The organism is Haemophilus paracuniculus, assembly GCF_002015115.1.
Lineage (GTDB): Bacteria > Pseudomonadota > Gammaproteobacteria > Enterobacterales > Pasteurellaceae > Haemophilus_E > Haemophilus_E paracuniculus.
The window spans coordinates 173,015-230,685 of the sequence record NZ_MUYA01000007.1; the positions used below are offsets into that span (position 1 = coordinate 173,015).

The 57,671-nt window shown below is 43.2% G+C and carries 61 protein-coding genes and 1 pseudogene (1 of these 62 cut by a window edge); 26 read left to right on the top strand and 36 right to left on the bottom strand.

The annotated features are described in order from the left end of the window. A protein-coding gene (glnD, locus tag B0187_RS05800; protein WP_078236917.1) for a bifunctional uridylyltransferase/uridylyl-removing protein GlnD crosses the window boundary here: on the top strand, positions 1–540 show its 3' end. The gene continues 2,007 nt to the left of window position 1, outside the view; only the last 540 of its 2,547 coding nucleotides appear in the window; its start codon lies off the left edge, out of view; its stop codon occupies positions 538–540. A gap of 44 nt (positions 541–584) precedes the next feature. Here the strand turns inward: glnD and B0187_RS05805 are convergent, their stop codons facing one another. Together B0187_RS05805 and B0187_RS05810 are read right to left on the bottom strand one after the other, a co-directional pair. Beyond that, entirely contained in the window at positions 585–1,916 is a 1,332-nt protein-coding gene (locus tag B0187_RS05805) for a phosphoethanolamine transferase (protein WP_245797010.1), read from the bottom strand. A 338-nt stretch (positions 1,917–2,254) separates the two neighbouring features. Next, positions 2,255–2,653 (bottom strand): Z-ring associated ZapG family protein, encoded by a 399-nt coding sequence (locus tag B0187_RS05810; RefSeq protein WP_078236919.1) that lies wholly within the window; start codon positions 2,651–2,653, stop codon positions 2,255–2,257. 309 nt (positions 2,654–2,962) lie between these two features. On the opposite strand from B0187_RS05810, the gene rplM reads away from it, so the two are divergent. From rplM to pmbA, 6 genes are all read left to right on the top strand, one after another. Beyond that, positions 2,963–3,391, top strand: coding sequence for a 50S ribosomal protein L13 (rplM, locus tag B0187_RS05815; RefSeq protein ID WP_078236920.1), 429 nt, complete (start codon positions 2,963–2,965; stop codon positions 3,389–3,391). A 15-nt stretch (positions 3,392–3,406) separates the two neighbouring features. Then, a complete protein-coding gene (gene rpsI / locus B0187_RS05820; RefSeq protein WP_078236921.1) occupies positions 3,407–3,802 on the top strand; it encodes a 30S ribosomal protein S9 in 396 nt (131 codons plus the stop codon). Positions 3,803–3,871: 69 nt separating this feature from the next. Then, positions 3,872–5,773, top strand: coding sequence for an acyltransferase family protein (locus tag B0187_RS05825; protein WP_078236922.1), 1,902 nt, complete (start codon positions 3,872–3,874; stop codon positions 5,771–5,773). Positions 5,774–5,843: 70 nt separating this feature from the next. Further along, the gene (yaaA, locus tag B0187_RS05830; RefSeq protein WP_078236923.1) at positions 5,844–6,620 is read left to right on the top strand and encodes a peroxide stress protein YaaA; all 777 of its coding nucleotides are present in this window, start codon (positions 5,844–5,846) and stop codon (positions 6,618–6,620) included. Beyond that, positions 6,617–7,162, top strand: a complete 546-nt coding sequence (locus B0187_RS05835) for an HI_0983 family protein (protein ID WP_078236924.1) — start codon at positions 6,617–6,619, stop codon at positions 7,160–7,162. Before yaaA ends, B0187_RS05835 begins: the two co-directional genes overlap by 4 nt. 93 nt (positions 7,163–7,255) lie before the next feature. After that, positions 7,256–8,605, top strand: coding sequence for a metalloprotease PmbA (gene pmbA, locus B0187_RS05840; protein WP_078236925.1), 1,350 nt, complete (start codon positions 7,256–7,258; stop codon positions 8,603–8,605). Positions 8,606–8,739: 134 nt separating this feature from the next. On the opposite strand, the gene truA is transcribed toward pmbA, so the two are convergent. Then, entirely contained in the window at positions 8,740–9,525 is a 786-nt protein-coding gene (gene truA / locus B0187_RS05845) for a tRNA pseudouridine(38-40) synthase TruA (RefSeq protein ID WP_078236926.1), read from the bottom strand. 38 nt (positions 9,526–9,563) lie between these two features. Then, positions 9,564–10,220, bottom strand: a complete 657-nt coding sequence (gene folE / locus B0187_RS05850; protein ID WP_078236927.1) for a GTP cyclohydrolase I FolE — start codon at positions 10,218–10,220, stop codon at positions 9,564–9,566. Between the two features lie 118 nt (positions 10,221–10,338). Here folE and B0187_RS05855 point away from each other — a divergent pair, with 118 nt between their 5' ends. The 6 genes and pseudogenes from B0187_RS05855 (at position 10,339) to B0187_RS05875 (ending at position 16,046) form a co-directional block, all read left to right on the top strand. Then, positions 10,339–11,058 (top strand): 3-deoxy-D-manno-octulosonic acid kinase, encoded by a 720-nt coding sequence (locus B0187_RS05855; protein ID WP_078236928.1) that lies wholly within the window; start codon positions 10,339–10,341, stop codon positions 11,056–11,058. Between the two features lie 70 nt (positions 11,059–11,128). After that, the gene (gene ttcA / locus B0187_RS05860) at positions 11,129–12,067 is read left to right on the top strand and encodes a tRNA 2-thiocytidine(32) synthetase TtcA (protein ID WP_078236929.1); all 939 of its coding nucleotides are present in this window, start codon (positions 11,129–11,131) and stop codon (positions 12,065–12,067) included. Between the two features lie 39 nt (positions 12,068–12,106). Then, positions 12,107–12,420 (top strand): annotated as a pseudogene (locus tag B0187_RS10190) (IS1595 family transposase); the annotation flags it as partial. Between the two features lie 120 nt (positions 12,421–12,540). Then, a complete protein-coding gene (locus B0187_RS05865) occupies positions 12,541–13,341 on the top strand; it encodes a DNA-methyltransferase (protein WP_078236930.1) in 801 nt (266 codons plus the stop codon). After that, positions 13,338–14,882 carry an N-6 DNA methylase gene (locus B0187_RS05870; protein ID WP_078236931.1) on the top strand — a complete coding sequence of 515 codons (1,545 nt, stop codon included), beginning with the start codon at positions 13,338–13,340 and terminating at the stop codon, positions 14,880–14,882. Before B0187_RS05865 ends, B0187_RS05870 begins: the two co-directional genes overlap by 4 nt. 33 nt (positions 14,883–14,915) lie before the next feature. After that, positions 14,916–16,046, top strand: coding sequence for a hypothetical protein (locus B0187_RS05875; RefSeq protein ID WP_143413763.1), 1,131 nt, complete (start codon positions 14,916–14,918; stop codon positions 16,044–16,046). A gap of 95 nt (positions 16,047–16,141) precedes the next feature. Here the strand turns inward: B0187_RS05875 and B0187_RS05880 are convergent, their stop codons facing one another. From B0187_RS05880 to hpt, 15 genes are all read right to left on the bottom strand, one after another. Next, positions 16,142–17,587, bottom strand: coding sequence for an anion permease (locus B0187_RS05880; protein WP_078236933.1), 1,446 nt, complete (start codon positions 17,585–17,587; stop codon positions 16,142–16,144). Positions 17,588–17,589: 2 nt separating this feature from the next. After that, positions 17,590–18,972 (bottom strand): triphosphoribosyl-dephospho-CoA synthase CitG, encoded by a 1,383-nt coding sequence (gene citG / locus B0187_RS05885; protein ID WP_078236934.1) that lies wholly within the window; start codon positions 18,970–18,972, stop codon positions 17,590–17,592. 15 nt (positions 18,973–18,987) lie between these two features. After that, positions 18,988–20,499 carry a citrate lyase subunit alpha gene (gene citF, locus B0187_RS05890; RefSeq protein WP_078236935.1) on the bottom strand — a complete coding sequence of 504 codons (1,512 nt, stop codon included), beginning with the start codon at positions 20,497–20,499 and terminating at the stop codon, positions 18,988–18,990. A gap of 3 nt (positions 20,500–20,502) precedes the next feature. Further along, entirely contained in the window at positions 20,503–21,378 is an 876-nt protein-coding gene (gene citE, locus B0187_RS05895; RefSeq protein WP_078236936.1) for a citrate (pro-3S)-lyase subunit beta, read from the bottom strand. Then, positions 21,375–21,662 carry a citrate lyase acyl carrier protein gene (citD, locus tag B0187_RS05900; RefSeq protein WP_078236937.1) on the bottom strand — a complete coding sequence of 96 codons (288 nt, stop codon included), beginning with the start codon at positions 21,660–21,662 and terminating at the stop codon, positions 21,375–21,377. The genes citE and citD overlap by 4 nt, the downstream gene beginning before the upstream one ends. A gap of 35 nt (positions 21,663–21,697) precedes the next feature. Beyond that, positions 21,698–22,708, bottom strand: coding sequence for a [citrate (pro-3S)-lyase] ligase (gene citC, locus B0187_RS05905; protein ID WP_078236938.1), 1,011 nt, complete (start codon positions 22,706–22,708; stop codon positions 21,698–21,700). Between the two features lie 237 nt (positions 22,709–22,945). Further along, positions 22,946–24,499, bottom strand: coding sequence for an exodeoxyribonuclease I (gene sbcB, locus B0187_RS05910; RefSeq protein ID WP_078236939.1), 1,554 nt, complete (start codon positions 24,497–24,499; stop codon positions 22,946–22,948). A gap of 108 nt (positions 24,500–24,607) precedes the next feature. Further along, entirely contained in the window at positions 24,608–25,027 is a 420-nt protein-coding gene (locus B0187_RS05915) for an HD domain-containing protein (RefSeq protein ID WP_078236940.1), read from the bottom strand. Positions 25,028–25,032: 5 nt separating this feature from the next. Beyond that, the gene (locus B0187_RS05920; protein WP_245797011.1) at positions 25,033–25,254 is read right to left on the bottom strand and encodes a hypothetical protein; all 222 of its coding nucleotides are present in this window, start codon (positions 25,252–25,254) and stop codon (positions 25,033–25,035) included. 254 nt (positions 25,255–25,508) lie between these two features. After that, positions 25,509–25,832, bottom strand: coding sequence for a hypothetical protein (locus B0187_RS10370; protein ID WP_245797012.1), 324 nt, complete (start codon positions 25,830–25,832; stop codon positions 25,509–25,511). 137 nt (positions 25,833–25,969) lie between these two features. Continuing rightward, positions 25,970–26,521, bottom strand: a complete 552-nt coding sequence (locus B0187_RS05930) for a tetratricopeptide repeat protein (RefSeq protein WP_078236941.1) — start codon at positions 26,519–26,521, stop codon at positions 25,970–25,972. Between the two features lie 4 nt (positions 26,522–26,525). Beyond that, positions 26,526–27,215, bottom strand: a complete 690-nt coding sequence (locus B0187_RS05935; protein ID WP_078236942.1) for a hypothetical protein — start codon at positions 27,213–27,215, stop codon at positions 26,526–26,528. Continuing rightward, positions 27,215–28,237, bottom strand: coding sequence for a tetratricopeptide repeat protein (locus B0187_RS05940; protein ID WP_078236943.1), 1,023 nt, complete (start codon positions 28,235–28,237; stop codon positions 27,215–27,217). The genes B0187_RS05935 and B0187_RS05940 overlap by 1 nt, the downstream gene beginning before the upstream one ends. A gap of 183 nt (positions 28,238–28,420) precedes the next feature. Further along, complete coding sequence (locus B0187_RS05945; RefSeq protein ID WP_078236944.1) at positions 28,421–28,741, bottom strand: YbjQ family protein; 321 nt, start codon at positions 28,739–28,741, stop codon at positions 28,421–28,423. 9 nt (positions 28,742–28,750) lie between these two features. After that, complete coding sequence (gene hpt / locus B0187_RS05950) at positions 28,751–29,290, bottom strand: hypoxanthine phosphoribosyltransferase (RefSeq protein WP_078236945.1); 540 nt, start codon at positions 29,288–29,290, stop codon at positions 28,751–28,753. Between the two features lie 176 nt (positions 29,291–29,466). On the opposite strand from hpt, the gene B0187_RS05955 reads away from it, so the two are divergent. From B0187_RS05955 to B0187_RS05965, 4 genes are all read left to right on the top strand, one after another. Then, the gene (locus tag B0187_RS05955; RefSeq protein WP_078236946.1) at positions 29,467–29,790 is read left to right on the top strand and encodes a type II toxin-antitoxin system RelB/DinJ family antitoxin; all 324 of its coding nucleotides are present in this window, start codon (positions 29,467–29,469) and stop codon (positions 29,788–29,790) included. A 115-nt stretch (positions 29,791–29,905) separates the two neighbouring features. Beyond that, a complete protein-coding gene (locus B0187_RS10240; protein WP_158078225.1) occupies positions 29,906–30,061 on the top strand; it encodes a hypothetical protein in 156 nt (51 codons plus the stop codon). Positions 30,062–30,099: 38 nt separating this feature from the next. After that, complete coding sequence (locus tag B0187_RS05960; protein WP_078236947.1) at positions 30,100–31,362, top strand: DNA methyltransferase; 1,263 nt, start codon at positions 30,100–30,102, stop codon at positions 31,360–31,362. Then, positions 31,359–32,105, top strand: a complete 747-nt coding sequence (locus tag B0187_RS05965; RefSeq protein ID WP_078236948.1) for an endonuclease — start codon at positions 31,359–31,361, stop codon at positions 32,103–32,105. Before B0187_RS05960 ends, B0187_RS05965 begins: the two co-directional genes overlap by 4 nt. Before the next feature lie 147 nt (positions 32,106–32,252). Here the strand turns inward: B0187_RS05965 and argA are convergent, their stop codons facing one another. Further along, positions 32,253–33,563, bottom strand: coding sequence for an amino-acid N-acetyltransferase (argA, locus tag B0187_RS05970; protein WP_078236949.1), 1,311 nt, complete (start codon positions 33,561–33,563; stop codon positions 32,253–32,255). Between the two features lie 162 nt (positions 33,564–33,725). Continuing rightward, complete coding sequence (locus B0187_RS05975; protein WP_078236950.1) at positions 33,726–34,346, bottom strand: uracil-DNA glycosylase family protein; 621 nt, start codon at positions 34,344–34,346, stop codon at positions 33,726–33,728. 175 nt (positions 34,347–34,521) lie between these two features. Between B0187_RS05975 and B0187_RS05980 the strand changes: the two genes are divergently transcribed. The 3 genes from B0187_RS05980 (at position 34,522) to B0187_RS05990 (ending at position 37,148) form a co-directional block, all read left to right on the top strand. Further along, positions 34,522–35,202, top strand: a complete 681-nt coding sequence (locus B0187_RS05980) for a TIGR00153 family protein (RefSeq protein ID WP_078236951.1) — start codon at positions 34,522–34,524, stop codon at positions 35,200–35,202. 10 nt (positions 35,203–35,212) lie between these two features. After that, complete coding sequence (locus tag B0187_RS05985; protein ID WP_078236952.1) at positions 35,213–36,475, top strand: inorganic phosphate transporter; 1,263 nt, start codon at positions 35,213–35,215, stop codon at positions 36,473–36,475. A gap of 70 nt (positions 36,476–36,545) precedes the next feature. After that, positions 36,546–37,148, top strand: a complete 603-nt coding sequence (locus tag B0187_RS05990) for a TIGR04211 family SH3 domain-containing protein (protein WP_078237004.1) — start codon at positions 36,546–36,548, stop codon at positions 37,146–37,148. 75 nt (positions 37,149–37,223) lie between these two features. On the opposite strand, the gene glpX is transcribed toward B0187_RS05990, so the two are convergent. Then, entirely contained in the window at positions 37,224–38,216 is a 993-nt protein-coding gene (gene glpX, locus B0187_RS05995; protein WP_078236953.1) for a class II fructose-bisphosphatase, read from the bottom strand. A 146-nt stretch (positions 38,217–38,362) separates the two neighbouring features. Here glpX and zapB point away from each other — a divergent pair, with 146 nt between their 5' ends. Together zapB and B0187_RS06005 are read left to right on the top strand one after the other, a co-directional pair. Further along, on the top strand, positions 38,363–38,581 hold the full coding sequence (gene zapB, locus B0187_RS06000) for a cell division protein ZapB (protein WP_078236954.1): 219 nt from the start codon (positions 38,363–38,365) through the stop codon (positions 38,579–38,581). A gap of 62 nt (positions 38,582–38,643) precedes the next feature. Next, positions 38,644–39,225 (top strand): thymidine kinase, encoded by a 582-nt coding sequence (locus B0187_RS06005; protein ID WP_078236955.1) that lies wholly within the window; start codon positions 38,644–38,646, stop codon positions 39,223–39,225. 161 nt (positions 39,226–39,386) lie between these two features. Here B0187_RS06005 and B0187_RS06010 read toward each other — a convergent pair whose 3' ends face one another. Beyond that, entirely contained in the window at positions 39,387–41,681 is a 2,295-nt protein-coding gene (locus tag B0187_RS06010; protein ID WP_078236956.1) for a DNA internalization-related competence protein ComEC/Rec2, read from the bottom strand. A 176-nt stretch (positions 41,682–41,857) separates the two neighbouring features. Here B0187_RS06010 and B0187_RS06015 point away from each other — a divergent pair, with 176 nt between their 5' ends. Beyond that, positions 41,858–42,142, top strand: a complete 285-nt coding sequence (locus B0187_RS06015; RefSeq protein WP_078236957.1) for a hypothetical protein — start codon at positions 41,858–41,860, stop codon at positions 42,140–42,142. Next, positions 42,139–42,747 (top strand): hypothetical protein, encoded by a 609-nt coding sequence (locus tag B0187_RS06020; RefSeq protein WP_078236958.1) that lies wholly within the window; start codon positions 42,139–42,141, stop codon positions 42,745–42,747. Before B0187_RS06015 ends, B0187_RS06020 begins: the two co-directional genes overlap by 4 nt. 203 nt (positions 42,748–42,950) lie before the next feature. Here the strand turns inward: B0187_RS06020 and recO are convergent, their stop codons facing one another. From recO to ppx, 3 genes are read right to left on the bottom strand one after another with little or no spacing between them, the layout of a single operon-like run. Further along, positions 42,951–43,664: a DNA repair protein RecO gene (recO, locus tag B0187_RS06025; protein WP_078236959.1), complete on the bottom strand. Its 714-nt coding sequence runs from the start codon at positions 43,662–43,664 to the stop codon at positions 42,951–42,953. Next, positions 43,664–44,566, bottom strand: coding sequence for a GTPase Era (gene era / locus B0187_RS06030; protein WP_078236960.1), 903 nt, complete (start codon positions 44,564–44,566; stop codon positions 43,664–43,666). Before era ends, recO begins: the two co-directional genes overlap by 1 nt. A 45-nt stretch (positions 44,567–44,611) precedes the next feature. Then, complete coding sequence (gene ppx / locus B0187_RS06035) at positions 44,612–46,117, bottom strand: exopolyphosphatase (protein WP_078236961.1); 1,506 nt, start codon at positions 46,115–46,117, stop codon at positions 44,612–44,614. A gap of 219 nt (positions 46,118–46,336) precedes the next feature. Between ppx and B0187_RS06040 the strand changes: the two genes are divergently transcribed. Further along, positions 46,337–47,527 (top strand): ROK family protein, encoded by a 1,191-nt coding sequence (locus B0187_RS06040; RefSeq protein ID WP_078236962.1) that lies wholly within the window; start codon positions 46,337–46,339, stop codon positions 47,525–47,527. 41 nt (positions 47,528–47,568) lie between these two features. Next, positions 47,569–47,799: a YceK/YidQ family lipoprotein gene (locus B0187_RS06045; RefSeq protein WP_078236963.1), complete on the top strand. Its 231-nt coding sequence runs from the start codon at positions 47,569–47,571 to the stop codon at positions 47,797–47,799. 2 nt (positions 47,800–47,801) lie between these two features. On the opposite strand, the gene B0187_RS06050 is transcribed toward B0187_RS06045, so the two are convergent. The 10 genes from B0187_RS06050 to rimP all read right to left on the bottom strand — a co-directional run bounded on the left by B0187_RS06050 (position 47,802) and on the right by rimP (position 57,524). Further along, positions 47,802–48,668 carry a MurR/RpiR family transcriptional regulator gene (locus B0187_RS06050; protein WP_078236964.1) on the bottom strand — a complete coding sequence of 289 codons (867 nt, stop codon included), beginning with the start codon at positions 48,666–48,668 and terminating at the stop codon, positions 47,802–47,804. Between the two features lie 9 nt (positions 48,669–48,677). Then, complete coding sequence (nanQ, locus tag B0187_RS06055; protein WP_078236965.1) at positions 48,678–49,145, bottom strand: N-acetylneuraminate anomerase; 468 nt, start codon at positions 49,143–49,145, stop codon at positions 48,678–48,680. Positions 49,146–49,329: 184 nt separating this feature from the next. Then, positions 49,330–49,572, bottom strand: a complete 243-nt coding sequence (locus B0187_RS06060) for a DNA translocase FtsK (protein ID WP_078236966.1) — start codon at positions 49,570–49,572, stop codon at positions 49,330–49,332. Positions 49,573–49,675: 103 nt separating this feature from the next. After that, the gene (locus B0187_RS06065) at positions 49,676–50,767 is read right to left on the bottom strand and encodes a lytic murein transglycosylase (RefSeq protein ID WP_078236967.1); all 1,092 of its coding nucleotides are present in this window, start codon (positions 50,765–50,767) and stop codon (positions 49,676–49,678) included. Between the two features lie 170 nt (positions 50,768–50,937). Further along, positions 50,938–51,855 carry a tRNA pseudouridine(55) synthase TruB gene (truB, locus tag B0187_RS06070; protein WP_078236968.1) on the bottom strand — a complete coding sequence of 306 codons (918 nt, stop codon included), beginning with the start codon at positions 51,853–51,855 and terminating at the stop codon, positions 50,938–50,940. Beyond that, entirely contained in the window at positions 51,856–52,242 is a 387-nt protein-coding gene (gene rbfA / locus B0187_RS06075; RefSeq protein WP_078236969.1) for a 30S ribosome-binding factor RbfA, read from the bottom strand. Positions 52,243–52,318: 76 nt separating this feature from the next. Next, on the bottom strand, positions 52,319–52,636 hold the full coding sequence (locus B0187_RS06080) for a DMT family transporter (RefSeq protein WP_078236970.1): 318 nt from the start codon (positions 52,634–52,636) through the stop codon (positions 52,319–52,321). A gap of 314 nt (positions 52,637–52,950) precedes the next feature. Continuing rightward, positions 52,951–55,533 (bottom strand): translation initiation factor IF-2, encoded by a 2,583-nt coding sequence (gene infB / locus B0187_RS06085; RefSeq protein ID WP_078236971.1) that lies wholly within the window; start codon positions 55,531–55,533, stop codon positions 52,951–52,953. A gap of 14 nt (positions 55,534–55,547) precedes the next feature. Continuing rightward, positions 55,548–57,044, bottom strand: a complete 1,497-nt coding sequence (nusA, locus tag B0187_RS06090; protein WP_078236972.1) for a transcription termination factor NusA — start codon at positions 57,042–57,044, stop codon at positions 55,548–55,550. An 18-nt stretch (positions 57,045–57,062) separates the two neighbouring features. Beyond that, positions 57,063–57,524: a ribosome maturation factor RimP gene (gene rimP, locus B0187_RS06095; protein WP_078236973.1), complete on the bottom strand. Its 462-nt coding sequence runs from the start codon at positions 57,522–57,524 to the stop codon at positions 57,063–57,065. Positions 57,525–57,671 lie beyond the last annotated feature (147 nt).

Sequence of the window (57,671 nt, forward strand, 5' to 3'; positions counted from 1 at the left end):
GCGACCGAAATTTTTATTCATTGTGATGATCAACCGCAACTTTTTGCCCGTATTGCTCAACTGTTAAGCAGCAAAAAAGTGAGTATCCACGATGCACAAATTATTACGTCAGAATCAGGGTTGGTGTTCGACAGCTTTATCATTACTGAATTGAACGGCAAAGGGCTGGATAATTTGCGTAGCGAGCAAATTCAACAAGCATTACAAAAGGCATTGACTGAACCCACACCGTTCAAACCAAGCCGTAAACCAATTAAGCACCAAACCTTCAAACGCCAAACCAAAATCCGCTTTTTGGCAAATTCTCAACCCAATCAAACGGCATTTGAGCTATTCACCCTCGACCGAGAGGGCTTACTGGCTCAAATCAGCCATATTTTCAACCAACTGAATTTAATTTTACTAAACGCCAAAATATCCACCATTGGCGAACGGGTAGAAGATTTCTTCGTTGTGGCAACAGCTGATCAACAAGCTCTTTCAGCGGAACAGCAAAAGGAATTAAGCGAAAAATTATTGAGTGAGTTGGGTGGGGAATAATAAATCGAAAGGGGATAAAATATATCCCCTCTTGGAATAAGAAATTAAGGACGAATATCGATTACAGGATCTTCCTTTCTAGACTCTAATAATTTTTTTAGCCATTGATCATCTGTATCACTTTCATTAGAAAATAGATCAACATTAGGATTCACATTTTTATTCGTAATTCCTATCCAGTTAGCTAAACCTTCTGTAAATCTCATTCCTGATTTGAAAACAGTATAGACATTTCTTTCATTATCGTCAGAAGATATTTTAAATAAAGGAACTGTTAATTGTTCTCTTAATTTATTATGTAACATTCTGATTTTATTATTTTCTACCGTAGTATGGTTTAAACCGTGATCAGAAAAATAAACCATTGAGAACGTTCTTCCAGTATTGTTTTTCTCAGCAACTAACATTTGATAAACTTTTGAAATAAAATCATCCGTTTTTCTTATAGATGAGATATAACAATTGATTTCCCGATACTCTGGTTTAACCTCAGAATCCTTAAAAATCTTAGGATATCCAGCTAATCGATCACAAGGATTTGGATGACTACCATATAAATGCAATACAATAAATCGTTTTTTTGAAGATTTTTTATTTAAAACATCCTTAAATTTGGGTAATAACTCGTTATCACTGGTATTTTTTGCACGATAATCGCCCCACTTTAAGAAAATTTTATTCTCACTTTTCTTAGCTAATGCAGCAATAGGTGTATCTAATCCACTTAAATAACCTTGGTTAGAAATCCAATAAGTTTCTATTCCTGCTGATTTAATTAGATCTATCAAAGAAAAATTATATTGTTCGGTTTGTTTTTCATAGTTTGGCTTTGTAAGCATTAGCTTTAATGCAGCTGCCGTAGTTTCCCTTGGCGATGTAAAGCCATTTATCAAAACACCATTTGAATTACTCATAAAAGGAGTATTTTCTACGGGATAGCCATAAGCATTGTGATAATCTCTTCTTGCACTTTCACCGATAATCAGAACGTAATCATCATATTTTGAGCTATCATTTAACTTACTTTGTCCCCAATCACTTTTTATTGCAAGCCCATTTAAAACATTAAGTTCTTTAATTACTTTACTCAATTCAGTTACAAACTTATCTTGAAAAGATATTAAATTTTTTGGAAGTAAAAAAACGATTAAAGCTAATAATACAATTGGCTGCCCTTTCTTCAAGATCTTTCTATCTGATAAAAAGAACCTTGATATAACAAAGAAAGGAATGCATAAGAAAGAATAGAGATAAAGTTTAGAAGGGATATTCTTTAAGAACTCTTTTGCTTCTGTAACATCAGTTGCAAATACAGAAATAATACTTTCATAAGAAGGTTGTCCATAAAGAGAACCAATAGGAATATATAGTGCCAATAAGATAAGAACAGGGAAAATAACACCCCAATAAACAAACTTGTTTATGTTAGAAATTAAGATAATAACACTTAGAATAAAAACATCATATAAAGAAGGTGTTTTAGAACCATTTAATCCTTTAAAAATCCAGAAACATCCTAAAAAGATTAAACTAAATGAAATAACAAATAATACTGTCTCTACGAATTTGTTTGTTTGTTTGTTTGTTTGTTTGTTTGTTTGTTTGTTTGTTTGTTTGTTTGTTTAGCATTGTAAGTCCTTTCTATAAAAATAAAAGAAGAAAGAAGCCTTATTTAAAAAATAAGACTTCTTAATCAATAATTTAGAAAATCACACTACGATGATTTCAACAATCCCGAAGAACCTTCCGAATAATCTTTTGGTTGATCTTCTTGACTTTGCTCTTCTTTAACGACTTCTAAACGAGCCTGTTCAAAAAACTCAATTTTTGATTCCGTTGGTAGCAAAGTTTCTGAACCTTGTGCCAAGTGGGTGTAGAGTTTTTTGTAGTCTTCTGCTAAAGTCGCTAATAACGTCGCAGATTGCTGGAAATGTTGTTCCAACTGCACTTTTTGCTCTGCCACTTGTGCTTTTGTAGCTTTTAGCTCGCTTTCAATTTGGATTTGCTTTTGCACGTTGCCTTTCATCATTCGCAACACGACAAATCCCACCACAAGACCAACGATGAACGCCGCAATAATGGCTGTCCAAACATTTCCTGACCATTGTTCCATTTGTTTTCTCCTATCTTGAAAATAAAGGGATAAATACCCGCTTGTTTTGTATCATTTTTCACAAAAAATAGAAAGCAAAAATCGAATTCCGTTGCTAAAAATGTGAATGAGCTAACATTTTTCAAAATTTTGTGCAAAAAGTGTTAGCTTTTTTGCCAGAAATCTGTATAATTCGCCCACCCTGTTTTTGCTTGGTTTTCCCGCCAAGCAAGTTTGGTCAGAATTGACTCGAAGGGGTCGGATTCTTACCGTATTAGGTAATATCCTGTTGGATATTGGGTTTAACTTTAAATTTTGGTATTTAAAATAATGAAAACTTTTGTAGCAAAACCAGAAACCGTAAAACGTGACTGGTATGTAGTAGATGCGACAGGTAAAACTTTGGGTCGTTTAGCTACTGAATTAGCACGTCGTCTTCGTGGTAAACACAAGGCTGAGTACACTCCACACGTTGATACAGGTGATTACATCATCGTGATCAATGCGGAAAAAGTAGCTGTAACTGGCAAAAAAGAAACAGACAAAATCTACTACTGGCACACTGGCTATGTAGGTGGTATCAAAGATGCAACCTTCAAAGAAATGATTGCTCGCCGTCCAGAAGCAGTGATTGAGATCGCAGTTAAAGGTATGTTACCGAAAGGTCCATTAGGTCGTGAAATGTTCCGTAAATTAAAAGTTTACGCAGGTAGCGAACATAACCACGCTGCACAACAACCACAAGTTTTAGATATCTAATCACGGAGCATAAAAATGACAGCAGCAAATCAAAACTACGGCACAGGTCGCCGCAAAAGCTCTTCAGCTCGTGTATTTATCAAACCGGGCAGTGGTAACATCACTATCAACCAACGTTCATTAGACGTATATTTCGGTCGTGAAACTGCACGAATGATCGTACGTCAGCCATTAGAATTGGTTGAATTAACTGAAAAATTAGATCTTTACATCACAGTTAAAGGTGGTGGTATCTCAGGTCAAGCAGGTGCAATCCGTCACGGTATTACGCGTGCATTGATCGAATACGATGAAACTTTACGTCCAGCGTTACGTGCTGCGGGCTTTGTTACCCGTGATGCACGCCGTGTTGAACGTAAAAAAGTGGGTTTACACAAAGCACGTCGTCGCCCACAATACTCAAAACGTTAATTTTATTTTCGTTTCAAGAAAGGCAGGATTATTCCTGCCTTTTTCGTATCTTACTTTTAAGGTTATTTTATGTCATACAAACATTTAGATTATCGTCCCGAAGTGGATGGCTTACGAGCCTTAGCAATATTATCTGTTTTTATTTATCACTTAAATCCAAGCTGGCTTGCTGGTGGATTTTTAGGGGTAGATATTTTCTTTGTGATCTCGGGTTATTTAATTACTCGTATCATTACTAATGAAATGGCAAGCGGTCAGTTTTCCTTTAAAACCTTCTACCAACGAAGAATAAAACGTATTTACCCTGTTTTCATTTTGGTTGTAGCTCTCGCTTCTATTTTCTCATCAATGTTCTTTATTCGCTCCGAAGGTGAATTATTGCGTAAAACAATCGAGTTAGCCCCCGTCTTTGCATCAAATTTTTATCTTGCCTATCGACAAGGTTATTGGGATATGAGTGCTAATGAAAATCCTATTTTACATTTATGGTCGTTAGCCGTAGAAGAACAGTATTATCTTTTCTTTCCTATTATTCTATTTTTTGCTTTCAAAAAAACAAAAAATACGGCAGTTTTTATGAAAGTGGTAATCGGTCTATTTGTATTTTTTATGCTTACAAATTTCATACCTCAAACCGCTTATGAAAAAATCGGTATTTATAATATCTACTATACATCTAACTTACGTTTTCCAGAATTATTAGTAGGTTCTTTTATTGCCTTATTACCGAGATCATCTAACCAAAATAAAAATACAGCCATTAGTCTAATAAGTTTATTTGGACTTTTGCTATGCTTATTTCTTTTTAATAAAGATCTGCCTTATTTGGTTGGTGTAGCAATACTACTCCCCTGCTTTCTCACTGCTTCGCTTATTTATAGCACGCAAACTAGCAATATTATTAAAAAAGTATTTTCTTTTAAACCAATGGTATGGGTAGGTAAATTATCTTATTCTCTCTATCTCTTTCATTGGTTATTTATTGCAATTGCTCACTATATTACAGGAACAAATACATTATCAAAAAATATAGTTTTATTCATTATTGCTGCTACATTTATTTGTTCTATTGTAAGTTACTATCTACTTGAACAACCATTAAGAAAATCTAAGCTAAATTTCAAACAAGCGGTTATTTTGCTTTATTTTATTCCTTCTCTTTCCGTAATCGGTTATAATATTATGGCAAAGAAATGGGTAATGGAAAGAACAAATTATGCCAATAATGAAGTGGCACAAGATGAAGTAGAAAACGCCCTACCTACCTACCTACCTACCTACCTACCGCCTAACATAGCATTAATTGGCGACTCCCACGCTGGGCACCTCCAACCATTCTTAGATTATGTCGGCAACAAAGAAGGTTGGAAAGCAACTTTCTTAGAGCCTGAAATTCGCTGCTATGATTTAAATGCACAAGAACCATTGGCTAAATTAAGTGCAGAAGATAAACAATTATGCCAAAGCCAAAGATTAAATGATTATTCTGTTATTTTTGTCTCAATGTTCTATAATTTAAAACGAGGAACAGAACCACTTCCTCGTATTACCGCTCGTGAATTTAAAGTAGAGAATTTTGATGAAAAATTAAAGGCAATGTTGGTGGAATTAGCTAAAACTAAAAAAGTTTATATTTTCGCTGATATAAAAGTGGCTAATCGCTCTCCTCTACGCTCCCTATTTTTAGCAAAATATGGTTTAGATAAATTTCTTGATCCTCTTCAAGAATTGGGGAATACGACAAAAACAAATGAAGATCTTCGACAATTAGTTAAAGATATACCCAATGTCGAATTTATTGATCCAACAAAATATCTACCAGAGGGCTATTTACTCAATGGCAGATCACTTTATATCGATCAAGATCATCTTTCTAAATTTGGTTCGCTTCAAATGGGTAAAAACTTTGCCCAGCAAGCCACACTAATTAGTGAAGATGTGCGAGAAAAATGGTTGAAAACAGCGAAATAACTTCTTAGAATTACCATCAAATTTACTCTTAACAGCCGTGAAAACGGCTGTTTTTATTTAAGGATTTCCTATGTTAGCAATAATTTCCCCCGCCAAAACCCTCGATTTTGACACCCCTACCCCCGATTTTGCGTTTTCTTTGCCTGATCTGACCGCTTACAGCGAGCAGTTGGCGGAAATTTGTCGGCAATTTAGCCCTGCGGAATTGGGGTCGTTGATGTCGATTAGCGATAAATTGGCAAGTTTGAATGTGGCTCGCTTTGCCGAGTGGCAACGAGAACACAATCCGCAAAATGCCAAAATAGCGTTGTTCGCTTTCAAGGGCGATGTTTACACGGGGTTGGAAGCGGAAACCCTTTCGCCTGAACAGGTGGCATTCGCCCAGCAACATTTACGCATTTTGTCGGGGCTTTATGGCTTGTTGCGTCCGCTAGATTTAATGCAGCCCTACCGCCTTGAAATGGGGACGAAACTTGCCAATCAGCAGGGCAAAGATCTCTACCATTTTTGGGGCAATATCATTACTGAACAGTTGCAACAGGCGATTGATCAGCAAGGCGATAACATTTTGGTTAATCTCGCCTCAGACGAATACTACGGGGCGGTTAAGCCACAAAATCTGACTGCTCAAATCATCAAACCGATCTTTTTAGACGAAAAAAACGGCAAATTTAAAGTGATTAGCTTTTACGCCAAAAAAGCCCGTGGAATGATGGTGCGATTTATGTTGGAACAGCAACCGACCAGCGTGGAACAGCTGAAAGCCTTTAATTATGGCGGTTATTGGTTTGACGAAGCGAGTTCGAGCGACACGGAATTCGTTTTCAAGCGTGAGGAACAGCAATGAAATCCCTCAAAATAGCGGTTTTAAGCCTTGTTCTCACCGCTTGCGTGTCAAAATCCCCACAATTTGCCTTGCCTGAACAAGTGAATTTTGACGGGCAAACGTTCGTTAAAGCCACCGATAATCAAATCAGCGAAATGCAACAACTGCTCTATTTACCGCAATCAAGTGAGCAAAATCCGAATAACTGGCAAAAAGGGATTCTGTTTTTTCTGGATAAAAATAGCCAGCAAAAAAGCCTTACTGAACGGATTGCGTTAAGGGAAAAAGCCTTTAAAAAACAAACAGATACCCTCGCCAACGTGGAAATTGTCGGCAACGAATTGCGTAGCGAAGTGGTTTATCCGCCAACGGAACGCTTTAACGATGTGCAGCTAGAAGTTTCCCGAGGGCGTGATCTTGCCTGCGGATTCGGGCAGATGCAATTCTCTGACAAGCGGTCGGTTTCCGCCAAAAAATCGCCCAATCTGACCGCTTACCAATCGCAGGTCGCCAAATTGGCTCAACAATTTGCCGAATTACCGTGGCAGATTGAATGTAAATAACCGAAAAGCCCCATTTGGGGCTTTTCCCCCTACCCTACCGCCCCCAGTTCCGCTAAAATAGCCACCATTTTCACTCAAATTATCGAGAACAAAATGTCGCTCATTTCAACCAAAGATCTTAAATTGCAAGAGCAAGAATTACGTCAAGCGGTCAGTTCCGCTTTATTTTTTGCGGAAAAAGCAGGGGCAACCGCCGAAGTTGCCGTTACCAAAGTGTCGGGCTTGTCGGTTTCCACCCGTTTGGAACAGGTGGAAAATATCGAATTTAATAATGATGGGGCGTTGGGGATTTCCGTCTATCTCGGCAAGCGTAAGGGCAATGCGTCCACCTCGGATTTACAACCACAATCCATTCAGCGTGCGGTGGAATCCGCCCTTGCGATCGCCAAATATACCTCAGAAGACGATTGTGCCGGCTTGGCGGACAAAGAGATGATGGCGTTTGATGCACCGAATTTGGATCTCTATCATCACGCCGAGATCACAGTCGATCAAGCGGTGGCTTTGGCGGTAGAAACCGAACATCACGCTTTGAACGCAGATGAAAAAATCGTCAATAGCGAGGGGGCAACTTTCAATTCCCATAGTGGCGTGCGGGTTTACGGCAACAGCCACGGAATGTTGCAGAGCTACCTTTCTAGCCGTTATTCCCTTTCGTGTAGCGTGATTTCTGCCTTTGAAGATCAACTCGAACGTGATTATGAATATACGATTTCTCGCGAATTTGACCGCTTGCAATCGCCACAATGGGTGGGGCAACAGGCGGCGATCAAGGCGGTGGATCGGCTCAATCCGCAAAAAATTAAAACCTGCGAAGTCCCCGTAATTTTCTACAACGATGTGGCGACAGGCTTAATTGGACATTTGGCAGGGGCAATCAGCGGCGGGGCGTTGTATCGCAAAGCGAGCTTTATGCAAGACAAATTGGGTGAGCAGATTTTGCCCGACTGGTTTGCTATCAGTGAACGACCGCACTTACTGCGTCAGCTTGCTTCCTCGCCGTTTGACAGCGAGGGCGTTCGCACCCAAGCCAGAGAAATCATCACGGGCGGCGTGCTACAAAGCTATTTGATGACCAGTTACAGCGGTCGCAAAATGGGCTTGCAAACCACAGGACACGCAGGCGGAATCCACAACTGGCTAGTGAAACCCAACCGCACGGGCGGACTGCAAACCTTGCTGAATGAAATGGGAACGGGCTTGCTCGTTACCGAAATGCTCGGTAGTGCGATTAACGGCGTAACGGGGGAATATTCCCGTGGGGCGGCAGGTTTTTGGGTCGAAAACGGCGAAATCCAATACCCCGTTGCCGAAATCACCATTGCAGGGCAACTTCAAGAAATGTACCGCCAAATTATCGCCGTGGGCGATGATGTCGAACATCGTTCTAATATTCAAACTGGCTCGATTTTGCTTGAACGAATGAAAGTCTCTGGCGAATAAAACAAGCGGGTAGATTTTAGCAATTTCAGGACGCCAGCGTGGCGTCCCTACCGCAGGTTCGCAATGCTTGCGACCCAAACTCAAAAACAAGGGGATAGATTTTGAAAATTTTTTCAAATCTATCCCCTTGTCATTTAATCAGCAAGAAAAAGTGGCCCTAATGGCGTTTTCGGAATACCAAATTCCACGGGGTAATGGACATCAACCAGATAAAGCCCTTCGGCTTTGGCGGTTGGGGCGGCGAGTTTGCGATCTTTTTGATCGAGCAGCCATTTGATCCAGCTTTCTTCTTGTCGCCCTGCCCCCACTTCTAGCAGGCTACCCACGATGTTTCGCACCATATGATGCACGAACGCATTGGCTTGAATATCCACCACAATATAAGCCCCGAAGCGGTTCACATTGAGATGATGTACATTGCGGTTTGGGCTGTGAGATTGGCATTTTGCGGCACGGAACGAACTGAAATCATTTTCACCGAGCAAAAACTGCCCTGCTCGGTGCATTTTTTCCGCGTCTAACGGCTGATGATAATGGGAAACGCCTTTCGGCAAAATCGCGGATCGCAGATTGTTATTGTAGATAATGTAGCGATAACGGCGGGCGGTGGCACTAAATCGGGCGTGGAAATCGTCTGGCACTTCCACCGCCCATTTCACCGCAACATCATCGGGCAGATGGGCGTTTGTGCCGAAGCACCAACTTTGCAAGGGGCGAACCGCGTCCGTTTCAAAATGCACCACCTGCCCCGTGCCGTGAACGCCAGCGTCCGTCCGCCCTGCACAAAACACTTCGCAGGGGGAATTTGCCACCACCGACAGGGCTTGTTCTAAGGTTTGTTGCACGCTCGGCACGCCCTCTTGCCGTTGCCAGCCGAAGTAGCGACTGCCGTCATACTCAATGCCTAATGCGATTTTCATTGAAATTCCCCCTGCAAGCGGTCTGTTTTCATCAAATTTTACTTGTTGATCAAGGTTAAAAACTCTTTTCGAGTTTCACGATCTTCAAGGAAAACGCCGCCGAATGCAGAGGTTACCGTATAGCTGTTAGTATCTTTCACGCCACGGCATTTTACGCAGAAGTGGGTTGCTTTCACATAAACCGCCACATCGTCCGTTTCCAAAATGGTTTGGAATGCGGTTAAAAGCTGTTCGGTAAAACGCTCTTGCACCTGCGGACGCTGGGCGAAGAATTGCACCACACGGTTGATTTTGGATAAGCCGATCACCCAATTTTTCGGGTAATACGCCACCGCCACTTTGCCGTCAATCGTAACAAAATGGTGTTCGCAGGTGCTGGTGAGGGTAATATCGTCCACCAACACCATTTCGCTCACTTTCATTTGGTTTTTGATCTTAGTGATTTTCGGGAAAGTCGCGTAATCTAAGCCGCTAAAAATTTCGTCCACATACATTTTGGCAAGGCGGTGTGGGGTTTCTTCAAGGCTGTCATCACGCAGATCCAAGCCTAATAATTCCAACACTGAACGCAAATGTTGCTGAATTTCGGCTCGGCGGCTGTCTTTATCTTTGGTTAATGTAATGGTTGGGGTTTCAATGCCCTTTTCGAGCAAGGCTTGACGCACTTGTTGGGCTTCGAGAGAGAGTTGGCTCATTGATTTTCCTCTAAAATTTAAGGGCGAAATTCTAGCAAATTCACATCAAAAAAAATAGCGGTAAAAGTCGGTTAAATTAGTGTAAAATCGTGCCATTTTCTCACTTTTTGCCAAAATAATGATTTATTACCACTTTAATCAAACGGCGTTTCCTCTTTTGCAGACCCCTTCGGGGCAGGATTTTGTGAAATCCTTGCTTAACACGCAAAATTTTGAAAAATCCGACCGCTTGTTGGGCTTTTCAAAGGGGCGGGGCGTAACGTGGTTTCTTAATACCCAGCCCGAATTGGGGGTAAACAGCGTGCTACGCCACTATTTGCGGGGCGGTTTGTTCGGTAAATTGATTAAACAGCACTACTTTTTTAACGGCTTAGATCGCACCCGTGCAATGCAGGAATTTGCCCTGCTCAATCAAATGGTGGCGTGGAATTTGCCCGTGCCTCGCCCGATTGCGGTTAAAATCGAACGCCGTTTTTGCGTCTATCAAGCGGATATTTTGCTCGAAAAAATCGACCAAACGCAGGATTTGAGCAAATTTTTACAAAACCACCCCCTTGCAACGGCTCAATATCAACAAATCGGCAAGCTAATTCGCCGTTTGCACGATCATCAGGTTCATCATTCCGATCTCAACATTCACAACATTTTGCTTGATGATAAGGGGCAATTTTGGCTGATCGATTTTGATAAATGTGGCATTGCGGACGGCGAAAATTGGAAAGCGGATAACCTCGCTCGCCTGCACCGTTCGTTCTTAAAAGAGCAAAAACGCTTGAATATCCATTTTCAAGAAACGGATTGGCAGGCGTTGCTGTCGGGTTATCAAGAAAACGCTTAACCCTTGCAAAAAATGGCGAAATCTTTACTATGATCCGCCTTAATTTTTTCATTACCTAAATAAAATTCAAATGCACCAAGAAACAACTTCAACCGAAAAGAAAAACACCTATAATTTCAACAAGTTACAAAAACGCCTACGCCGTAATGTGGGCAATGCGATTGCCGATTTCAATATGATTGAGGATGGCGATAAAGTGATGGTTTGCCTTTCAGGGGGCAAAGATAGCTATACGTTGCTTGATATTTTGCTCAATTTACGCCTGAATGCCCCGATCCATTTTGATATTGTGGCGGTGAATCTCGACCAAAAACAACCGGGGTTTCCTGAACATATTTTGCCCCAATACCTCGACAGCATCGGCGTGGATTACAAAATCGTGGAAGAAAACACCTACGGCATTGTGAAAGAGAAAATCCCCGAGGGCAAAACCACTTGTTCGCTCTGCTCTCGCCTACGCCGTGGGATTTTGTACCGCACCGCCACCGAGCTGGGGGCGACCAAAATTGCGTTGGGACACCACCGTGATGATATGCTTGAAACCTTGTTCCTCAATATGTTCTACGGCGGCAAAATGAAAAGTATGCCACCGAAATTGATTAGCGATGACGGCAAACAAATCGTGATCCGACCGCTTGCCTATTGCAAGGAAAAGGATATTGAAAAATATGCGGAAGCGAAGCAGTTCCCGATTATTCCGTGTAATTTGTGCGGTTCGCAGCCGAATTTGCAACGTCAAGTGGTAAAAGAGATGTTGCAAAAGTGGGATCGCCAATACCCAGGGCGAATTGAAACGATGTTTAGTGCCTTGCAAAATATCGTGCCGTCTCATCTTTGCGACCCGAACCTGTTTGATTTTAAAGGCATTAAACGCGGCGAACTACCCGAGGGCATTGAGGGCGATATTGCCTTCGACAAGGCGGAAATCCCTGCCATTCCTGTGGTGCAAGAGGAAGACGAAAGCCCAGACTATACGGAAAACGGCGTGATTCAATTCAAGGCACTCTAAATTTTCAAAAAACAGCCCGCTTGTAAGGAGCATTTTGCTGATAATATCCAAAAGATGATGGAGCAACTGGAATTAGATGGTGTAATGCAAGCAGACGAAACCTTTACTACTATTTCCTATAAAGGACAGCACAAAAATTTTAACCTACCACGCCCACCGCATAAACGAGGAATAGTGTGGCAGCAAAACGTGGTTTAGCCAAACAGCAATTTGCATTCGGGTGTAAATCTCAATAGGCTATGAATTGCTAAGCTAGTAAATTTAGGCCATCCCAATGCAGCGGACTTACGAAAGTGTTAGGCGGTAAAATCGCTCAAGATTCAGTATTTGTAACGGACTCACTCCGCTCTTATTAGAAATTGTCGTTTGATATGGAATTGAATCACATTCGAATTCCAAGAAACAAATACAAAATGCCAAAGTAGAACGATTGAAATTGCTAAACGTCCTACATTGCCGATTTAGGAGACAAAATGAATAACCAAATTTCTATTCAAGATATGCAAAATACATTATTTGAGGGGGATTGTTTGGAAATTATGAAAAAATTTCCTGATAATTCCGTAGATATGGTTTTATGCGATCTGCCTTATGGTACAACTCAGAATAAATGGGATAGCGTAATAGATCTCAATTTATTATGGAAAGAATACAATAGAATTGTTAAATCTAATGGCGCGATTGTTTTAACTTCGCAAGGCATATTCACTGCTAAATTGATCTTATCTAATGAAAAGGATTTTAAGTATAAAATTGTTTGGGAAAAATCAAAACCAACCAATTTTCTGAATGCTAAAAAACAACCTTTACGGAAATATGAAGATGTTTGCGTATTTTATAAGAAACAGCCTACTTATAATCCACAAATGAAACAAGGCGAACCATATAATAAAGGTGTTAGAAAAGATCAGCTAACAGGTAGCTATGGAGACTTTAAACCACAATTAGTAAAAAGTGATGGGGAGCGATACCCAACCGATGTAATTTATTTCAAAACAGCCGAAAGTGAGGGGGAAGTTTTGCACCCAACACAGAAACCTGTTGAGTTGGGACGTTATCTCATTAAAACATATACAAATGAAAACGATCTTATTTTAGATAATACATTTGGAAGTGGAAGTTTTTTAGTTTCAGCCGCATTAGAAAATAGACGTTTCTGTGGAATTGAACAAAATAAAAATGCCACATTATTCAAAGACAAACATATTGATTATATTGATTTAGCTTTAAATAGATTGAATAAAGCTGGTGCAAATGTAAGGGTTGTAAGATGAGTAAAGCAAAATTAAATTACAATGAAAGAGCTTGGGCTATCGATGTAATTAGCCATATCAACTTATTTTGTTCTAAAAATAACTTGTTCGTGAAGAAAGCGGGTGGTGAAAGAACCTTAAAAGATCATAGTAAAAAAAGTCTTTTTCCTGATGTTCTCTTGTATGGTAATGAGAAATTTGGCGATGTTATTCAAGGTTGGGAATTAAAAATGCCTGATACGCCAATTACTGATATAGAACTAATAGAAAATGCACAGTTAAAAGCTAATAAACTTGGATTAAATTCATTTCTTTTGTGGAATGCGAAAGAGGCTGTACTCTATATTAGGGAGAATAATTATTTTTCAATCAATAAAACTTGGGTAGAGTCAGATATTCATAGTAGAGAAGATGTAGAAAATAATCAAGATAAATGGAAATGCATTCTTGAAGATATAATTATCTATATATCACAGATAATTTCTGATTCAAATTATAAAAATGTGGGATTGTTAGAGTTAAGCTCAAATTTATATGTAGATAGTTTGAAAAGTTTTAAACAAGACTTATCTTGCAATTTTGAATCTAGTGCCATTAAAAACTTTGACTTTGATATAGAAATTACTGAGTGGTTTAATGAAAATCCAACAAAAAACGAAAATAAGTATTCTGTACTGGCTGATTTTTCGATTCTTTCTTGGGTAAATAGATTATTATTCTCTCATTATTTGAAAACATTTAACCAAGATGCCGAAATAATTAACAACTTAACTTTAAGTTCGTCTATTGATGATGTCATTGAAACCTTTAAAAAAATTACAGAAAAATGTGATTTTATGAATGTATTTCTATCTAATGTTGGAGATAAATACATTGGAGATAAATTCTTATCGTATTGGTTAGAATTAAATGAGCTATTAAAAGAAATTCGATTTGATAGGATTGATAACAACTACCTGCACAATGTTATTGATTCTGCGTTATTGCATTCAAGGAAGAAAGTTGTTGGACAATTTTCTACCCCAATAAATTTAGCTTATTTTCTTGCAAGTATAACAATTAAAAATCGCACAGCTAATATAATTGATGCCTGCTGCGGAAGCGGTACTATTCCAAAAGTTGTTTACCAAATTAAGAGAGAATGCAAAATTCCACCTAATGAAGCCTTAAATCAAGTATGGGCAAGTGATAAATTCTCATATCCATTACAGCTTTGCTCTATTGCGTTATCAGATCCGCAAGCATTAGGTAATCTTGTTCAAGTATTTCAGAAAGATGTTTTTGAATTGCAGCCAAATACTGAAATTTCCTTTGTAGATCCATTTATAGAACAAACTGTAACAAAAGAACTACCAGTTATGCATGCCGTTATTTCTAATTTACCATTTGTAAGATTTGAAACAGCAGAAATTCCTAATAGGAAGAACTTAAGCAATTTAGGATTAAGCAAAAAGTCGGATTTATATGCTTATATCATTTTTCATCTTTCTAATTTAATTGAAGAAAATGGAAGAATAGGTGTTATTATCTCAAATTCTTGGTTAGCAAACGAATGGGGATAACAATTCAAAGAAAACTTGTTAAAACATTTTAAATTGTTAAAAGTAATTTGTTCTTCAAAAGGAAAATGGTTTGAAAATGCTGATGTTGTTGCTACTTTATTGGTTCTAGAGAAAAGCAATCAACATGCCGAATATGAAATAGATTTTATAACCACCAATACTTTAATAAAGGATTGGAATAAATCCGTTCTAACCGAAATGGTTACAGCCACGCTAAGCTCTAAAATAAAATCCGCTCATTTATCAAAAGCAACATATAAAGTTGAAAAAATAAGAAAGTTCCAAGAATTAGGAATTTCTTGGAATGCGTTATTTAGTAACCTTGATTGGATTGATTTAGTTGCGGATAAATTAATAAATGTTAGCAATTATATCAAAATAGCTCGTGGAGAACGTCGTGGGTGGGATAAGATGTTTTATCCTGAAAGTAAACATCAAATAGAATCTAACTATATCAAGCCTGTTGTGATGAGTTCAAAAGATTTGCCTGACTCTTTAATTGGAGCGGCTAAAAAAGAAGCATTTTGCTGCTCTGAATCTATTGAAGTATTAAAAGCTAAGAATCATTTTGGAGCATTAGAATGGATTTCTAAATTTGAAAAAGGAACAAATGGGAAAGGAAAACCACTCATTGAAGTTTTAAGTCGAACCAATCATTTTTGGTATGAAATGAAACCAAATACTTTGGCTGATATGGTTATATCAATAAATCCTGATAAAAAGATATACGTTTATCGATTGAAAGATCGTTCTTTTGTTAATCAACGATTGATCAGTCTAGCTGTAAAAGATATGGAACAATTAAACTTACTACACGCTTTATTGAATAGTGTAATTTCATTATTCTATATTGAAAGCATTGGATTCGGGAGAGGTTTGGGAGCGTTAGATTTAAATTCAACGACAATATCGAAAAAGTTAATGATATTAGATCCTAATTTACTTTCTAAGGAGCAGTCCATAGAAATAGTAAATAAATTTCAGTCCATTTTAAATAGAAACATACTAGATCTTCCTATTGAATTACAACAAGAAGACCGCATCGAGTTTGATAAGGCTGTATTTAGTGCATTTAATATCAATCTAGCCCCCGAAATTGTCTATGATAGTTTGTTAAAAATCTACAATATCCGACAATCGGTAAAAAACGATAAAAGTAGGTGATGAAGAATTAAGGCGACCAAATGTCGCCTTTTAAATTCTCACAAAATAGTATCTTAAAATACAGCCTTATTTTTATAAGAAATAAGTTTGGGGGATTAGTTACCCAACCACCCCATTCCAAGTAGGTAATTCCACCACGCCATTCCGACGGTTGCGTGGATAATCAAGCTACCAAAGGCGATGATTGCCCCTGCGGTCCACCAAGATTTGATGTCGTTATAGCCTGCACCAAAGGTGATCGGGCCTGGGCCACCGCCGTAGTGGGTCACAGAACCGCCGTAAGAGTTAGAGAATAGCAAGCCAATCGCTAATAATTCCACTGGCGCACCAGCCACTTTCCCCACGGTCGCAAACACGGGTACCATCGCCGCTACATAAGCACCGCCAGATGCGAACAGATAACGCACGGCGACGCTCAACAGTAAAATCACCATTAACGCTAAGGTGCCTTGATCGCCAAAGTTGAGATTTTTGCTGAGGGTGTCGGCTAACCATTCAAAGAATTTCGCTTTTTCTAGCACGCTGGACATACCAATGATACCGCCGTACCAAATTAAGGTATCCCAGCCTGCTTTGTTTTTGCGGATATCGTCCCAAGAAACAATGCTCAACACGATACAAAGCACCATTGTGATTAACGCCACGGTGGTTGCGTTCACGTTTAAGAAATCAGCGAAGATCCAGCCGAATAACGCCACCACGAACAACACCGCCAACGCTTTTTCACGGAAAGTGATCGGGCCTAATTCTTCCAAGCCTTTGCGCGCGATCTCTTTGTTGTCCACTTTTTTCATTTCAGGTGGTGAGATCAAATAGCAGATAAATGGAATGATGAACAAACACAATAAACCCGGCACAGAGGCGGCTAAGAACCATTGAATCCAGTTCATATTAAAGCCAAGGATCGGTGCCATTAGCGAGAGGGCTAACGCATTTGGTGCCATTGCGGTTAAGAAGATGTAGCTGGTTGTTTTCACCACCATATACACATTCATCAGCAAGTAACGCCCTGCTTTTTTCGGGCTGGTTTCAGGGTCTGACCCCAACGCCACCGCGACGCTATTGATGATCGGGAACACAATTCCCCCTGCGCGTGCCGTGTTGGACGGCGTGGCTGGCGAGAGCAATAAATCCAAGAACATCGTCACATAGCCCAAACGCAAGGTGGTGTTCCCCATCGCACCGATCATATGGTAGGCGATCCGCTTACCCAAGCCCGTGATCACGAACGCTGAACTGAGCGTAAAGGCGGTGAAGATGAGCCACGTTGTCCCCGATTGATAACCGCTCAGGGTTTGGCTCACTTTGACAAGTTCTTTTGCGCCCTCAGTGTTACCGATGGTCGCGGCAGACGCTGCCACTGCCGCCAATAAAATGACGGGTTCGCCATAAGGTTTAATCACTAATCCGACAATCGTTGCCAGATAAAGACCAAACAAACGCCACGCAATCAGAGAAAGCCCCTCTGGTGCAGGCAGTAAAAACACGATCGTTGGTATGGCAACCAAGATCGCTAATTTTTGTGCTTTGGATAAAGCCATTTTTAGTTACCTCTTAAAAGAAGATGAAAGAAAAAGGTGAGTGCCAATAAATCGGCACTGCCACCTGCACTGAGATTTCGCTCAATGCAAGCCTGATCAAGGGCGTTCAAACTGGCGATACACGCCTCTCGATCCTGTAAAAAATCGGTATTTTCCAACCGCTTGTGTGCCTCGTTTTGCACAAATGTCAGCCCTGCCAGTCCCCCTCGGTGAATGAGGTTGGTGTCGGCGTTGTCCGCCATCAGTGCGGTGAGTAGGATTAAGCCTTGATGTTGCGGATCGCGTTGGTTATCCAGCAATGGCAACACTTTTCGCACCAGCGGAAAGCCAGCCTCTGCCTCGCCCCTCGCCCCCGTCAAACCGTATTCACGGAAGATCCGAATCCCTGCGGTAAGCGGTTGATTTTCAGGGACATTTTGCAATTCCTGCGTAATCCCTTGGGTGATCTGGGCGACCGTGTGGCAAATCTGCGAAATATCCGTTTCGGCGGATAAGGCAAAGGCTCGCCCCATCGCACAACAAACTAGCCCAAAGGCGAAAATCGCCCCTTTGTGGGTGTTGATCTGGTCGGTGGCGTGAAACATCGCCTGTTCCGCTTGCTGTCCAAGCGGTCGGATTTCCGCCAAAATTTGCGATTCGGGCAGGTCGGCGGTCTCGATCCCCCGTTGCACGAATTTCGCCCAAAACGGTCGCAAAGCTGCGGCACTTCGCTCAAAGGTGTGATAATCCATATCCTTGTGCGCGCCGTTGTTTTGCCGATCCACCAACCCCGGCTTTGGGGTCAGGTCTAATTCGGCAAGCAGGGCTTGATTGACCTTATCAGCGATTTTTTCCGCCAAATAATCCCCTCTCACTCGCCGTTGCATTTCCGCCACGATTTCGTCTAGCGAATGGCGGCGGCTACGGGTGCAGATTTTGCCCTCATCGTTACAAAGCAAGCAGGGACGCGGTGGCAAGCCAAATTCCGCTCGGCTCAATAATCGTCCGCTCGCCTCGAACACATCGAAATCCCATAGGCGTGCCAGTGGTGAGCTTTGTTCAAGGGCGATCAAGGCGCGTTTTAAGGTTGTCGCCTCAATCGGTAGCGAAAAAATCGCCTCGTGTCCCGTTGCAAGGGGGCGGATAAATTCGGCGGTCGGTTTAATGCCAAGGGTTTGAAATAAAGCGGTAAGTTCAGCTAAACCTTTTGTAAACACATAGTCTAGCAACGCATTTTTTTTGACCGCCCCGACCGCCAGCAAGGTGAACGAAAGCACCGTCTGCTGATAGTCGGTAAGGCATTGTTGCTGTAACAAGGCACGCGCTTCCCTCGCATTCAGCAAGGTTTCGAGGGAAATCGCCTCGCCCTCGATGTCAAAGGGCGGGCAAATTTTGGCAAAAATCATACCGCTTGCACTCGCTTAGGCTTTGACTTGGTAAACGGTGTCAATCACCGAGCCATCACGATAACGCACCACCGCTACGGGCTTGTCGGTAAACTCAATCGGTTTCGGCTTGCCAGTAATGCTGTACGCCCGTTCGCAAAGTTGCTCAATGGTAAACAGCGGAATTTGGGCATTTTGTAACGCCTCGATCAGCTCTGGGCGTTTTGGATTGACCGCCACCCCGTGATCCGTGACCAAAATGTCGATGTTTTCGCCCGGCGTGACGCAGGTGATCACTTCTTCCACCACCGTTGGAATCCGTCCACGCACGAGAGGGGCAACGATGATCGAGAGTTGGGCGGAGGCAGCGGTGTCGCAGTGTCCGCCCGATGCCCCACGGATCACCCCGTCAGAGCCAGTCAGCACGTTTACGTTAAATTTGGTGTCGATTTCCAACGCACTCAAAATCACCACATCTAAACGCTCAACAGACGCGCCTTTTGAGCTGTAATTGGCGTATTGGTTGGCGGAAACCTCGATATGATTCGGGTTGCGCGCCAAAGATTCGGCGGCGTCTTTGTCGAAACTTTGTACGTCAATCAATTTTTTGATCAGCCCAGCCTCGTGCAACGCCACCATTGAGGAGGTGATTCCCCCAAGGGCGAAATCCGCCGTGATGTTTTGTTTCCGCATTTTGTCTTCAAGGAAACGCGTAACCGCCAAAGACGCACCGCCCGATCCCGTTTGCAGGGAAAAGCCCTCTTTAAAATAGCCTGAGGCGAAGATCACTTCTGCCGCTTTGCGTGCGATCAACAATTCACGCGGGTTGGTGGTCATTCGGGTTGCCCCACCGCCGATTTTTTTCGGATCGCCGACCGCCTCAACCTGCACGATCAGATCGACCTGATCCTGCGGAATACTGGCAGGGTGATGGGGATACGCCACCAACTCTTCGGTCAGTAGCACTACTTTGTCGGCAAATTCCGCATCGACTTTGGCATAGCCGAGCGAGCCACATTTGCTTTTTCCGCTGTAACCGTTGGCGTTACCAAATTCATCGCAAGCTGGCACGCCTAAAAACGCCACGTCAATTTTCAATTCGCCACTTTTTACCAAATGCACCCGTCCGCCGTGCGAGTGGATATTGACGGGTTCGGCTAAAATGCCTTTGGAAATTTCGTCCGCCAACTGCCCACGCAAGCCCGAAGAATAGATCTTCGTCACCACGCCATTTTTGATGTGTTCCACAATCGGGAAATGGCTATCAATCAGCGAGCTAGACGCAAGAGTCAGATTTTTAAAGCCCATTTCGGCAATTTTCGCCATCACCATATTCACCACGAAATCGCCACCACGGAAGGCGTGATGGAATGAGACCGTCATTCCGTCTTTCAGCCCCGAACGGCGGATCGCCTCTTCCAAATTGGCACATAATTTGCGATTTTTCGCGGTTCGCACTAATGCCTCCGCTTTCGGCACGGCTTGGTAAGCGGTCAGATCCGAGCGAAGTTTTGCAAATTGTTCAACACGTTGTTCTCTTGTTTTCATTGTTTATTCCTCACGAATGCCCGATTTTGCACGCTCTAACACTAATCTCGCCCGTTCGATGATCGGGGCGTCCACCATTTTGCCGTTGAGCGACACCACGCCAAGCCCTTGTGCCTCAGCCTCTTGCGCCGCCTCAATCACCGCTTGGGCGTGATCCACATCTTTTTGAGTTGGGGCGAACAGGTTGTGCAGTAGCTCAATTTGGCGAGGGTTCACCAGCGATTTGCCGTCAAAGCCGAGCTGCTTGATCAAACTCGCCTCACGCAAGAATCCTTCCTCATCGTTAGCGTTGGAAAAGACCGTATCAAAGGCTTGAATCCCTGCCGAACGCGCCGCTTGCAAGATGGTGCAACGGGCGAACAGCAATTCAATCCCCTCTGGCGAGCGTTCCGTTTTGAGGTTACGCACATAATCTTCCGCACCGAGGGCGATCCCGATCAGGCGTTTTGAGGCAAAGGCGATTTGGTTGGCTTGGGTAATGCCGAGGGGGGATTCAATCGCCGCCAAGAGTTTGGTGCTACCCACTTCTCGTCCGCACGCTTTTTCGATCTCGGTGATGGCGTTATCCATTGCGATCACATCATCGGCGGTATCGGTTTTCGGCATTCGCACCACGTCCACCCCAGCGCGCACCACCGCATTCAAATCAAGCAGACCAAATTCAGAATCAATCGGATTCACACGCACCACCGTTTCCATCGCTTGATAGAGCGGATGTTGCAAGGCGTGTGCCACTAACATTCGGGCGGTGTCCTTCTCTTTCAGGGCAACCGAATCTTCCAAATCGAACATAATCGAATCTGGCTGATAGATAAAACTATTACTGATCATCGCCGCATTTGATCCTGGCACGAATAACATACTGCGTCTTAATTTCATAGCACCGCCTCCCAATTCACTGGCGTATCTGTGGCACGCAACAGGGCGGCTTTGAGTCTGGCACGCAACACGCAGTCTAATGCCCCTCTGTCCTCCACAATCACTTGCACATCGGTAATTTGTAGCTGAGAAAGCACCGCTTGCACGGTCTGATGAATGTCCTCACCAAACTGCTTGCCTACGGAACTGTTGATCTCAATATCGACCCCATCATTCGGGGCAATTCGCACTTGAGCATCGCTCGATTCCAGCGTGCCAGCCACGGCGGTTTTGGTTATTTCCATAAAAATTCCTCTTGTTGTAATGATAAAATCGGTGGTTAGTTCGCCCCGGCTTGGCGTTGCAAAAACTGCAAGGTGGTTGCTGGCACAAAATCCGCCAACGCCTCAAAATCTTGCCTTTCCAACAATTTACGCACTTTGGACGCAGAAATCGGCTCATCATTAAGCGTGATTCTTTCCAGCTCAACCACTTGAATAGACGGATTTTCTAACGGGGCTTGTTGCAACCAATACGCCATTTTGCGGTTATATTCGGCAGTAACTTCACAGATCGGTTCAGAGCCGACAAAACGGTGGGTAATCCCCAAACTTGGGGCGATATGTTGGCGGAATAATTTGAGATCCAGCTCTAAATAACAGTCGTCTGTTAAGCCTTGATCTTTCAGGAAATAGTTGGGGAAAGTGGCACGGGAAATAATGTAATCCGAGCCTTTGTGTAACGTAATGCGATCCAAATCGGCGATCCCTTGCTTGACTAATGCAAACCGATCTTGAAAGCTAAATTGGGACGCGTTTTCGCTCACGATGAAAAGATGAAGATGATCGCACTGGGCGAGGGCTTGTTCAATCAGGTAACGATGCCCCAACGTGAAAGGATTGGCGTTCATCACAATCGCCCCGATTTTCTCGCCTGCCACCCGTTGAGCCTGCCATTTCGCACACTGCTTCGCAAGGCGAGTTGAGCTATTTTCGAGCAGCACCACATTCGGATAAGCCTCGGCAATCGTATAAAAACCGCACTGATTAAACACCTGTTCGTACTCGGGTTTGGTGTAAATAAAGAGATCGGGGCGGTTCAGCTCATAGGCAAAATTGACCATTTCGGTTAATAATCGAACCGCAATCCCCTCGCCCCGTAGTTCAGATCGAATTGCAATACATTTAAAGATATTACCTGCAATGCCACCACACGCCAAAATTTCGCCAAAACGATAAACGATCACAAAATATTCAATTTGCGAATCTAATTTCAGATCATTTTTTTCTAAAAATTGGCTGATAGCGGTCAGTTTTGTTTTATTTTTTACGCTGACGCGTTCGAGTTGCATAGAATTGATAAAAAAACTAAAAAACGGTGTGCATTCTAGCGGATTATTTGGATTATGCTAACCCAAAAGAGGTATGACTTGATGTGAATCAAACTCTATCACTGCTATAAAATATCCCTAAAATAGAAATATAAAAAAGCAGTGAAAATAATTTAAAATTTGTCTTAAAATTGTGAAATAAATGTAAACAAAAAGCCTTTGAAATTATTTTCAAAGGCTTTTAAATTCACTTTCAATTTATTTTTTATGCAAAATATCCACCAACGCCTGAAATTTCTGTTTACGATCAATGGTGGTATCCGCCACTTCATTCAACGCATTCACTAGATTCGGCGATTGCTCTTGCTTTGGATAAGCATACAACGGCACGCCCTGCGAAAGTTGCTCGACGTAAGCGGTGAGATCTTCCAATAATTTTACCTTTTCAGGATTATCGTGATATTGCTGGAATAAATCGCTGATCGACTGCTCAAACTGCTCGGCTTTACTGTCGATTTGTTGCTGGCAATACTTCTGCCATTTGATCTGCTCGGCTCGGTTGAGAGTATGCGGATAGTGTCTCGCTCGGTAATGAAACAGCAACTTCTCTACTCGTTCATCGGCAAATTTCAAGCCGTGATTAGCAAGCTCTTCGGGCGGCAACGTGCGTAAAATCGCCATATTGTTTTTATCCGCAGGGCTGAAAAAGTTTTCGTAAAGGGTGGTTTCCACATTGGTGGCTGGCTCAAAGGTGCGATCTTCGCTAAACAGTTCGCTCATTTTCTCGCGAATCAAACTTTTTTGAGCTTTTAATTTGGCGAGATTTTGCAGACAAAATTCACGATCTATGCCTAAACGTTCAGCATTTTCGGGCAAAAGGGTTTTGGCTGGGGCGATAATCGGGCATTTGTTAATATGCACCAATTTCAACGACACAGGGGCAATGCCCTCGGCTTCCAACTCGGCTTTTTTGGTGTAAAGACGCTGTTTCAACACTTCGGCAGGTTGAGCCAACAATTCATCAACATTGCCCGCCAAATCACACACGATCACCGCATTTTGATTGGTCGGGTGCCACGCCAACGGCACAACCCACGCGGTGTTGCCACGATAATTGCCCAACATTCCCGAAACGTGGACAAGCGGTGTCATCTCGCCCACATCAATCATCTGCTCAACCGCTTTTTTACCCCGATTTTCAAAGAAAAATTGAAATAATTTCGGCTGTTTTTGCTTAATCAACTTCGCCATTTCAATGGTCGCATACACATCCGCCATTGCATCGTGGGCGTTGCTATGCTCAATGCCGTTCGCTTTGGTTAGATTTTCCAGCTTGAAACTCGGCAAACCATCCTCATCAAACGCCCACTCAATCCCCTCGGGACGCAACGCATAACAAGCTCGCACCACATCCAGTAAATCCCAACGAGAATTGCCGTTTTTCCAACTGTATTCGTAAGGATCGAAAAAATTGCGGAAAAAGGTGTAACGGGTCATTTCGTCATCATAGCGAATGTTGTTATAGCCCATTACGCAAGTGTTCGGCTGGCTAAATTCGGCGTGAATTTTCTCGGCAAATTCGGGTTCACTCAGCCCCTCAGCGTTACATTGTTGCGGTGTAATCCCCGTTACCATCACCGCCTCGGGGGCGGGCAAATAATCAGGGGTCTGCTTGCAGAAAAACATCACAGGCTCGCCGATAATATTGAAATTTTCATCGGTGCGAATCCCCGCAAACTGAGCAGGACGGTCGCTGGCAGGGTTAATCCCAAAACTTTCGTAGTCGTAGATAAAAAAAGTCGATTTTGGCATTGGCTCAATAGATTGACAGAAATTTGCACGGATTTTAGCACAAACAAGCGGTGAGTTTGGGGGGATTTTTGTGATCTTGATCGAAAAAGAGAAAACCTAGCCATTAGACTAGGTTGTTAAAAAGCGATAAGCGTTACGATATTTTTCTGCTCTGGCTAAATCTTTTTCATTGATGTGAGGCAATCGGCTTAAATCCATATTGTGAGTCAAATCAGCGATTTTGACCTTTCGAGCAATACCATTCTTTTTGATTCGCTCTAAATAGGCTTGATAATCTTCACCTTGCCGTTTTGTGATTGCCTCGACAGCCTGAGCCACAACTTTACCAAATAATTGCTCAATTTGTTCGATAGTAATCACCGTATCTTCTACAATATCGTGCAACCACGCTGTGGCAATCACCTCATCAGATTGATCCGCTACAAATTTCGCCACAAATTCAAGATGTAAAAAATAAGGTTTACCTGCTTTATCTTGCTGGTTGGCGTGCCAATGTTGAGCAAACTGTTTAGCTTTATCGGCAAGCATAAGCACTAATGCACCTTAATAAATTGAATGGCTTCCTTTTCCGAAATTTCATTATAAGCATCAAAATCACTGATCAAAATTTTATCCGCCCAAAAAGTGCCAAATTGCGTATCCCAATCCTCTTTCTCGGGTTCATAAACCGCAAAAGAGAGCCAGTCATCTTTCACGCCTCGAATAAGTTTTTGCAAGCCATTTCCCATTTCGGCTAAATAATACTGATACATCATTTCTTTTCCCTAATTGAAGTGATTAATTTAGGTTCGTCTAATTTAGCACTTAAATTCTGCATTTCAAGAAAAATTTGCTGTTTTTCTGATTGCGAGGTGGTTGGATCTCTAAATCGTTCATACAACCGATGCAATTTTCCATTTTTCAACGCAAAACTTTGCGAAGTGTGATATTGCATCTCAAAAATCACATCTTCTTTTTCGATTAATGTGGTAATAAAAGTATTGATCCCTTTATAAACTGAACCCGTTTTTCAACTATTTTTAACAATAATAGTTTTATAGCCTTTATCTTTTAATTTTTGTTGCATCATTTGATATTGTTCAACAAAAGTTTCAACCTCGAAAATTGCCGTATAACGCAGAATATCTTTAACGCTATTTAATGCTTGTTGCTCGCCCATTCCTGCTAGCATTTCTGTCGCCACTTTACGTTTTAATGAATCGAATGATTTTAGCCGATGTTCTAGCCCTGCGGATGTGGCTGAAACCGATGAAATAATCGACAGCATATCCTCAGTAATTTTAGGCTCAATTTTTTCTACCCTATCCCTTAAATGCTTGATTTTATGCTGCATAATCGCCTCAGTAATAATGTTTCATTAAATCAATTTTAACAAAACAAGCGGTTAGTTTTCGGGGAATTTTTGTGATCTGGATCGAAGAAATAAAAAAATCGCCCAACTTGCGGGCGATTTGGAAAAATTAAATTTATTTAATCCGTTGAATTATTTAGGTAGCGATATTGTTTACAGGCTTGCTGGTTGCCATTGTCGCAGGCTTGACCAATATATTGTTTGGCTTGTGCTTTATCTTGTCGCACAAAATTGCCCTTTTGATAAATTTCACCCAAGCGTAATAATGCCTCGTTGGAATTTTGTTGAGCTGCTTTTTTATATAACTCAACCCCTTTCACATAATCTTGCCTAATAAATTTTCCTTCAATATAGAGATCGGCTAAATAAATTTGCCCCTCAGCAAAATCTTGCTCGGCGGATTTTTTCGCCAATTCCACCGCTTGCACAAAATCTTGTCGCACGCCTAGCCCGTTTTGATACATTTTCGCCAGTTGTAATTGAGCTTGGGGATAATTTTTATCCGCAAGCACTTTTAATTTCGGCAATGCCTCAAAATATGCATCTCTGTTTAATAAAGGTAAAATTTCATCAAATTCTTTCGCCATTTTTTGTTGTGCATATTGTTGGTAAAAATAGCCACCGCCACCAATCAATCCTAATAATACGGCTAATATTGCGATTTTTTTCATTTTATTACTCCTCTGGTTTTAAAATACTCTGCATTGTTTTCTTCATTGCAGGATACATCGGATAATGATAATCCCATAGCATTTGGTAAAGTTGTTTTTCTTGCTCTTGTAATCTTTTGAGTTCCAATTCATCAGAAACATTTTCAACTTCAAAAATATCCTTCCTTTGAAAAATCTCATTTTGTTCAAAATCATTTTTAGCGATTAAATCGTATAGGGTAAAACTATTTTGATTTTTAATATCAAACAAATACCATTTCAATATCTGAATTTCATCATCATTTAATGATTTAGAATTATTTAAATAACGATAAACCCTTTCCCGATTTTGTTCTCGCTTTAAAATCAGATCCACCTGTTTTTCTTTTTCTACAAAAGTAGATAGAACCGTTTTTACTCGTTCTTCCTGCTTGCCAATTTTATTACTTAACGAAGTTAAATGGCTTTCAGCTTGCTTAACGTTTCGGGTAAATTGCTGATAACTGAAAATAGCAACAATCACAGGAATTACCGTAGCAATCGCTAAAAATATCCCTAATAATGCAAACACTTCCACTGTGGCTTGCCATTTTTCCGTTGAAGAAAATTTCCCAAACAATAAACAGGTCGCCAACGCAGATAGTGCAAGGGCAATCACGCCCCAAACAATATGCCAATAATATTTGGCTAAAAAGCTCTCTTTTTCTTGTGTCATTATTTAATCCCCTGCTCGTTTAATCTGCGGTAATTATCACAACCTTTTTGAATGCCTTTATCACATTCTATGCCGTAATATTGCTTAGCTTTGCTCAGCTCCTTCCTATCTTCAAATCTCTCCCCTATATTTTCAAATCCTAGTTCTTCTGCTTTTTGAAACCATTTAAATGCTTTTTCATCATTCTGCTCTAAACCCTTTCCTTCCATATACGCTTCTCCTACCACAAATGCATATTTACCAAAAGTTTGTTCAGAGGCTTTCTCAATAAGCTCAGCAGCTTTGACTTCATCTTTTTCTATCACATTGTTACCTTTTAAATACACACGTGCTAACAAAAATTGAGCCAAAGCATCGCCTTGCCCAGCAGCTTTTTTCAACAAATCAACTCCTTTGGCTTCATCTTTTTTTACACCTTCCCATTTTCCTCCCAAGTACATCGCTCCTAAAAAAATCTGAGCACTGGCATTTCCTTGTTCCACCGCTTTTTGAAACCATTCAACCGCTTTGGTGTAATCTTTTTTTACACCTTTACCATCAGAAAACATACTCCCTAACATATATTGAGCTGCTGCATTTCCCTGCTCTGCCGCTTTTTGAAACCATTCAACCGCTTTGGTGTAATCTTTTTTTACACCTATACCATCAGAATACATATCCCCTAACTTATATTGAGCTTCCGCATTTCCTTGCTCCGCCGCTTTTTGATACCATTCAACCGCTTTGGTGTAATCTTTTTTTACACCTATACCATCAGAAAACATACTCCCTAACATATATTGAGCTTCCGCATTTCCTTGCTCCGCCGCTTTTTGAAACCACTCTGCGGCTTTGATGTTATTTTGAGCATTCATATTTAACCAGTTGTAATACATTTTCCCTAACTTATATTGAGCTTTGGCATCCCCCTGCTCGGCTAATTGTTTTGTGGTAGCAAAATCAGGCTTATTCTCTGGATTAGCAAACGCTATGGTACTCACCCCCAACGAGGCAATTAAGGTAACAAAAAAAGTTTTAAACATTGGAAATTCCTCTCTGTTGATAAAAAAGTGAAAATTTCCCGAATTATACTGTTGTTTTTTTTTTGTACAGTTTGCTATGATTTTTTGCACAGAATGTAAGCGGTAGGTGGGCGGTTTAAAAAAGAGGCAAAAAAAAGAAATGAAAGGCAATAAAAAACCACCCCAAAGGTGGTTTTAAATCATTTAGCGAAGCACAACTGCCGTGCCAGTGGCGACCACGATAAACATTCCCTTATCGCCGCCCATTGATTGATATTCCATTGAAACACCCACCACGGCATTCGCCCCGATTTTTCGAGCTTCTTTCTCTAATTCGGCGAGGGCTTCTTTGCGAGAGGCGTTGAGTTTGCTTTCGTAAGCCCCCGAGCGACCGCCGATCACATCGGTAATGCTGGCGAAGAAATCACGGATAAAATTCGCCCCTGAAACCACTTCGCCAAACACTAAGCCTTTGTATTCGGCGATTTCTCTGCCTTGAATGGTGGGGGTGGTGGTAATAATCATCAACGCCCCTTATTCGTCAATCACCACTTTGGCGATGTAGTCGAGGTGGCGATATTGTTGGGCGTAGTCGATGCCGTAGCCGACCACAAATTCATCGGGGATCGCAAAACCCGCCCACTCGACTGGCACGTCCACCTCACGGCGAGAGGGTTTATCTAACAGGGTGCAAATCGTAACCGAACGAGGCTCACGCAGTTTAAGCATTTCACGCACTTTGCTGAGAGTAAAACCCGTGTCGATAATATCTTCCACGATCAACACATCTTTGCCGTGAATTTCGCCGTCCAAATCTTTCAAAATTTTGACATCACGGCTGGATTCCGTCCCCGTGCCGTAGCTCGAAGCGGTCATAAAATCCACCTCAACGGGCAAATTAAGCTGACGCACCAGATCCGCCATAAACATAAAAGATCCACGCAACAACCCCACCACCACGAGCTTTTCACAATGGTTATGTTGGTAGAAATGGTTGATTTCTTGGGCAAGTTCACGAATGCGAGTTTGCACATCGTGCGAGGCGATCATTGTTTCAATATGATGTTTTTTCATTGTCTGTTCCTTTCTCAACAAAATCGGGCTAATGATACCATTTTCCCTTGCAAGGGGTAAGATTTTGGGAAATTTAATTCTGCGTTGAGAGATTTTACGCCGATAAGAATACTTTATTTTTACTGATGTTATCATTACAATAGGATTAACAATCATTACATTTGCGAGGTTTATTGATGAGTTATACAAATTTTAATATGCGGCTTGATGACAACTTGCGTGGACGAGCCTATCCAATTTTGGAACAATATGGGCTAACTCCAAGTCAAGCAGTGAGAATGTTTTTTAATCAAATTGCCCAAACGGGCAAAATTCCGCTTTCATTTGATTGGGTAGAGGTTTCCAACTTAACGCCCAAAGCCCAAGCCCGTTTACGCCAAACCGAACAAGAGTTTGCTAATGGCGATTACACTTGCTACGAAAGTCTTGATGAGCTTAATCAGGCAATGGAGAAAGTATTTAAAAAGGCTTTGAAAATAGGGAATGTTAGGCTATTGTAATTATTTCTAATTAGGTTATAGATTTGATTGCATTAACAACTTTTGATTACAAAAAACTGTATTACGATAGATGTAATACACGCTCATTTTCGTTATTTGTTAATCATAATCCAGAATGGATGACTATAATTGCAAAAATTGGAGAAAATTTAAATTATCTAGCGGTAAATGTAATATGTCAAAAAAAGAAGAAAGATTAATGGTTGATTATCGTATCATACCCGAAAACCTTAAAAACACTTTGCAATTTCTTCAAAAGAAATTGCATTAAAAAACAAACAATTAAAATTAACACATTAAGAATCTATTATGAGTTACGATATTCAAAAAGAAACTGGAAAAGAATTAAATAAATTATATGAATCAGATTTGTCAATACATAACTGGTATAGGTTTGTATTATCTTTCCCACCACATTTAGTTAGAAACTATATTAATGAATTTAATTTGTCGTCAGAATCATATGTTTTAGACCCTTTTTGTGGTACAGGAACTACATTAGTCGAATCTAAAAAGCTCGGAATAAAATCTATTGGTTTTGAAGCTAATCCTGTTGTTTATATGTGTGCCTCTGCTAAGGTCGATTGGAATATAGTCGAATATGAAATGCTTATTGAAGCAGAAAGCATATCAACGATTGCTCAATCTAAAATTGACTCATCAATAGAGCAAATCAAATTAGCTGAAAATAAAGAAAATTTGATAATTAAAAACTCTATAAGTCCTATTCCTTTACATAAAACATTGATATTAGAGAAAGTTATAAGCAGTTTTAATAGTAAATATGAAAAATTTTACAAAACAGCATTGGCTAGAGAAATTGTTTTCTCATATAGTAATCTAAAATTCGGACCAGAAGTTGGTGTAAAAAAGAAGAAAATTGATGATGTTGATGTTGTGTCCTTATGGCTCAATAGAATTAAAAGTATTATTACCGACATTAATGAAAACTCAAAAAATAAATATATCCTTTCTAAAGTTATTTTAGGAGACTCTAGAAATGATTTATATCAAATACCTGATTCATCTATAGATGCAGTTATTACATCACCACCATATCCTAATGAGAAAGATTATTCAAGAACAACAAGACTAGAATCTGTATTACTTAACTTTATAAATGATAAAGAGGATTTACGAAAAATAAAAAAATCCTTACTAAGATCTAATACTAGAGGGATTTATAAAGATGATGATGATATAAAGTGGGTAGAAAATAATACTACAGTAAATGAACTAGCTGATAGTATTGAAAGAAAAAGACTGGAATTAGGGAAAACATCTGGATTTGAAAAATTATACCATCGAGTAGTAAAATTATACTTTGGCGGAATGGCAAAACACTTGAATGACTTAAAACCAAAATTAAAAAATGGTGCGAAATTAGCCTATGTTGTTGGAGATCAATTTTCTTATTTTAGAATACCAATCAGAACAGGAACCATTTTAGCTGAGATAGCTCAGGAATTAGGTTACAAAGTGATAAGGATAGATTTATTTAGGACTAGGTTAGCTACTGCAACCAAAGAAAATATAAATGAAGAAGTTGTTGTTTTGGAGTATGTAAAATGAGTATATATGCACGTATTATTGAAGGAATCTTCTTCGACAAATATAAACAAGGTGATATTCGCATTGAATTTTTAAGAGAAGATATTATAGAAAAAGCGAATGTTTTAAACATTAAACTACCTAAGAATCTTGGGGATGTAATCTATTCATTTAAATTTAGAAATGAATTACCTAAATCAATCAAAGAAACTAGTATAGGAAATAAAGAGTGGGTAATAAAAAGCATAGGAAAATCAGTTTATTGTTTCGAATTGGTTGAATATGCAAGAGTAATTCCTGATAAACTATTACACACAATATCCATTCCTGATTCTACGCCACAAATCGTGAAAGAATTTTCTCTAAATGATGAGCAAGCTTTATTAACAAAAATAAGGTATAATCGCTTAATAGACTTATTTTCAGAAGTAGTTTGTTATTCACTACAGAATCATTTAAGAACATTCATACCAAATGTAGGACAAATTGAAACAGATGAAATTTATATTGGTATAGATAAAAAAGGGAATAAATATGTATTCCCAGTTCAAGCCAAAGGGGGAACTGACGAAATAGGCATTGTTCAAATAGAACAAGACTTTTTATTATGTGAACATAAATATAGTAATTTAATTTGCATACCTATAGCTGTTCAATTTATTGACTCAGATAAAATAGCCATGTTCAGTTTTATTAGAGAGAATGGATTAATAAGAAAATTGGAGGAAAAGCATTATTTATTAGTTTGTCAGGATAATCCATAAATATCTATAATTTAGTAATGAAATGACTTTAATCATGTTTTGTAGTATAAGAGCATCAGAAAATTTACTGCGGTTGGATCTGCTTTTCAGGATATGTATATTTTCTACATAATACCGAAAAATTTTGCGAAAATCCCACCGCTTGTTTTAGTGAATATCTAAGATCAAAATCTTCGATTTGCGTTGATAATTGTAGCTTTCTCGCTTTTGCTGCGGTAGGTCGTCCACTTCGGCAAGTACGAAACCTCGTTCTTGAAACCATTGGGTGGTTTGGGTGGTGAGGACGAACAATTTTTCAATCCCTGCCTGAATGGCACGCCGTTTGATCGCATTGAGCAATATATCGCCCCGAGCGGAATCGCGATAGTCGGGGTGCACCACCACGCACGCCATTTCCGCCATTTTTTCCTGTTCATACGGGTTGAGGGTGGCACAGGCAATCACCGTGCCGTCTCGTTCGATAATGGTGTAGCGGTGGATTTCCATTTCGAGCTGTTCGCGAGAACGTTTGACCAAAATCCCCTGCTCTTCAAACGGGCGAATCAGATCGAGCAAAGCAGGAATGTCAAACGAGGTCGCAATGCGGATATGCTCGGAACTCTCTTCCGAAAGCTGCGTACCGATACCATCCCGAGAAAACAGCTCTTGCAACAACGCCCCGTCCGTTTTGTAGCTTAACAAGTGGCAACGCTTGATCCCCGCTTGGCTCGCTTGAATTGCCGAATGCAAAAAGCGAGCTTTGGAATCGTGATAATCGCCTCGCTCAATCATCGCCGCTAAATAGCCTTTCGCCTCACGCGGGTGCAAATCGGCGATAATTTGCCCCGTTTCGTCCGCAATCCCCTGCTCGGCACAAAAGCCGATCAGCTTGTCGGCTTTGAGTTTAATCGCCACTTGGGTCGCAATTTCCTCAAACGGCAGATTAAACATTTCACCCGTTACCGAGGGGGCAATCGGACCGATCAGCACCACTGACTGTTGAGCCAGTTGCTGTTGAATGGTGTCGGTATCAATACGGCGGATTTTGCCCGTCAAGCCGTAATCCACCCCGTCAATCACACCAATCGGTTGAGCCAGCACCAAATTGCCACTCACCACATTCAGCAACGGCGAATGGGGCAACCGCAACGACAAGCGAGCGAAAAGATCATAATGCACCTTACCCACCGCCTGCTTAATCAGCTCAAAACTTTGAGCGTCCGTCACTCGAATATGCCGATGATAGGCGGTTGAATGATTATGCAGGGCGAGCAGTTCATCAATCTGCACCCTCGCCCCAAACACGATCACAATTTTGATCCCCAAACTATGCAGTACGCTGATGTCGTTGATGATCCCGACAAAATTTGGATCTGCCACCGCATTGCCGTCCAACATAATCACAAAGGTCTTGCCTCGATGCATATTCACATAAGGTGTGGACTGCCTAAACCATTGCACTAATTCCGTATTTCGCATTTTTGCCCCTTACAAGCGGTGAGATTTTTTGAAATTTTATAGTTGCTAGTTATACTCTCAAATGAATAAATATGCAATTATTTTGCATAAAATTTAAAAGAATCATACCGCTTGCAAAGCGGATAACAAACAAAACGGCTTGGATAACCAAACCGTTTGAAATTACAAAATCCCAGCCTGCTGAAAAAACGCCCGATAGGCTTCCGCTTTTTTGGCAAGGCTGAGCGGATAAGCTCGCGAGGTGGACGGCAAGCGATACAAAAACAGCTCTCGCTCGGGCGTGTAAGGGAACGGGATAAAAGCGTTGGTTTTCGGCTCTTTGACTTTTTCGGGCAAAAGATCGAGCAAGGTTTCGGTCGCCTTGCCCCCTGTAGTAAACAGCCATTTGACTTTGGGTAGCTTAGCAAGCACTGCGGTTAAATCAACAGGATCAACAATCTTTAAAAATTTATCAGACGCATTGCCCTGCTCACGAATCGCCGTTTGAGCGGTGGAACAGAGGGCAATCCCACGCTCTCGCAAAAATTGCTCAATTCGAGCAGGATCAAACCGCTTTTCATTCGGCACTTTAAAATGGTCAGGATCATCAAAAAAGACAATCCCATAAATCCGCCACATATCATTCTGAAAATTCGGATAATGAAATTCCATACAGCGTTTTTCAGGCGTGGGTGGAAAAGTCCCCATCATCATTACGGTAGCGTTCTCGGGCAAAATAGCGGGGAAGGGGTGGGTTTCGATAGGCAATTGTAATTTGTTCGCTAACTTTTCGGTGGTGTTCATTTGCTATCCTCTTAAAAATGACGAGGAGTATAGGTTGGTTACAGGGGCAATACAAGCGGTACGATCCGTAAAAATTTCGGCAAATCGGGGATTTTTCCATATTTGTTCGTGATCTTTTTACTCACATAAAGTAAAATTCGCAGGATTTTTTATCACTCATTCGGAGAACTTTTATATGGCAATGAATAACATTTTAGGTTTATTCGCTCAATCGCCACTTAAACCCTTACAGAAACACTCAACCAAAGTAACCGAGTGTGCGGAATTGCTTGTGCCGTTTTTTGAAGCCACTTTCCAAAATAATTGGGAAGAAGCGGAAAAAGTGCGTGGGCAAATCATTGATTTAGAACGCCGTGCAGATGCGTTGAAACGTGAAATCCGCTTGAAATTGCCTCGTGGTTTATTTATGCCTGTTGAACGTACCGATTTATTGGAATTGGTTACTCAACTCGATAAACTTGCTAACTACTCTCGTGATATTTCTGGTCGTATTATCGGTCGTCAATTAGTGATTCCTGCCTCAATGCAGCCTGCCTTTAAAAATTTCCTCGCTCGTAGCCTTGATGCGACACGCCAAGTGCGTAAAGTGGTTGATGAAATGGATCAACTGCTTGAAACAGGTTTCCGTGGTCGTGAATTGAAATTCGTAAACAATATGATTTTGGAATTGGATGCGATTGAAGATGATTCAGATCAGTTGCAAATTATTTTACGCCGTTCATTGTTAGAGGTAGAAAAAGAGCTGAATCCTATTGATGTGATGTTCCTCTACAAATGTATTGAGCGTGTGAGTTTATTGGCGGATCAAGCACAACGCATTGGTTCTCGCATTGAATTGATGTTGGCTCGTTCGTAAGGGGGAATCAATGGAACTTATTAACGAATATGGCACGGTTTTAGTGATTATCACTGCCATTTTTGGCTTTTTTATGGCATTTGGTATCGGGGCGAACGATGTTTCTAACGCAATGGGAACGTCCGTGGGTTCTGGTACGATTACCGCCAAACAAGCGATCTTTATCGCAATGATTTTTGAATTTGCAGGGGCGTATCTTGCGGGGGGCGAAGTAACCGAAACCATTAAAAGTGGTATCGTGGACGTGAGCCTGTTCGCTGGTCGCCCTGATGTGCTTGTTCTCGGTATGATGTCAGCACTTTTCGCCGCAGGGACTTGGTTGTTAGTTGCCTCTCGAATGGGCTGGCCAGTTTCAACCACCCACTCAATCATCGGTGCGATCATCGGTTTTGCGTTAATTACCGTGGGCGGTGAAGCAGTGAAATGGGGCGAATTAACCAAAATCGTTGGAAGTTGGTTCGTTACCCCAGTGATTGCAGGGGTTGTGGCTTATTTGATTTTCATTAGTACGCAAAAATTTATTTTTGATACGGAAAATCCAATGGCAAACGCTCAAAAATATGGCCCGTTCTATATGGGTTTAACCTCGTTTATTTTGAGCATTGTAACTATGACCAAAGGTTTAAAACACGTTGGTCTTAACCTTACCACGGGCGAAACAGTAATGATTTCTTCGGCAATCTCTCTCGTTTCAATCGTGGTTTGTTATTTCTACTTCCGCAGCCAATCTTTTGCGAACCGTGTACAAGGTGGTTCATTCGGTGGCGTTGAAAAAGTATTCAGTATTTTGATGTTACTCACCGCTTGTTCAATGGCATTCGCCCACGGTTCAAACGATGTAGCGAACGCAATCGGGCCGCTTTCTGCGGTGGTTTCCGTGGTGGAAAGCGGTGGCGTGATTCAAGGTAAAACCGCATTAGCCCCTTGGATCTTACCGCTTGGTGCAATGGGGATTGTTACGGGTATGGCGTTAATGGGCTATAAAGTAATGGGAACGATTGGTACGGGCATTACCGACTTAACCCCAAGCCGTGGTTTCTCGGCGGAATTTGCCTGTGCAATGACCGTGGTAATCGCCTCGGGAACGGGCTTACCAATCTCAACAACCCAAACCCTCGTGGGGGCAATTTTAGGGGTGGGCTTTGCTCGTGGTATCGCCGCTCTTAACTTGGGTGTAATCCGCAACATCGTGGCTTCGTGGGTAATTACCTTGCCAGCAGGTGCGATTATTGCGATCATCATCTACAACATTTTAACGGCTATTTTCAGCTAATTTTGTGGGAAGTAGGCTCGCCTACTTCTCTTGGATTTACTTTTTTCTTTTTATGCAAGGATATTCTATGATGAAAAAAATGACCTCAGCCTTACTCGCAAGCCTCTTTCTTGGCTCTGCGTTACCCGCTTTTTCAGCGGATTACATCACTGAAAATTTAAACACTTATATGCGGAAGGGGGCTGGCGATCAGTATAAAATCTCGGGAACGATCCAAGCAGGCGAAAAAGTAACCGTTTTAGACCGCAAAGATGGCTACACCCTTATTCGTGATAGCAAAGGGCGTGATGGTTGGGTGCTTTCCCGAGAGATTTCTCAAACCGCAAGCCCGAAAGATTTGATTCCGCAATTACAGCAACAGGTGCAAGATCTTTCGATTAAGCTCAAAAATGTGGATTCTGATTGGCAACAACGTACCGCTGAAATGCAACGCCGCACCCAACAGGCTTCGCAACAAAGTAACGAATTGATTGAGGTGAATGCCCAATTAAAACGTGAAATTGAAGTGTTGAAAAACAAAAACCGTGATTTGGAAACAATGCAAGACGCAGAAAAGCGTGAAATCATTATCCAATGGTTTATTTACGGTGGTTCGGTGCTGGGCGTAGGTTTGTTACTCGGTTTGTTAATTCCGTTTATCTTGCCTCGCCGCCGTAACAATGGTTGGCGTTAATTTGCGTTAAACGATAAACAAGCGGTCTGATCTTGGAAAATTTTTCCAGATCAGACCGCTTGCTTTTTAGGCTTTTTAAACGAAGCGACTAGAACGAAGGCGATGAATTGAGCCATTTCCCTCAATCACTAGCGTTTCGCTACAAAGGCGATTTTGCTCTCGCTCAACCCCTCGCACCAAATCGCCGTGGGTGATCCCCGTGGCACAAAATACCACCTCATCGCTCGACACCAGTTGCTCTAAGGCTAAAACTTGATTAACCGCCACTTTCATCGCTTGGCAACGGGCGATTTCCTGTTCCGCTATCGCCACATTTTCAGGGGAATTGCCTTTCACCACATCACGGGGCAACAAACGAGCCTGCATATCGCCCCCCAATGCTCGCACCGCCACCGCAGCCACCACCCCTTCGGGCGCGCCACCAATGCCATACATCAGATCAATCTGGCTATTCGGCAAACAGCACTGAACTGCCACCGCCACATCGCCGTCAGGAAATGCAACCACTTTTACCCCTAATTGTTGCAATTCAGCGATGATTTGATCGTGGCGAGGTTTGGCGAGAATGGCAACGCAGAGATCCGCAAGCGGTCGGTTGGTGCGTTCGGCAATTTGCTGTAAATTTTGGACGAGGGGCAGATTCAAATCCACCAACCCTTTTAACGCCTTGCCAACCACCAATTTTTCCATATACATATCAGGTGCATTCAAAAAGCAACCACGCTTACCCGCCGCCAGCACCGCCAACGCATTGGCTTGCCCCATTGCGGTCATTCGCGTGCCGTCAATCGGATCAACGGCAATATCCACCGCTAAACTTTCTTCTCGAAAACTACCCGCTTGCGAATTGCCCACTCGCTCGCCAATATACAACATCGGGGCTTCATCAATTTCCCCCTCGCCGATCACAATTTCCCCGTCAATCGGCATTTGGTTAAGTTGCTCACGCATTGCTTTCACGGCGGCTTCGTCCGCCAAATTCTTATTTCCTCGCCCAACCCAATCAAAAGCGGCAATGGCAGCAGCTTCGGTAACTTGGGCAAAAGAGAGTGCAATCGTTTTATTCACGGCATTTTCCTTCTTCAAAATTAAAACTGATTTTATTTTAACAGTTTCCACAGAAAAATCGTCAAAGTGGTAAACTTTTCAATGGAAATCCTGTCGTATTTAGGTATAATCTTGCCACTTTCATTTATTATTTAGAGGAACTTATTATGTCAGCAGCCATTCTCGATCAACTCGAAGGAAAAATTAAGCAAGCCGTTGAAACTATCCAACTTTTACAACTTGAAGTTGAAGATTTAAAAGCCCAAAACGAGCAAGCTAACCAAGCAAACCAAAATTTACGTCAAGAGTATGAACAATTAAAAGCGGAACAACAAAACTTCCAAGAGCGTTTACGTTCACTTTTAGGTCAAATCGACAACGTTTAATTTTTGAATGAAATGAAAACGGCTATTTAGTAGCCGTTTTTTATTAAACAGCAAACTCAACTATGGCAAAACTCTATTTTTACTACTCGGCAATGAATGCGGGCAAATCGACCCACTTACTGCAAGCCTCTTACAACTATCAAGAAAGAGGAATGAAAACCTTAGTTTACACCACCGCCATTGATGATCGTTACGGCATCGGCAAAGTCAGCTCTCGCATCGGCATTTCGCAAGATGCTCATCTATTTCGAGAAGATAGCGATTTATTCAAGGAGATTGAAATCGCTCACCAAAGGGAAAAATTAAGTGCGATTTTAATTGACGAAGCCCAATTTTTAACCAAAAAACAGGTTTATCAGCTCAGTGATGTGGTCGATCAGCTCAAAATTCCTGTATTATGTTACGGATTACGCACGGATTTTCAGTCGGAATTATTTGAGGGAAGCCAATATCTGCTGGCGTGGGCAGATGAATTAAACGAGCTCAAAACCGTCTGCGACTGTGGCAAAAAAGCCCATTTTGTCGTGCGTTTAAATCAACAAGGCGAAGCCGTCAGCCACGGCGACCAAATCCAAATCGGCGGCAACGACACCTACCTTTCCGTGTGCCGTTATCACTACAAAGAAAAATTAGGAAAATTATAAAGGCACAATGTGCCTTTTTTTAATTTTGATAGGTGTAAGTGCGGTAGAGAAAGGCGGTTACTAAGATCGCCAACATTATTAAAATTTGGATCAAACGTGTTTTGGTTAATTTTTGGGCTGCCATTGTGGTTTCCTTTGCTGAAATGGGTGCATATTCTACCCTACTTTTGCGGTGCTTGACCAAAAAGTTGTTGATACCACGCTGAATTTGGTGATCTCGCCCCTGAAACTGTCCAGTTGTCCTGCTCAAATTCGAGCTTAATCATTCCCACTTTGGCGGTATCCCATAATTTAATCCCTCGCTGTTCAACCCGTTCCACCACCGATTGATTCGGCATTCGCCACGGGTTCCACCGCCCCGTTCCCACCACTGCTATTTGCGGTTTGGTTTGAGCTAATAAGGTTTCGCTGGTGCTGGTTTTACTGCCGTGATGAGCCAGTTGCAAAAAATCAATTTTTCCGACCGCTTGGGCAAACCGCCGCTCTTCCCCCTGCCCTGTGTCCCCCGTAAAAAGCCACTGCAAACGGTCAGATTCCGCCAAAATAATGCAAGAATCCTGATTTTTCGCCCGCTCAACGGTTTTGTGTGGGAAGATCGACGTTAAGCGAAATTCGCCAAATTGCCACTGTTGCCCTGCTACACAAGGCTCAGGGGATTTATCCCCATAGCGAATTTTGCTCGATGAAATCAATTTTGCTTGCGGAAAGGCAGTCAGCAAATCCACCACCCCACCCGAATGATCGTTATCATCGTGGCTTAAAAAAATCGCGGCTAACTCAATCCCCTCTCGCCTGAGGTAAGGCAAAATTTCCAACTTCGCCATTGAATTTCGCTGTTGTGCCTCGCCCCAACTTCCGCCAGAATCAAACATCACCGCCTTTTTCTGCCCCTGCTCGTGATAGACCAACGCCATTGCCAAGCCTTGCCCCACATCAAACATAAGCCACTGCGAGGGATCTTTTTTCCAACGCAATCCCCAAAAACCAAGCTGAAAAATCAAGGAAATTATCGCCATTCTTAACCAATAAATTCGTGATTTTTGATAGAGCCAGCCGTATAAAATCGCCAAAATCATTCCATTCAACCCAACTAGCAACCATTGTTGCTGGCGACTGAATATCCACCAAAAATCCGCCATTGGGGTAAGGATTATCAGGCTTTGTTGAGCCAACCAACCGGCAAGCTGCCAACTCAAAAAGAGATTATCTGTGAGCAAACTGATTAAAATCAACGGAACAAGCACGAGGCTATACAACGGCACGATCAACAAATTCGCCAGCAGAGCCAACGGTGTGCTGCCCTCAAAGAAAAAGAATTGTACGGGGGCAAAAATCAGCCCAATTCCTAACTGCAAATGGACCAACCCGACCAGCAAGCGGGTAGATTTCGAGAAATTTCGCCCTAGCCGAGCTTGCCATTGGGAAAGAGAAAAATAGCGATACCAGAAAATCAAACTCGCCACCGCCAAAATGGACAGCCAAAAACTTTCGGACAGGATCGCCAGCGGATCAAATAACAGCAACACCGCCACCACTCGCCACCAAAGCTGCCACGCCGAATAGTGGCGGCGGGCAAATCGGCAGAGCAACACCACGCTGATCGCCAGCAAAGCTCGCAAGGTTGGCACGGAAAATCCTGCCAGAAAGCTATATTCCACCGCCAACAGAAAACCGACCGCATAGGGCAAAATTAGCGGTAATCGTACCGCTTGCAGAGGGAAAAATCGCCACCCCCCCCATAGCCCAAGCTTGGCGATCCAAAAGCCGATCCCCATTGCAAGGGCGATGTGCAAACCCGAAATCGCAATTAAATGGGCGGTGGTGGTTTGCTGGAAAATCGTCCATTGCTCGTTCGGCAGCCACGCCCGCTCGCCAAAGGCTAAGGCGAGCAACAGCCCTTGGGTGGCAAGATTTTCCGTCTGCTGAAAAGTGCGGTAAAACCATTGGGTGCGTAACGGAAAGGTGGTTTGCGGTAAGATTTCAGCCTGTTTAACGGTTGCCGTAGCGGTCAATTTTTGAGCCAACAGCCACCGCTGGCGAGAGAAATTGCCCTCATTCAACCGCCCCGAAATCGGGCGTAAATTGAGTTGAGCTTGATAAAGCTGATTGAGTTTTAACGGCGTTTCCGCCTGCCAATTCAGATAAATCGACTCGCCAGAATCGAGTTTGGCGATTGCCGTTTGATAGGGATTTTGGTCAAGGATCTTGACGATCTCAATCCGTTGAGAAGATTTTTGGGCGGAAACTTGATTAGCCCGTTCCGCCAGCTGAACCACTTGCCCATAACTCAATGCCACCGCCCCTGCAACCACCGCATAAAGCCATTTTCGCCGCAAGATCGCCACCAATAGCGACAAAATCGCTCCATAAGCCACCCAATTCAGCCCCACTTGTGGCAACCACAAAATCGGCAACAACGCCAAACAAAATCCAACACACGCCCGATCTAAATTCATCTTCCCCTCTCTTGACGGAAAGTATGCCGAATTTTTGAATGGCTGTCTGAATGGATTGTGAATTAGTCGATCGGGATCACAAAATTCGATGAAATCGAACCGCTTGTGTTTACTTTATTGCCATTAAAGCATTGCTATGTTTACAATAACGACATCTTTACTTCGAGGGGGAAATAATGCGTATTACACTCAATGTAGCGAAAGTTGTGTGGGGTATATCTATGACCGTTTTTACAATTTGGCTAAGTTGTGAACTTTTTGCCCCTCTATTAATTCATTTATTTTCATCTGACCTAAGTTGGTTTGCTTTCCTGTTGGCATTCTTGACAAGTTTATTCTTTATAATTGCTGTATGGGGATTTTTGGGCTACGGAATATCAATTATTGCAACTGCCACAGGATTTGCATTAGGGCTGATCGTAGAAATGTTGGTGTGGTGCTATCGTAAAATTCGCTTATGATTTATGAATTAAAAACAGAACTTCGATATAAACTGCGTATTGCAATGGCGAGCTTTTGGGACGATGATGATTTTGAAGTCAGCATCAATGTTACCCCTGATTTCGATGGATATAACCGCAATGTGGATGATGATTGCGTTGTTATTGATTTTGATCTTCTCTTTACCTCTCTCAATCGAGAGATGGAAGCCTATTTTTTGACTTGTGAGTGCGGTGTGTCTGAGGATGTTGGAATCGATGCCCCAATTACCTCAAAAATATTAAACGATACTATCATTTGGGATATTCCCATTGAAGATTATGGTGATATTTTGGCTAAACCCTATTCCAACTATTCAGAAGGTATTTTGCGTTTAATCTTTGATAAAACCCAATATACGCAAGCTACTTTCCAACTGATTCGAGAGCTAAAATTACTCGCCAAAGAGGGGATCAAGACAGCAGGTTTAACCGAACAGGATTTTACGTGTTCTTATGGTATGGCGGATTGGTTCTTGCCTAAGCTAGCTACAAAATATGCCCATATCACTCATTTACCGATTAAAACATTCAATCCTTATGACTGTTCTTCCCTTGATTTTATTGAAAAATATCCTGTTGATTAAAATATTGCTTGGGCGTATAGCTTAGCCCATAGCCTGTAATAATAGTTTCCTAATGGTAAAGGTCGTGGGCTTAGTCCACCTTATGCGGTTCGAATCCGACGTTTATTACAGGCTTCCTCAACGATTTGAAACCTTTCAAACTTTTCTTATTTACTTCCCTGCCTTTCTAAAAAACAAAATTATGACTTTATCCCACCGCTTGCCTAACCACTTTTAAGGCGATTCGGCAAGATCCCTTGAAATAATTCTCGGCTTTTGAGGGGTTGAGAGCCGAGGTAGGGTTTAAGGGCGAGGCGGGTGAAGCGTTTGGCGGCTTGTTGGGTGGATTTGTCGGTAAAGTCGAAGGCTTCAAATGCCAGCAAATCTTTACCGAGAAAGCTAAGGTTATTTTGCAGTAACGAGGCGATAAAGCCCTGATTTTCACGGAATTGATACCACATTTGCGGATCGACTGGCTCGCCCGTGGCGGCACAATGGGCGAAATCCACCCCGTAGCCAAGGGCTTTTAGCACCCGAAATTCAAAGGTGCGTAACGCAGGTTCGACATTGTCGCCGTGGCTGGCGAGTTGGGTGAGGCAATGCAGATAGTGCTGAAAAAGCTCGGGATAAGCGGTCTGTTGTTCCAATACTCTTGCCAGCACTTCGTTTACATAAAATCCGCTGTATAACGCCAGCGTTTGCATTGGTAAGGCGATTGAAACGGGATCGGCTTTGGTGAGGGTTTTGAGTTCGCCTCGTCCTGACCATTGCAGAAGTAGAGGGGTGAAAGGTTGCAACACGGCTTTGAGCGGCGAGCGAGGTCGTCTCGCCCCCTTGGCAAGCAGGGTAATTCGCCCCTGCTCTTCCGTAAAAAAATCCACCAACAGGCTCGTTTCGCTGTATTCCCTGCGGTGTAGCACAAAGCCGCGTTGCAACATTATTCGTCAATATAGCCTAAACTTCTTAACGCACGTTCGTCGTCCGCCCAGCCTGCTTTGACTTTGACCCACAATTCCAAATGGACCTTATTATCAAACAGGCGTTCCATATCCGCTCTCGCTTCGGTGCCAATCACTTTGATCTTCTGTCCACGGTTACCGATCACCATTTTTTTCTGCCCCTCACGTTCCACAAGGATCAAACCGTTGATCTCGTAAGTGCCACGCTCGTTGGTTTTAAACTGCTCGATTTCCACCGTTACCGAATACGGCAGCTCATCGCCCATAAAACGCATTAGCTTTTCACGGATAATTTCCGATGCCATAAAGCGTTGCGAACGGTCGGTAACGTATTCCTCTGGGAAATGATGCACGCCCTCACGCAGGGAAGATCGCACGATCTGTTGCAACACATTGACGTTATCGCCCTTTTCGGCAGACATCGGCAAAATCTCTTTAAAATCAAACTTTTGCGAAAGCATTGTGATGTGCGGCAACAGTTCCTCTTTCTCTTTGATGTTGTCGATCTTGTTGATCGCCAACACCACGGGGGCTTTGGCTTGACGCAGTTTGTTTAGCACCATTTCGTCATCGTCCGTCCATTTCGTGCCTTCCACCACGAACACGACCAAATCCACATCGCCAATCGCACTACTCGCCGCACGGTTCATCAAGCGGTTAATCGCCCGTTTTTCTTCAATGTGCAACCCAGGGGTGTCCACATAAATCGCTTGATATTGATCTTCAGTGTGAATGCCAACAATGCGGTGGCGAGTGGTTTGGGCTTTGCGAGAGGTGATCGAAATTTTCTGCCCCAAAATTTTGTTGAGTAGGGTCGATTTCCCCACATTCGGGCGACCGACAATGGCAATAAAGCCACAATAAGTTGTTTGTTCTGTCATTGTTATTCTCTGATTAAAATTTCAAAAAATCTAACCGCTTGCACGCTAAGAAAAGGCAAGGGTAATCCCTAATTCCGCCAAAATGGCTTTTTCTTCTTGTAAATCGTTCAAGACAAGCGGGTTGTTTACTAAAAAATTTGGCTCAAAACGCAACTGCCATTCGTGGCGTTGGGTGTTGAGCTGTAAGGTCTTCGGCGTTATCGTGGCTTGACGCGAGCGATTGAGCAAAATCGCCAAACGGAAGACGCACAAAAGCGTGAGTATGTCGCGATATTGATAACGATTGATACTGCGAATATCCCTTTTTTGCACCGTTTTGAGATGAAAACGGATCAACATCGTCAGCAGGGATTGCTGTTCGTAATCAAAACCCGGCAAAATGGTTTGCGAAATAATGTAAGCGGAATGTTTGTGCAAATTGAGGTGGTTAATCACGATCCCAACCTCGTGCAGTTGGCTAACCCATTTCAGCATTGAACGCAATTCGTCCCCTTGACGGCGATTTTTCCAGACGGTTACTTGCTCAAACAGTTGCAAAGCGGTCTGTTCAACCCTTTTCGCTTGGGCGACATCAATATCAAACTGTTTCGCCAAAGCATCAGCGGTGCGTTGGCGAATATCGTCCACTTGGAATTGGCGTTCCAAGCCATACATCACCCCCTCACGCAACGCCCCGTCTGAATAACGCATTGATTGAATTTCAAAGGTGTGGAACAACGCCAACAAAATCGCTAAGCCAGGCACAAGCACATCGGCACGCTCTTCTAATAATCCGTTGAGTTCAATCTGTTTTAGCGAGGGGAATTGCAAACAGCGTTCAATCAAAGTTTGCAAGCGAGGTTCGGTAATCAAGCCGTCTCTATATTGGTTTGCCAACAGCACTTTATGCACGGTTTTGATCGTGCCAGACGAGCCTAAAACATTCCGCCAGCCAAGTTCGCAGTAATCCTGTTTGAGATCAGCAATTTTCGCCATTGCGTGCTGGTAGGCTTGCTCAAATTGGGCTTGGCTCAACGTGCCATTTTCAAAAAAACGCTTGGCAAAACTCACGCAGCCCATATGGCGACTTTCCGCCCGTAATGGCGTGAAATCATCGCCAATTGCCATTTCCGTTGAGCCGCCGCCAATATCCACCACCAATTTTCGCCCTTTTTCGGGTTGCGTATGGCTAACCCCCGAATAAATTAAGCGGGCTTCTTCCTCGCCAGCAATAATTTCAATCGGGTAAGGAAAAACCGCTTGGGCTTGGGCGAGGAAATCCGCTTTATTCACCGCTCGGCGTAAGGTGTAAGTGCCAACCACTTTCACATTTTCAGGGGCAAAGCCTTTCAAGCGGTCGGCAAACAACGCCAAACACGCCACCCCACGCTCAATCGCTGCCTGACTTAGCACCTGCTGACTGTCCAAACCGTCCGCCAACCGCACACGGCGTTTCAAGCGTGAAAGAATTTGGATCGAACCATTCACAATACGGGCAATGATCATATGGAAACTGTTCGATCCGAGATCAATCGCGGCAAATTCTCTGGGTGGGGCGACAGGCTTAGTCATTGGGACATTCCTTTTCAAACGAAATTGGGGGCGATTCTAGCATTTCTCGGCAATTTCTGCACCGAAATTACAAGGCTAATTTCCAGAAAAAAGCCATTTAATTTTAAAATTAAAATAAATCTGTGAACTGGCTCACAAAAACGAAATCATTTGATTGCGATTTAGGCAAAAAGTCGCACAATACGCCCATTATAAGAAAGAAAAGGAATAACAACCGAAATGGACGGCTTAAATTTTAAAAGTAGAACGGAATATCTTGGCTCAATTTTCCGCTTAATTGAGCAATTTGAATTGATTTCTCGCACCGATCTCGCCAAATTATCAGGGCTTGCCCCTGCCACTATTACCAATCTCACAAAATTGTTGATCGATCACCGTTTTGTGTTGGAACGCACCACCCAAGCCAGTACCTCACGGGGTCGCCCTGCGGTGGGGTTAGCGGTTTCGCCCCTCTATTGGAAATTGTTGAGTGTCGTGATCAGCGAAAGCCAGCTCACCCTTTCATTGAGCGAGCTTGACGACACTTTACTGGCAGAACAGCATTATTTTCTCGACCTTAACCTACCGCTTGCAGAATGGATCAGCAACAAGATCCTCACGTTCAAGCAAGCCCACTGCGAGCCAGACCAACCGCTACTTGCGGTTTCGATTAGCGTGCGTGGCAAAATCGATCCGAGTAAAACGGCAATTATCCAACTCGGCTCAACCCCGCTACATTGCCCGATTGTGGAAACCCTCGCCCCGCAGTTGGAATGTCCGCTGCTGTTAAATGAACATTTTCAGCTCTGGCTTTTGACGGAATCCACCAAAGGCAGTTTGATTCGCCACCATAATGCGATTTTCCTCGAATTGAGCGAGCAAATTCGCCTTAGCGTTCTCGTCAAAGGCGAGCTGTTGCATAAACGGGCGAAAATGAACGTGGACAAAATGCTAATGCCGCCGTTTAGCGAACTCAGCGAGCAAATTTACCCCGAATTGCCGCCGATTGAACGCTATCAATTACACAATCAAATCAGCCTGTCGGCACTATTGCGTTTGATTGATCGCCATTTACCCAATTCGCACACTACAAGCGGTGCGAAAATTGATTTTTTCTGCCAGCAAGTGCAACAACAAAACGCCAATGCACTGCGGATTTTGAATCACCTCAGCCAAAATCTCGCCTATATGCTGATGAATTTAACCAACCTCTTTTCGGTGGAAAAAATTATGCTCAATTCGCCGTTTTCGGCGATCAAAAATGTGCTGTTTGAGCAGGTTTCCCACCATTTGCAACAGCATTTATTAGGGGAAGATCGGGTGGTGGATCTGGTGGAAAGTCAATATGAAAAAGAGGACGGGCTGATTCCGAATATGGCGATCAAGCAACAAATTTATGCAGGAACGCTATTCAATGGCGTGAATTTGTAGTATGTTTATCGTCCATTTTTCAACGTAACCAACCGAAACCTATGTTAAAAACGTGGCTCAAACTGACCTTACTTGCCGTTTTTTGCCTCAATCTCACCGCTTGCGGCACGATTGTCAGCCTATCAAACGGTGATTACTCGGTTTATGCGGGGGTGGGGAAAGATTTTGAAGTAATGCAACAGGGCGAGATCGTGGGCGTTCTCGCCGTGATTGATTTACCGTTGAGTTTTGTGTTAGACACCTTAATGCTGCCCGTAACCCTCAGTAAATAATCCTACTCTACTCGACTTTCCGCAATCGCATTCAGGGTTTTCTGTTTCTGCTGTTTGGCTCGCTCTGGCTCGGCTTTGACGAGCAAGGTGTAAATCAAATCCAACACAAAAAGTTGAGCCATTTTGGTGGTAATCGAATCCCCTTGCATATAGCCTTGACGATTACCGTTAATCAGCACATAGTCCGCCACTTCGGTAATCGGCGAGCGTAAATTGTGGGTCAGAGCCACCGTTTTCGCCCCATTAAAGCGGGCAATTCGCAGGGCTTTTACCGTCTCTTCGGAACTGCCCGAATGGCTAATCCCAATCACAATGTCGCCCTGTTCCACCAACGCCGCTTGCATATACATAAAATGGTTATTGTTGCTGGAATCCGTATGCAAACCGATTCGCATCAATTTATGTTTCGCATCTTCGGCGGTTAAGCCTGACGCCCCCATTCCAAACAGAAAAATCCGCTTGGCTTGGCGAATTTCCGTTACCACCTGTTCTAAGGTGTCGAAATTGAGCAAATTGACCGTTTCCGCAATCACATTGCCCAAACTTTGCTGTAATTTCACTGCAATTTCTTGGGGCTGATCGGAATCCAAAATCCGCCCGTCCAGCAAAGATCCATTAACCTTGGCGTGGGTGGCGATTTCAATCGCCAAATCTAATTTGAAATCGGTAAACCCTTTATAGCCCACTGTGCGACAAAAACGGATAAAAGTCGCCTCGCCCACATCAAATTGCTTTGCCACTTCGGCGAGGGAACATTGGCTGATCATTTCAGGTTGCAACAAAATCGCCGTGGCAATTTTCTTTTCGGTTTTGGTTAAACTGTTTTTCAATGCCCCGATCGTGTCTAAAATCTTGCCTCTCGCTGACATTTTGCCCCCTTATAACAACTCAATCGGCACTTTTACCACTAATTTACGTAACGGTTGCGGATTGCCTTTCACGCAATTCCCTGGTTTGTGCGGTTCATAAGGCAGGAAAATCGCAAACATATTCGGCTTCAACACCACTTCATTTTGATTTTCAATCTGATCGGTCAGTTGATAATCCTCGTCCTCACGATAATCATCAAACAACGCCAAATTTGGTTGCGACAAGCCATATTCGATCATTTCCTCGCCCGCAATCAACAACTGAATATCAATGAATTTACGGTGCATTTCCGCTTGTTTGCCAGCGGCTTCGCTGGTCTCAAATTCCATCACATTCATACGGATATTCGGTTCAAGATCCTGCCAACCGAGGGGCAAATTGGCTAAATCAAGACTGTTTAATTTAGCACAAAGACGAGCAAATACAGGGGGAAGGGATTTGGCATAATCAGCACGGGATAGATCGCCTAATAACATTTTGACCTCTCTTTTACTTCAAAAAATAGATTGATGATGAAGTTTACTTTCAAAGGCGATTAGCTTAAATTTTTTAACACCGAATCACAAGGGGCAAAGTTGATTTCTGTGATCCCTTTCGCAAAATTGAATACAAGCGGTGGGATTTTGCCAAATTTTTCAAAATTCCACCGCTTGTTATGGTTTATTCCGTCAAGATATGGCGTTTATTCTCTCGAACGGGTGGGGAAATGATCCCTTGATCTTCTAACTGTTCTATCAGCCTTGCAGCTTGGTTGAAGTTGATTTGGAAGTGGCGTTGTAAGCCGCTGATAGTTGTTACACCACTTTCTCGCACATAGGCGATCACTTCATCCATTGGTGGTGTTGGCATTGTCGGTATTTCAATCCACTCATTCATATCATCAATCTCAATTTGATCGTTCATTTTGTTTTCCTCATAAAAAATCGTTTCCGCCCAGAATTAGGCAGAAACGATTTTAGCAAGGCACTACGACATCTGGTGTCGCATTCAATTCAAAAATTGAAAATTATTGTCCGACACTGGATAAAATGCGGTCAGCAAATTTGCCGATACTCACTACGAAGTTGTTGGATTTGTTCCAATCGTACAAGGTGCGGTAGTTATTCGACACGAGAAACGCTCGCCCCACCTCTTTATCTGGGCGAACTAGCCACAATTTTGTGCCGTTGAGTTTGGCGAGTTTTTGGCTCTCTTGGGCGTTTGGATAGGCGAGATAAACGCCCATTGCCTGCCATTCCGCAAGGCTTTTCGCTTTTTTGTCCTCAATGCCTGCGAAACTTAAATCAATCGGTTGAGCGAGCTTGACTTCCACGCCCCACGGTCGTTGATTATCCCAGCCCACGCTCGACAGATATTTGGCAATCGAGGCGAATGCGTCATATTGATCATTCCAAATATCTTTTTTGCCGTCGCCGTTGCCGTCCGCTGCATATTTGAGGTAGGTGGTCGGCATAAATTGAGTTTGCCCCATCGCCCCTGCCCACGAGCCTTTCATTTCGCTACGGCGAATGGATTTGTCGTCCAGCATTTTCATCGCATTGACGAATTCTTGGGTGAATAATTTTTCACGGCGACCGTCAAAGGCAAGGGTGGCAAGCACCGAAAGCACGTCAAAGTTGCCTTGATAACGCCCGAAACTGCTTTCCATTCCCCACAGGGCGAGAATGTACTCTTTCTGCACCCCATATTTTTTGCTGGCTTTGGTAAGAGGCTGCTGATAAGTCCACCAACGTTCCGCCGCCATATCCACTTTGGCTGGGGTCAGCACTTTGTTGAGGTAATTGGTTACCCCATTTGGATTCGGCGGTGGCGGAGGTAAATTCGGATCACGCTTGCGAGCCGCTTGCTGTTCGTCCAATTCCACCGCACGGTAAACGTAATTGATCTGCTGCTGCGAACTCAACGTCTTCGCCGACACCCCAGCCCCCGCCGCTTTACGTTTTAAGAAATTCACATAATCATTAAAATTGCTGACGGAACGCCCTTTGCTATATTTAGCGTCCATTGCCAGCCCTGATACGGATTGAGTGTTATTTGAAGAACAGCCCGTTATTGCAAGGGTAATAATTGTTAAAGGAAGAAGAAATAATTTTTTCATTTTACCTACTTTTTAATCTATAAATTTATCGCCTAATCAATGACGACTGATTTCCCCGTCATTTTGCGTTGAGCGGTTTCGTTAATTTTAAGGGAAAGGACGCCAGCGTGGCGTCCCTACCGTAGGGTCGCAATGCTTGCGACCCAAACAGGTGAAGAAAGAAAAGTCGATCAAACATTCACCATTCGATTAGGACGAATCACATTATCCTGTCGAATTTCCGCCACGCCTAGAAATTGATCGTTGTCGGAAAAAAGTCGCACCAAACCTTGTAATTGTTGCGGATTGTCGAATTTCACTCGCTGACCAAATCCCACCGCTTTGGTTTGCTCAGCGGTCAGGCTCAATTTTGGCAGGCTGGAAACGGCACTATCCATTGGTAACAAATGCTGATCCAACTCTGCAAGCGGTTGGTTTTCCGCAAATTTTTGCAAATCGTCCCAGCTCATCATCGCTTCAATTGGATAGTTTGCCACCGCCAAACGGCGTAACATTGTAACGTGAGCCCCACAACCGAGGGCTTCGCCCAAATCGTCCACCAGCGTACGAATGTAAGTGCCTTTGGAACAATGCACTTCAAGGGTTAAGTACGGGGCTTGATAATCGATAAAGGTTAGCTCAAAAATCGTAATCGGGCGAGCCTCTCGCTCAACGGTAATCCCTGCTCGGGCGTATTCGTAAAGGGGCTTGCCTTGATATTTGAGGGCGGAAAACATTGTCGGCACTTGCAAAATCTCGCCTCGAAATGGCTCTAACGCCGCCAAAATATCCGCTTGTTCCACCGCAACCGCTCGGGTTTGCACCACTTGACCGTCTGCGTCCGAAGTATCGGTGCGTTCGCCCAATTTGGCGATCACTCGATAGCGTTTGTCGGAATCCAACAAAAATTGCGAAAATTTGGTCGCCTCGCCCAAGCAGATCGGTAACATTCCCGTGGCAAGGGGATCTAACGCCCCCGTATGCCCTGCTTTATTGGCTTGAAACAGGCGTTTGACCTTTTGCAAAATATCGTTAGACGACATTCCCTGCGGTTTATCCAGCAGAAAAACGCCGTGAATATCCCGCCATTTTTTGCGTGGTTTCGACACTTACTCGCCCTCATCAACGTGGCGAGCTTGGTCTTGACGCACCACGTTGGTAACGAGGTTGGACATTCTCATTCCCTCAACTAACGATTGATCGTAAACAAATCGCAACTCTGGCACGATGCGTAACCGCATTGCTTTGCCGACAAGGGTGCGAATGTAGCCCGAAGCCTTGTTCAAGCCCTCTAAACCTCGTGCCACCGCACTTTCATCGTTATCAAATAAGAACGTAACGAAAATTTTGGCGTAGGCTAAATCACGGCTGATTTCCACATCGGAAACCGTTACCATTCCGATCCGAGGATCTTTGACTTCACGTTGCAAAATAATTGCGATCTCTTTTTGTAATTCTTGTGCCACACGGTCGGCACGGCTAAATTCTCTTGCCATTGTTGTTCTCTCTTTTGGTTAAATAAAAAATGGATAATGCCACGATAACGTGGCATCTTTTTGGATAGACACTCAATTAGCTGGATAGTTTTAACACCACCACGCCCGCCACCACCAGCAACACGCCGAGGTATTTGCCGAGATTAGCAGGGTCGTTATAAAACATCACGCCCACTAAAAATGTACCCACCGCCCCGATGCTTGTCCAGACGGCGTAAGAAGTGCCAATCGGAATGGTGCGTTGAGCTAACCACAATAAAGCACCACTGGCTGCCATAAAAGTGATTGCTACGAAAATCCCCAACCAACGGGTTTCCGCCTGTTGTGCCATTTTCAACCCAACGGGCCAGCCGATTTCCATTAGCCCTGCTAAAATCAAATAAATCCAAGCCATTTGCTTTCCTCATTAAGTTTAACTGAATTTTTCCTTATGACTTTTGGGATTTTTAAAAGCCATAAGGGAAAATGTAAGCGGTAAGATTTTACGAAATTTTCGCTATTAAGGGCGGATATAAAATCCGCCCCTACATTTTAATCATTGCTCAAACAAATCCCCCGTCATTTTGCGTTGAGCGGTTTCGTCAAATTCAAGCTAAGGACGCCAGCGTGGCGTCCCTACGTAGGGACACGATGCTCGTGTCCCAAATATGTTCCAAAATAAGCGGTAAGATTCGTAAAAATTTTCCACAATCCCACCGCTTGCACAGGTTAGATCGTGCGTTTAACTTCTACGATTTCAAACACTTCGATCTGGTCGCCGACTTTGACATCGTTGTAGTTTTTCACGCCGATACCACATTCCATACCGTTACGCACTTCGGATACGTCATCTTTGAAGCGGCGTAGGGATTCCAATTCGCCCTCGAAGATCACCACGTTATCACGCAAGACACGGATTGGGTTGTTGCGTTTCACGATACCCTCGGTAACCATACAACCTGCAATCGCCCCAAATTTCGGGTGGCGGAACACATCACGCACTTCGGCAAGTCCGATGATTTCTTGTTTAAATTCAGGTTGTAACATACCGCTCATTGCCGCTTTGATTTCGTTGAGCAACTCGTAAATGATTGAGTAGTAACGTAAATCAATGCTTTCGGTTTCAATCACACGGCGGGCGGACGCATCGGCACGCACGTTAAAGCCAACCATAATCGCATTTGAGGCGGCGGCGAGGGTCGCATCGGTTTCGGTGATTCCACCTACGCCCGAACCCACGATTTTCACTTTCACTTCGTCCGTTGAAAGTTCCATTAACGCTTGGCAAATTGCTTCCACCGAGCCTTGAACGTCCGCTTTCACGATTACGTTCAATTCCGCCACATCGCCTTCCGCCATATTGCTAAACATATTTTCCAGTTTCGCTTTTTGCTGACGTGCCAATTTCACTTCACGGAATTTACCTTGACGATAGAGTGCCACTTCACGGGCTTTCTTCTCATCACGCACCACGGTCGCTTCATCACCGGCGGCTGGCACGCCTGAAAGACCAAGCACTTCAACAGGGATTGACGGGCCTGCGGCATCAATATCTTTACCGTTTTCATCACGCATTGCACGCACACGACCGTATTCAAAACCGCAAAGGACGATGTCGCCACGGTTGAGCGTCCCTGATTGGACAAGGATTGTCGCCACTGGACCCCGACCTTTATCGAGGTAAGATTCGATCACCACACCGCTTGCCATTCCGTCTTTCACTGCCGAAAGTTCTAACACTTCCGATTGTAGCAAGATCGCATCAAGCAATTCGTCCACGCCTGTCCCTTTTTTCGCTGACACATACACAAATTGGGTGTCGCCACCAAATTTTTCCGCGATCACATCGTGTTGTAATAATTCGGTTTCGACACGATCTGGGTTGGCTTCTGGTTTGTCGATTTTGTTCACCGCCACCACCATTGGCACACCTGCCGCTTTGGCGTGTTGGATCGCTTCAATCGTTTGCGGCATTACGCCATCGTCCGCTGCCACCACAAGCACCACGATATCTGTCGCTTTCGCACCCCTTGCACGCATTGAGGTAAAGGCAGCGTGTCCTGGGGTATCGAGGAAGGTAATCATCTTGCCATCATCGGTTTCAACGTGATAGGCACCAATGTGCTGGGTAATACCGCCAGCCTCGCCTGCCGCCACTTTCGCTTTACGGATATAGTCGAGCAAGGAAGTTTTACCGTGGTCAACGTGTCCCATAATGGTAACCACGGGTGCACGGGTAACTTTTTCGGCGTGAACATCACGATCTTCGAGCACCGATTCTTCCAACTCGTTCTCTTTACGCAAGATCACTTTGTGTCCCATTTCTTCCGCCACTAATTGTGCGGTCTCTTGGTCGATCACTTGGTTGATCGTAACCATTTCGCCCATTTTCATCATTGTTTTGATGATTTCGGTCGCTTTCACTGCCATTTTGTTGGCAAGTTCCGCCACGGTAATGGTTTCGCCGATCACCACATCACGGGTAACAGGCTGGGCTGGCTTGGTAAAGCCTTGCTGAATTGCACTGCCTTTTTTGCCGTGTTTGCCCTTGCCTTTCGCATCTTTTTGATTACGGCGATCCGATTGACGTTCGTTTTTGTTGCTTTCATCATCACGACCGCCTTTTTTCGCTTTTGCCACCGCAGGTTTACCACGGCCACGATTGCCCTCACTACGGCGTTCGGCATCACGCTCGGCTTCTCTCGCGTAGCTTGATGTGAATTTGTCGTCTTCAAAATCTTCGCCATTTTCTTGGGCTTCTTCACGTTCAATTTCCGCTAAACGGCGTGCATTTTCTGCCGCACGTTTGGCGTCCATTTCCGCTTTTTCGCGAGCCAAGGCTTCTTGTTTACGGCGTAATTCCGCTTCTTCTTTTTTCTTCGCCTCTTTTTCTGCATCGACCACTTTTTCCGCTTTCGGTGCAGGTTTTTCTTCGGCTTTTTTCTCTGCTTTCGGCTTGCTGTTTGGCATTACCGGCATTGCGTGGGCTTTTTTAGCGGTCGGTTCTGCCGTTTGTTTTGCAGCTTCGGCGGCTTTTGCCTCGGCTTCTGCTTTGGCTTTCGCTTCTTTTTCCGCTTGTTCTTTTGCCGCTTTTTCAGCTGCTAATTTTTCCGCTTCCGCTTTGGCTTTTGCCTTGGCTTCTTTCTCTGCCTTTTCTGCACGGGCTTTTAGCACTTCGGGATCAATCGGTTTCTTTTTAGTATGTAATTCCACCGCTTGCGTTTTGCCGCTGGTAGTGGTGGTGCTTACCGTATCGTTATTTTTCTTTCGCCCTAAGGTTAATTTGCCTTTTTTCTCTGTTGTTTCGGTCATTGTTGTGTCCTCTCTTAGCTAAACCAACAAATTTGACGAGCCGCCATAATCAGTTCGCCCGCTTTTTCTGCCGATAATTCTTCAATATCCGCCAAATCATCCACGCCTTGCTCTGCAAGATCTTCAAGGGTGGTGATCGATTTTTCCGCCAAACGGAACGCAATGTGGCGATCCATTCCCTCTAAGTTGAGCAATTTCTCGTCAATTTTCGCCTGTTTCAAGGCTTCTTCTTCGGCGAGGGCTTGGGCGGTAATCGCATTTTTGGCACGGCTTTGTAGCTCTTCCACCAAGTCTTCATCTTCTAAGCCATCAATCGCCGTGATCATATTCACTGGGGCGTAAGCAATCGCCTCTAACGAAGTAAAGCCTTCTTCGATCAACACTTCGGCAAACTCTTCGTCAATTTCTAACGCAGACACGAGTAATTTAATCACTTTGCCGTCTTCTTCTTGATGTTTTGCTGAAAGATCATCGGTAGTCATCACGTTTAACGCCCAGCCCGTTAATTGGGTTGCCAAACGCACGTTTTGACCGTTGCGACCAATCGCCTGTGCCAAGGCACTCGCTTCCACCGCAATATCCATTGAGTGGTTTGCTTCGTCCACCATAATCGAACTGGCGTCCGCTGGTGCCATTGAATTGATTACATATTGAGCTGGGTTGTCGTCCCAAAGCACGATATCCACTTTCTCGCCGCCAAGCTCGTTACTTACCGCTTGCACACGCGCCCCACGCATACCCACGCACGCACCCACTGGGTCAATGCGTTTATCGTTGCTTTTCACCGCAATTTTTGCTCGCGAACCTGGATCACGCGAAGCTCCTTTAATTTCGATCAACTCTTCGCCGATCTCTGGCACTTCAAGGCGGAACAACTGTTCAAGCATAATCGGCTTAGAACGCGTTACGAAAAGTTGCGGACCTTTTGATTCAGGTTTGATCGCATATAGCACACCACGCACACGGTCGCCTGGGCGGAAATTCTCACGCGGAAGCATATCTTCACGCACGATCACCGCTTCGCCTTTGATGTCTTCGGTTTTGCCGGCTAATTCAAGGAAAATACTCTCACGGGTTACTTTCTTCACGGTTGCGGTAATGATTTTGCCCTCGTAAGCACGGAATTCATCAATGATTTTGTTGCGTTCCGCTTCACGGATTTTAGTTTTGATTACTTGACCGAACGTCTGAATCGCCACACGACCAAATTCGATGGATTCCACTTCATCTTCCACAAAATCACCAAGTTGCACATTTGGATCTTCAAATTGTGCCGCTTCAAGGCTGATTTCACGGGTCATATTGGTTACTTCTTCCACCACTAACCAACGGCGGAAGGTTTGGAAATCGCCCGTTTTACGATCCACCACCACACGCACATCAATATCAAATTCTTTGCTTTTTTTGGTGGCAATCGTCAAAGCTGTTTCAAGGGCTTCAAAAATGGCATCTTTTGGTAATTGTTTCTCGTTTGATACCGCTTCGGCGGCTAATAAAATCTCTTTGCTCATTGCGTGATACCTTTACAATTAAAAATTAAATACCGGAATTAAGTTCGCTTTTTGGATATTGCCGAACGCAAAGGCACGTTCTTCGTTATCCACCGTGAGGGTAATCATATCCCCGTCCACTTTTTCAAGTTTGCCCTGCCATTTACGGCGATCGAACATTGGAATGCGTAAGTGAATCACAATCTCACGCCCCACAAAACGCTCGTAGTGGGCAAGGGTGAACAGCGGGCGATCTAAACCTGGGGACGACACTTCAAGGTTATATTTATCCGCAATCGGATCTTCCACGTCTAAAATCGCACTCACTTGACGACTCACGTCCGAGCAATCATCAATGGTAACACCGCCCTCTTTGTCAATATAAAGACGCACGGTTAAAAAACGCCCTGCACGCTGGCACTCAATCCCCACAAGCTCACAGCCCATAGATTCAATCGTACCTGATACAAGATCTTCGAGTTTTTGTTCTAAGGTTGCCAAAACTTCCTCCAAATCACAGGTATAAAAAAAGAGCCTCACCAGCTCTCTTGATACGTTTCACATTGTACCAGCCACAAAAAAGCCCCAAACAAAATTGAGGCTTTAAGCGGTTTGTTTTACGAAAATTTTTGCCAATTTGCAAAATCA

Excerpts from the sequence above, each read along its gene's own strand:
- B0187_RS05985 (WP_078236952.1), top strand. The coding sequence starts at position 35,213 with ATGGAACTTATTAACGAATATGGCACGGTTTTAGTGATTATCACTGCC.
- B0187_RS05865 (WP_078236930.1), top strand. The coding sequence starts at position 12,541 with ATGAATAACCAAATTTCTATTCAAGATATGCAAAATACATTATTTGAG.
- B0187_RS06010 (WP_078236956.1), bottom strand. The coding sequence starts at position 41,681 with ATGAATTTAGATCGGGCGTGTGTTGGATTTTGTTTGGCGTTGTTGCCG.
- B0187_RS05980 (WP_078236951.1), top strand. The coding sequence starts at position 34,522 with ATGGCAATGAATAACATTTTAGGTTTATTCGCTCAATCGCCACTTAAA.
- B0187_RS06050 (WP_078236964.1), bottom strand. The coding sequence starts at position 48,668 with ATGTCAGCGAGAGGCAAGATTTTAGACACGATCGGGGCATTGAAAAAC.
- era (WP_078236960.1), bottom strand. The coding sequence starts at position 44,566 with ATGACAGAACAAACAACTTATTGTGGCTTTATTGCCATTGTCGGTCGC.
- B0187_RS05855 (WP_078236928.1), top strand. The coding sequence starts at position 10,339 with ATGATTTATTACCACTTTAATCAAACGGCGTTTCCTCTTTTGCAGACC.
- B0187_RS05825 (WP_078236922.1), top strand. The coding sequence starts at position 3,872 with ATGTCATACAAACATTTAGATTATCGTCCCGAAGTGGATGGCTTACGA.
- yaaA (WP_078236923.1), top strand. The coding sequence starts at position 5,844 with ATGTTAGCAATAATTTCCCCCGCCAAAACCCTCGATTTTGACACCCCT.
- B0187_RS05960 (WP_078236947.1), top strand. The coding sequence starts at position 30,100 with ATGAGTTACGATATTCAAAAAGAAACTGGAAAAGAATTAAATAAATTA.
- B0187_RS06020 (WP_078236958.1), top strand. The coding sequence starts at position 42,139 with ATGATTTATGAATTAAAAACAGAACTTCGATATAAACTGCGTATTGCA.
- B0187_RS06005 (WP_078236955.1), top strand. The coding sequence starts at position 38,644 with ATGGCAAAACTCTATTTTTACTACTCGGCAATGAATGCGGGCAAATCG.
- citC (WP_078236938.1), bottom strand. The coding sequence starts at position 22,708 with ATGCAACTCGAACGCGTCAGCGTAAAAAATAAAACAAAACTGACCGCT.
- B0187_RS05945 (WP_078236944.1), bottom strand. The coding sequence starts at position 28,741 with ATGATTATTACCACCACCCCCACCATTCAAGGCAGAGAAATCGCCGAA.
- rplM (WP_078236920.1), top strand. The coding sequence starts at position 2,963 with ATGAAAACTTTTGTAGCAAAACCAGAAACCGTAAAACGTGACTGGTAT.
- infB (WP_078236971.1), bottom strand. The coding sequence starts at position 55,533 with ATGACCGAAACAACAGAGAAAAAAGGCAAATTAACCTTAGGGCGAAAG.
- B0187_RS05940 (WP_078236943.1), bottom strand. The coding sequence starts at position 28,237 with ATGTTTAAAACTTTTTTTGTTACCTTAATTGCCTCGTTGGGGGTGAGT.
- citD (WP_078236937.1), bottom strand. The coding sequence starts at position 21,662 with ATGGAAATAACCAAAACCGCCGTGGCTGGCACGCTGGAATCGAGCGAT.
- B0187_RS06060 (WP_078236966.1), bottom strand. The coding sequence starts at position 49,572 with ATGAACGATCAAATTGAGATTGATGATATGAATGAGTGGATTGAAATA.
- B0187_RS05810 (WP_078236919.1), bottom strand. The coding sequence starts at position 2,653 with ATGGAACAATGGTCAGGAAATGTTTGGACAGCCATTATTGCGGCGTTC.
- B0187_RS05930 (WP_078236941.1), bottom strand. The coding sequence starts at position 26,521 with ATGAAAAAAATCGCAATATTAGCCGTATTATTAGGATTGATTGGTGGC.
- B0187_RS10370 (WP_245797012.1), bottom strand. The coding sequence starts at position 25,832 with ATGCAGCATAAAATCAAGCATTTAAGGGATAGGGTAGAAAAAATTGAG.
- B0187_RS05880 (WP_078236933.1), bottom strand. The coding sequence starts at position 17,587 with ATGGCTTTATCCAAAGCACAAAAATTAGCGATCTTGGTTGCCATACCA.
- B0187_RS05835 (WP_078236924.1), top strand. The coding sequence starts at position 6,617 with ATGAAATCCCTCAAAATAGCGGTTTTAAGCCTTGTTCTCACCGCTTGC.
- citF (WP_078236935.1), bottom strand. The coding sequence starts at position 20,499 with ATGAAAACAAGAGAACAACGTGTTGAACAATTTGCAAAACTTCGCTCG.
- B0187_RS06040 (WP_078236962.1), top strand. The coding sequence starts at position 46,337 with ATGGACGGCTTAAATTTTAAAAGTAGAACGGAATATCTTGGCTCAATT.
- citE (WP_078236936.1), bottom strand. The coding sequence starts at position 21,378 with ATGAAATTAAGACGCAGTATGTTATTCGTGCCAGGATCAAATGCGGCG.
- folE (WP_078236927.1), bottom strand. The coding sequence starts at position 10,220 with ATGAGCCAACTCTCTCTCGAAGCCCAACAAGTGCGTCAAGCCTTGCTC.
- ppx (WP_078236961.1), bottom strand. The coding sequence starts at position 46,117 with ATGACTAAGCCTGTCGCCCCACCCAGAGAATTTGCCGCGATTGATCTC.
- B0187_RS06065 (WP_078236967.1), bottom strand. The coding sequence starts at position 50,767 with ATGAAAAAATTATTTCTTCTTCCTTTAACAATTATTACCCTTGCAATA.
- B0187_RS05870 (WP_078236931.1), top strand. The coding sequence starts at position 13,338 with ATGAGTAAAGCAAAATTAAATTACAATGAAAGAGCTTGGGCTATCGAT.
- hpt (WP_078236945.1), bottom strand. The coding sequence starts at position 29,290 with ATGAAAAAACATCATATTGAAACAATGATCGCCTCGCACGATGTGCAA.
- B0187_RS05965 (WP_078236948.1), top strand. The coding sequence starts at position 31,359 with ATGAGTATATATGCACGTATTATTGAAGGAATCTTCTTCGACAAATAT.
- zapB (WP_078236954.1), top strand. The coding sequence starts at position 38,363 with ATGTCAGCAGCCATTCTCGATCAACTCGAAGGAAAAATTAAGCAAGCC.
- rpsI (WP_078236921.1), top strand. The coding sequence starts at position 3,407 with ATGACAGCAGCAAATCAAAACTACGGCACAGGTCGCCGCAAAAGCTCT.
- ttcA (WP_078236929.1), top strand. The coding sequence starts at position 11,129 with ATGCACCAAGAAACAACTTCAACCGAAAAGAAAAACACCTATAATTTC.
- truA (WP_078236926.1), bottom strand. The coding sequence starts at position 9,525 with ATGAAAATCGCATTAGGCATTGAGTATGACGGCAGTCGCTACTTCGGC.
- citG (WP_078236934.1), bottom strand. The coding sequence starts at position 18,972 with ATGATTTTTGCCAAAATTTGCCCGCCCTTTGACATCGAGGGCGAGGCG.
- recO (WP_078236959.1), bottom strand. The coding sequence starts at position 43,664 with ATGTTGCAACGCGGCTTTGTGCTACACCGCAGGGAATACAGCGAAACG.
- B0187_RS05920 (WP_245797011.1), bottom strand. The coding sequence starts at position 25,254 with ATGATGTATCAGTATTATTTAGCCGAAATGGGAAATGGCTTGCAAAAA.
- B0187_RS05915 (WP_078236940.1), bottom strand. The coding sequence starts at position 25,027 with ATGCTTGCCGATAAAGCTAAACAGTTTGCTCAACATTGGCACGCCAAC.
- B0187_RS06045 (WP_078236963.1), top strand. The coding sequence starts at position 47,569 with ATGTTAAAAACGTGGCTCAAACTGACCTTACTTGCCGTTTTTTGCCTC.
- B0187_RS05935 (WP_078236942.1), bottom strand. The coding sequence starts at position 27,215 with ATGACACAAGAAAAAGAGAGCTTTTTAGCCAAATATTATTGGCATATT.
- B0187_RS10240 (WP_158078225.1), top strand. The coding sequence starts at position 29,906 with ATGGATGACTATAATTGCAAAAATTGGAGAAAATTTAAATTATCTAGC.
- B0187_RS05990 (WP_078237004.1), top strand. The coding sequence starts at position 36,546 with ATGAAAAAAATGACCTCAGCCTTACTCGCAAGCCTCTTTCTTGGCTCT.
- B0187_RS06080 (WP_078236970.1), bottom strand. The coding sequence starts at position 52,636 with ATGGCTTGGATTTATTTGATTTTAGCAGGGCTAATGGAAATCGGCTGG.
- pmbA (WP_078236925.1), top strand. The coding sequence starts at position 7,256 with ATGTCGCTCATTTCAACCAAAGATCTTAAATTGCAAGAGCAAGAATTA.
- sbcB (WP_078236939.1), bottom strand. The coding sequence starts at position 24,499 with ATGCCAAAATCGACTTTTTTTATCTACGACTACGAAAGTTTTGGGATT.
- B0187_RS05975 (WP_078236950.1), bottom strand. The coding sequence starts at position 34,346 with ATGAACACCACCGAAAAGTTAGCGAACAAATTACAATTGCCTATCGAA.
- rbfA (WP_078236969.1), bottom strand. The coding sequence starts at position 52,242 with ATGGCAAGAGAATTTAGCCGTGCCGACCGTGTGGCACAAGAATTACAA.
- B0187_RS06015 (WP_078236957.1), top strand. The coding sequence starts at position 41,858 with ATGCGTATTACACTCAATGTAGCGAAAGTTGTGTGGGGTATATCTATG.
- argA (WP_078236949.1), bottom strand. The coding sequence starts at position 33,563 with ATGCGAAATACGGAATTAGTGCAATGGTTTAGGCAGTCCACACCTTAT.
- nanQ (WP_078236965.1), bottom strand. The coding sequence starts at position 49,145 with ATGTTATTAGGCGATCTATCCCGTGCTGATTATGCCAAATCCCTTCCC.
- nusA (WP_078236972.1), bottom strand. The coding sequence starts at position 57,044 with ATGAGCAAAGAGATTTTATTAGCCGCCGAAGCGGTATCAAACGAGAAA.
- B0187_RS05955 (WP_078236946.1), top strand. The coding sequence starts at position 29,467 with ATGAGTTATACAAATTTTAATATGCGGCTTGATGACAACTTGCGTGGA.